Origin of the sequence: Nocardia sp. NPDC006044, assembly GCF_042871115.1 — a bacterium.
Taxonomy (GTDB): Bacteria; Actinomycetota; Actinomycetes; order Mycobacteriales; family Mycobacteriaceae; genus Nocardia.
Window position 1 is genome coordinate 115,344 of record NZ_JBIAID010000002.1, and the last position, 57,044, is coordinate 172,387.

General features: G+C 67.9%; 54 protein-coding genes (2 of these 54 cut by a window edge). 29 read left to right on the forward strand and 25 right to left on the reverse strand.

Annotated elements, in window-relative coordinates; genetic code table 11:
• A protein-coding gene (gene cofH / locus ACFYO1_RS18070) for a 5-amino-6-(D-ribitylamino)uracil--L-tyrosine 4-hydroxyphenyl transferase CofH (RefSeq protein WP_387235182.1) crosses the window boundary here: on the reverse strand, nt 1-758 show its 5' end (the start). It extends 1,852 nt beyond the left edge of the window; only the first 758 of its 2,610 coding nucleotides appear in the window; its start codon is at nt 756-758; the stop codon falls past the left edge of the window.
• 396 nt (nt 759-1,154) lie between these two features.
• Between cofH and ACFYO1_RS18075 the strand changes: the two genes are divergently transcribed.
• Together ACFYO1_RS18075 and ACFYO1_RS18080 are read left to right on the forward strand one after the other, a co-directional pair.
• Nucleotides 1,155-1,652 carry a PH domain-containing protein gene (locus tag ACFYO1_RS18075; protein WP_387232124.1) on the forward strand — a complete coding sequence of 166 codons (498 nt, stop codon included), beginning with the start codon at nt 1,155-1,157 and terminating at the stop codon, nt 1,650-1,652.
• Nucleotides 1,653-1,711: 59 nt separating this feature from the next.
• Complete coding sequence (locus ACFYO1_RS18080) at nt 1,712-3,208, forward strand: PH domain-containing protein (RefSeq protein ID WP_387235185.1); 1,497 nt, start codon at nt 1,712-1,714, stop codon at nt 3,206-3,208.
• Here ACFYO1_RS18080 and ACFYO1_RS18085 read toward each other — a convergent pair.
• From ACFYO1_RS18085 to typA, 6 genes are all read right to left on the reverse strand, one after another.
• Nucleotides 3,205-3,645 carry a hypothetical protein gene (locus ACFYO1_RS18085; RefSeq protein ID WP_387232126.1) on the reverse strand — a complete coding sequence of 147 codons (441 nt, stop codon included), beginning with the start codon at nt 3,643-3,645 and terminating at the stop codon, nt 3,205-3,207. The two genes, ACFYO1_RS18080 and ACFYO1_RS18085, sit on opposite strands and share 4 nt — an antisense overlap.
• Nucleotides 3,642-3,800: a hypothetical protein gene (locus ACFYO1_RS18090; protein WP_364722276.1), complete on the reverse strand. Its 159-nt coding sequence runs from the start codon at nt 3,798-3,800 to the stop codon at nt 3,642-3,644. Before ACFYO1_RS18090 ends, ACFYO1_RS18085 begins: the two co-directional genes overlap by 4 nt.
• A 45-nt stretch (nt 3,801-3,845) precedes the next feature.
• Nucleotides 3,846-5,315, reverse strand: coding sequence for an amino acid permease (locus tag ACFYO1_RS18095; protein WP_387235188.1), 1,470 nt, complete (start codon nt 5,313-5,315; stop codon nt 3,846-3,848).
• Between the two features lie 178 nt (nt 5,316-5,493).
• Nucleotides 5,494-6,369 (reverse strand): N-acetyl-1-D-myo-inositol-2-amino-2-deoxy-alpha-D-glucopyranoside deacetylase, encoded by an 876-nt coding sequence (mshB, locus tag ACFYO1_RS18100; protein ID WP_387235191.1) that lies wholly within the window; start codon nt 6,367-6,369, stop codon nt 5,494-5,496.
• Complete coding sequence (locus tag ACFYO1_RS18105) at nt 6,366-8,150, reverse strand: ABC transporter family substrate-binding protein (protein ID WP_387232128.1); 1,785 nt, start codon at nt 8,148-8,150, stop codon at nt 6,366-6,368. The genes mshB and ACFYO1_RS18105 overlap by 4 nt, the downstream gene beginning before the upstream one ends.
• A gap of 12 nt (nt 8,151-8,162) precedes the next feature.
• Nucleotides 8,163-10,061 (reverse strand): translational GTPase TypA, encoded by a 1,899-nt coding sequence (typA, locus tag ACFYO1_RS18110; RefSeq protein WP_387232130.1) that lies wholly within the window; start codon nt 10,059-10,061, stop codon nt 8,163-8,165.
• A 153-nt stretch (nt 10,062-10,214) separates the two neighbouring features.
• Between typA and ACFYO1_RS18115 the strand changes: the two genes are divergently transcribed.
• Together ACFYO1_RS18115 and ACFYO1_RS18120 are read left to right on the forward strand one after the other, a co-directional pair.
• Nucleotides 10,215-10,391 carry a hypothetical protein gene (locus ACFYO1_RS18115; RefSeq protein WP_167768842.1) on the forward strand — a complete coding sequence of 59 codons (177 nt, stop codon included), beginning with the start codon at nt 10,215-10,217 and terminating at the stop codon, nt 10,389-10,391.
• A gap of 96 nt (nt 10,392-10,487) precedes the next feature.
• Nucleotides 10,488-10,784, forward strand: a complete 297-nt coding sequence (locus tag ACFYO1_RS18120) for a 4a-hydroxytetrahydrobiopterin dehydratase (RefSeq protein ID WP_387232132.1) — start codon at nt 10,488-10,490, stop codon at nt 10,782-10,784.
• 6 nt (nt 10,785-10,790) lie between these two features.
• Here ACFYO1_RS18120 and ACFYO1_RS18125 read toward each other — a convergent pair whose 3' ends face one another.
• Nucleotides 10,791-12,056 (reverse strand): mannosyltransferase, encoded by a 1,266-nt coding sequence (locus tag ACFYO1_RS18125; RefSeq protein WP_387232134.1) that lies wholly within the window; start codon nt 12,054-12,056, stop codon nt 10,791-10,793.
• A gap of 299 nt (nt 12,057-12,355) precedes the next feature.
• Between ACFYO1_RS18125 and ACFYO1_RS18130 the strand changes: the two genes are divergently transcribed.
• Together ACFYO1_RS18130 and ACFYO1_RS18135 are read left to right on the forward strand one after the other, a co-directional pair.
• A complete protein-coding gene (locus tag ACFYO1_RS18130; protein ID WP_387232136.1) occupies nt 12,356-13,144 on the forward strand; it encodes a hypothetical protein in 789 nt (262 codons plus the stop codon).
• 121 nt (nt 13,145-13,265) lie between these two features.
• Nucleotides 13,266-13,625 carry a hypothetical protein gene (locus ACFYO1_RS18135; protein ID WP_150402302.1) on the forward strand — a complete coding sequence of 120 codons (360 nt, stop codon included), beginning with the start codon at nt 13,266-13,268 and terminating at the stop codon, nt 13,623-13,625.
• Between the two features lie 4 nt (nt 13,626-13,629).
• Here ACFYO1_RS18135 and ACFYO1_RS18140 read toward each other — a convergent pair whose 3' ends face one another.
• The 3 genes from ACFYO1_RS18140 to ACFYO1_RS18150 form a co-directional block, all read right to left on the reverse strand.
• Entirely contained in the window at nt 13,630-14,337 is a 708-nt protein-coding gene (locus ACFYO1_RS18140; protein WP_387232138.1) for a DUF1906 domain-containing protein, read from the reverse strand.
• Between the two features lie 283 nt (nt 14,338-14,620).
• The gene (locus ACFYO1_RS18145) at nt 14,621-15,748 is read right to left on the reverse strand and encodes a hypothetical protein (protein WP_387232140.1); all 1,128 of its coding nucleotides are present in this window, start codon (nt 15,746-15,748) and stop codon (nt 14,621-14,623) included.
• Nucleotides 15,749-15,981: 233 nt separating this feature from the next.
• Entirely contained in the window at nt 15,982-16,557 is a 576-nt protein-coding gene (locus ACFYO1_RS18150) for a CHAP domain-containing protein (RefSeq protein ID WP_387232142.1), read from the reverse strand.
• Nucleotides 16,558-16,798: 241 nt separating this feature from the next.
• Here ACFYO1_RS18150 and ACFYO1_RS18155 point away from each other — a divergent pair, with 241 nt between their 5' ends.
• The 6 genes from ACFYO1_RS18155 (at nt 16,799) to ACFYO1_RS18180 (ending at nt 21,143) form a co-directional block, all read left to right on the forward strand.
• Entirely contained in the window at nt 16,799-17,056 is a 258-nt protein-coding gene (locus ACFYO1_RS18155; RefSeq protein ID WP_387232144.1) for a type II toxin-antitoxin system VapB family antitoxin, read from the forward strand.
• Entirely contained in the window at nt 17,053-17,445 is a 393-nt protein-coding gene (locus tag ACFYO1_RS18160) for a type II toxin-antitoxin system VapC family toxin (protein WP_387232146.1), read from the forward strand. The genes ACFYO1_RS18155 and ACFYO1_RS18160 overlap by 4 nt, the downstream gene beginning before the upstream one ends.
• Before the next feature lie 105 nt (nt 17,446-17,550).
• A complete protein-coding gene (locus tag ACFYO1_RS18165; protein ID WP_387235195.1) occupies nt 17,551-18,201 on the forward strand; it encodes an ABC transporter permease in 651 nt (216 codons plus the stop codon).
• Nucleotides 18,194-19,393: an ABC transporter ATP-binding protein gene (locus ACFYO1_RS18170; RefSeq protein ID WP_387232148.1), complete on the forward strand. Its 1,200-nt coding sequence runs from the start codon at nt 18,194-18,196 to the stop codon at nt 19,391-19,393. The genes ACFYO1_RS18165 and ACFYO1_RS18170 overlap by 8 nt, the downstream gene beginning before the upstream one ends.
• A complete protein-coding gene (locus tag ACFYO1_RS18175; protein WP_387232150.1) occupies nt 19,390-20,172 on the forward strand; it encodes an ABC transporter permease in 783 nt (260 codons plus the stop codon). The genes ACFYO1_RS18170 and ACFYO1_RS18175 overlap by 4 nt, the downstream gene beginning before the upstream one ends.
• On the forward strand, nt 20,169-21,143 hold the full coding sequence (locus ACFYO1_RS18180) for a glycine betaine ABC transporter substrate-binding protein (protein WP_387232152.1): 975 nt from the start codon (nt 20,169-20,171) through the stop codon (nt 21,141-21,143). Before ACFYO1_RS18175 ends, ACFYO1_RS18180 begins: the two co-directional genes overlap by 4 nt.
• A gap of 212 nt (nt 21,144-21,355) precedes the next feature.
• Here ACFYO1_RS18180 and ACFYO1_RS18185 read toward each other — a convergent pair whose 3' ends face one another.
• Entirely contained in the window at nt 21,356-22,042 is a 687-nt protein-coding gene (locus ACFYO1_RS18185; protein WP_387232154.1) for a TIGR03086 family metal-binding protein, read from the reverse strand.
• A gap of 53 nt (nt 22,043-22,095) precedes the next feature.
• On the opposite strand from ACFYO1_RS18185, the gene ACFYO1_RS18190 reads away from it, so the two are divergent.
• Both ACFYO1_RS18190 and ACFYO1_RS18195 read left to right on the forward strand, forming a co-directional pair.
• Nucleotides 22,096-23,106 carry a helix-turn-helix transcriptional regulator gene (locus tag ACFYO1_RS18190; RefSeq protein WP_387232156.1) on the forward strand — a complete coding sequence of 337 codons (1,011 nt, stop codon included), beginning with the start codon at nt 22,096-22,098 and terminating at the stop codon, nt 23,104-23,106.
• Nucleotides 23,107-23,327: 221 nt separating this feature from the next.
• A complete protein-coding gene (locus tag ACFYO1_RS18195) occupies nt 23,328-23,975 on the forward strand; it encodes an HD domain-containing protein (protein ID WP_387232158.1) in 648 nt (215 codons plus the stop codon).
• A 32-nt stretch (nt 23,976-24,007) separates the two neighbouring features.
• Here the strand turns inward: ACFYO1_RS18195 and ACFYO1_RS18200 are convergent, their stop codons facing one another.
• Nucleotides 24,008-25,465 carry an MFS transporter gene (locus ACFYO1_RS18200; protein WP_387232160.1) on the reverse strand — a complete coding sequence of 486 codons (1,458 nt, stop codon included), beginning with the start codon at nt 25,463-25,465 and terminating at the stop codon, nt 24,008-24,010.
• Nucleotides 25,466-25,539: 74 nt separating this feature from the next.
• Between ACFYO1_RS18200 and ACFYO1_RS18205 the strand changes: the two genes are divergently transcribed.
• The gene (locus ACFYO1_RS18205; RefSeq protein ID WP_364722316.1) at nt 25,540-26,025 is read left to right on the forward strand and encodes a MarR family winged helix-turn-helix transcriptional regulator; all 486 of its coding nucleotides are present in this window, start codon (nt 25,540-25,542) and stop codon (nt 26,023-26,025) included.
• 124 nt (nt 26,026-26,149) lie between these two features.
• On the forward strand, nt 26,150-26,752 hold the full coding sequence (locus tag ACFYO1_RS18210) for a hypothetical protein (protein ID WP_387232162.1): 603 nt from the start codon (nt 26,150-26,152) through the stop codon (nt 26,750-26,752).
• Here ACFYO1_RS18210 and ACFYO1_RS18215 read toward each other — a convergent pair.
• A complete protein-coding gene (locus ACFYO1_RS18215) occupies nt 26,749-27,162 on the reverse strand; it encodes a PIN domain nuclease (RefSeq protein WP_387232164.1) in 414 nt (137 codons plus the stop codon). The genes ACFYO1_RS18210 and ACFYO1_RS18215 overlap by 4 nt on opposite strands.
• Nucleotides 27,159-27,455 carry a ribbon-helix-helix protein, CopG family gene (locus ACFYO1_RS18220; RefSeq protein ID WP_387232166.1) on the reverse strand — a complete coding sequence of 99 codons (297 nt, stop codon included), beginning with the start codon at nt 27,453-27,455 and terminating at the stop codon, nt 27,159-27,161. Before ACFYO1_RS18220 ends, ACFYO1_RS18215 begins: the two co-directional genes overlap by 4 nt.
• 169 nt (nt 27,456-27,624) lie before the next feature.
• On the opposite strand from ACFYO1_RS18220, the gene ACFYO1_RS18225 reads away from it, so the two are divergent.
• Both ACFYO1_RS18225 and ACFYO1_RS18230 read left to right on the forward strand, forming a co-directional pair.
• On the forward strand, nt 27,625-27,942 hold the full coding sequence (locus tag ACFYO1_RS18225; protein WP_387232168.1) for a hypothetical protein: 318 nt from the start codon (nt 27,625-27,627) through the stop codon (nt 27,940-27,942).
• 178 nt (nt 27,943-28,120) lie between these two features.
• The gene (locus ACFYO1_RS18230; protein ID WP_387232170.1) at nt 28,121-29,971 is read left to right on the forward strand and encodes a lipase family protein; all 1,851 of its coding nucleotides are present in this window, start codon (nt 28,121-28,123) and stop codon (nt 29,969-29,971) included.
• Nucleotides 29,972-30,050: 79 nt separating this feature from the next.
• Here the strand turns inward: ACFYO1_RS18230 and ACFYO1_RS18235 are convergent, their stop codons facing one another.
• Together ACFYO1_RS18235 and ACFYO1_RS18240 are read right to left on the reverse strand one after the other, a co-directional pair.
• Nucleotides 30,051-30,641, reverse strand: coding sequence for an NADPH-dependent FMN reductase (locus tag ACFYO1_RS18235; RefSeq protein WP_387235198.1), 591 nt, complete (start codon nt 30,639-30,641; stop codon nt 30,051-30,053).
• Between the two features lie 99 nt (nt 30,642-30,740).
• Nucleotides 30,741-31,571 (reverse strand): hypothetical protein, encoded by an 831-nt coding sequence (locus ACFYO1_RS18240; RefSeq protein WP_387232172.1) that lies wholly within the window; start codon nt 31,569-31,571, stop codon nt 30,741-30,743.
• A gap of 218 nt (nt 31,572-31,789) precedes the next feature.
• Here ACFYO1_RS18240 and ACFYO1_RS18245 point away from each other — a divergent pair, with 218 nt between their 5' ends.
• The 3 genes from ACFYO1_RS18245 (at nt 31,790) to ACFYO1_RS18255 (ending at nt 34,687) form a co-directional block, all read left to right on the forward strand.
• Complete coding sequence (locus ACFYO1_RS18245) at nt 31,790-32,500, forward strand: TVP38/TMEM64 family protein (protein ID WP_387232174.1); 711 nt, start codon at nt 31,790-31,792, stop codon at nt 32,498-32,500.
• A 268-nt stretch (nt 32,501-32,768) separates the two neighbouring features.
• Nucleotides 32,769-34,088 carry an ATP/GTP-binding protein gene (locus tag ACFYO1_RS18250; protein ID WP_387232176.1) on the forward strand — a complete coding sequence of 440 codons (1,320 nt, stop codon included), beginning with the start codon at nt 32,769-32,771 and terminating at the stop codon, nt 34,086-34,088.
• 2 nt (nt 34,089-34,090) lie between these two features.
• Complete coding sequence (locus tag ACFYO1_RS18255; RefSeq protein ID WP_387232177.1) at nt 34,091-34,687, forward strand: RloB family protein; 597 nt, start codon at nt 34,091-34,093, stop codon at nt 34,685-34,687.
• A gap of 19 nt (nt 34,688-34,706) precedes the next feature.
• Here the strand turns inward: ACFYO1_RS18255 and ychF are convergent, their stop codons facing one another.
• Nucleotides 34,707-35,786 carry a redox-regulated ATPase YchF gene (ychF, locus tag ACFYO1_RS18260; protein WP_387232179.1) on the reverse strand — a complete coding sequence of 360 codons (1,080 nt, stop codon included), beginning with the start codon at nt 35,784-35,786 and terminating at the stop codon, nt 34,707-34,709.
• A gap of 59 nt (nt 35,787-35,845) precedes the next feature.
• On the reverse strand, nt 35,846-36,769 hold the full coding sequence (locus ACFYO1_RS18265) for a zinc-binding alcohol dehydrogenase family protein (protein ID WP_387232180.1): 924 nt from the start codon (nt 36,767-36,769) through the stop codon (nt 35,846-35,848).
• A gap of 131 nt (nt 36,770-36,900) precedes the next feature.
• On the opposite strand from ACFYO1_RS18265, the gene ACFYO1_RS18270 reads away from it, so the two are divergent.
• On the forward strand, nt 36,901-37,743 hold the full coding sequence (locus ACFYO1_RS18270; protein ID WP_387232182.1) for a helix-turn-helix domain-containing protein: 843 nt from the start codon (nt 36,901-36,903) through the stop codon (nt 37,741-37,743).
• Between the two features lie 4 nt (nt 37,744-37,747).
• The gene (locus ACFYO1_RS18275; protein ID WP_150402270.1) at nt 37,748-38,170 is read left to right on the forward strand and encodes a VOC family protein; all 423 of its coding nucleotides are present in this window, start codon (nt 37,748-37,750) and stop codon (nt 38,168-38,170) included.
• An 81-nt stretch (nt 38,171-38,251) separates the two neighbouring features.
• Here ACFYO1_RS18275 and ACFYO1_RS18280 read toward each other — a convergent pair whose 3' ends face one another.
• From ACFYO1_RS18280 to ACFYO1_RS18290, 3 genes are read right to left on the reverse strand one after another with little or no spacing between them, the layout of a single operon-like run.
• Complete coding sequence (locus ACFYO1_RS18280; RefSeq protein ID WP_387235201.1) at nt 38,252-39,073, reverse strand: carbohydrate ABC transporter permease; 822 nt, start codon at nt 39,071-39,073, stop codon at nt 38,252-38,254.
• Nucleotides 39,074-39,090: 17 nt separating this feature from the next.
• A complete protein-coding gene (locus ACFYO1_RS18285; protein WP_387235203.1) occupies nt 39,091-39,936 on the reverse strand; it encodes a carbohydrate ABC transporter permease in 846 nt (281 codons plus the stop codon).
• Between the two features lie 41 nt (nt 39,937-39,977).
• The gene (locus tag ACFYO1_RS18290) at nt 39,978-41,261 is read right to left on the reverse strand and encodes an ABC transporter substrate-binding protein (RefSeq protein ID WP_387232185.1); all 1,284 of its coding nucleotides are present in this window, start codon (nt 41,259-41,261) and stop codon (nt 39,978-39,980) included.
• A 384-nt stretch (nt 41,262-41,645) separates the two neighbouring features.
• Between ACFYO1_RS18290 and ACFYO1_RS18295 the strand changes: the two genes are divergently transcribed.
• The 4 genes from ACFYO1_RS18295 (at nt 41,646) to ACFYO1_RS18310 (ending at nt 46,506) form a co-directional block, all read left to right on the forward strand.
• Nucleotides 41,646-43,940, forward strand: coding sequence for a carbon starvation CstA family protein (locus ACFYO1_RS18295; RefSeq protein WP_387232187.1), 2,295 nt, complete (start codon nt 41,646-41,648; stop codon nt 43,938-43,940).
• A gap of 47 nt (nt 43,941-43,987) precedes the next feature.
• A complete protein-coding gene (locus ACFYO1_RS18300; protein WP_223885122.1) occupies nt 43,988-44,191 on the forward strand; it encodes a YbdD/YjiX family protein in 204 nt (67 codons plus the stop codon).
• Between the two features lie 129 nt (nt 44,192-44,320).
• Nucleotides 44,321-45,967, forward strand: coding sequence for a DNA-3-methyladenine glycosylase 2 family protein (locus ACFYO1_RS18305; RefSeq protein WP_387232189.1), 1,647 nt, complete (start codon nt 44,321-44,323; stop codon nt 45,965-45,967).
• The gene (locus ACFYO1_RS18310; protein WP_387232191.1) at nt 45,964-46,506 is read left to right on the forward strand and encodes a methylated-DNA--[protein]-cysteine S-methyltransferase; all 543 of its coding nucleotides are present in this window, start codon (nt 45,964-45,966) and stop codon (nt 46,504-46,506) included. Before ACFYO1_RS18305 ends, ACFYO1_RS18310 begins: the two co-directional genes overlap by 4 nt.
• Nucleotides 46,507-47,137: 631 nt before the next feature.
• Here the strand turns inward: ACFYO1_RS18310 and ACFYO1_RS18315 are convergent.
• Nucleotides 47,138-50,566, reverse strand: a complete 3,429-nt coding sequence (locus tag ACFYO1_RS18315; RefSeq protein WP_387232193.1) for an AAA family ATPase — start codon at nt 50,564-50,566, stop codon at nt 47,138-47,140.
• Between the two features lie 61 nt (nt 50,567-50,627).
• Nucleotides 50,628-51,803: an exonuclease SbcCD subunit D gene (locus ACFYO1_RS18320; protein ID WP_387232195.1), complete on the reverse strand. Its 1,176-nt coding sequence runs from the start codon at nt 51,801-51,803 to the stop codon at nt 50,628-50,630.
• A gap of 405 nt (nt 51,804-52,208) precedes the next feature.
• Here ACFYO1_RS18320 and ACFYO1_RS18325 point away from each other — a divergent pair, with 405 nt between their 5' ends.
• Together ACFYO1_RS18325 and ACFYO1_RS18330 are read left to right on the forward strand one after the other, a co-directional pair.
• Complete coding sequence (locus ACFYO1_RS18325; RefSeq protein WP_387232197.1) at nt 52,209-53,366, forward strand: DNA recombination protein RmuC; 1,158 nt, start codon at nt 52,209-52,211, stop codon at nt 53,364-53,366.
• A gap of 58 nt (nt 53,367-53,424) precedes the next feature.
• Nucleotides 53,425-54,300, forward strand: coding sequence for a DUF6542 domain-containing protein (locus tag ACFYO1_RS18330; RefSeq protein ID WP_387232199.1), 876 nt, complete (start codon nt 53,425-53,427; stop codon nt 54,298-54,300).
• Nucleotides 54,301-56,292: 1,992 nt separating this feature from the next.
• On the opposite strand, the gene ACFYO1_RS18335 is transcribed toward ACFYO1_RS18330, so the two are convergent.
• Nucleotides 56,293-57,044, reverse strand: partial view of a 4-hydroxy-3-methylbut-2-enyl diphosphate reductase gene (locus tag ACFYO1_RS18335; RefSeq protein ID WP_387232201.1) — the 3' portion only. 262 nt of this gene lie beyond the right edge of the window; only the last 752 of its 1,014 coding nucleotides appear in the window; the start codon falls outside the window, past its right edge; the stop codon is at nt 56,293-56,295.

Below are 57,044 nucleotides of genomic sequence, written 5' to 3' on the forward strand. Positions count from 1 at the left end.
GCCTTGTGCTGCTTGCGAATCGCCATGATCGACTCGGCCCGCTCGGCGATCGTCTCGCCGATGCCGACCAGCAGGCCGGTGGTGTACGGGACGGACAGCCGGCCCGCGTCGGTGATCGCGCGCAGCCGGACCGCCGGGTCCTTGTCCGGGCTGCCGTAGTGGCATTCGCCCTTGTCGGTGAACAGCCGGGTGGCGGTGGTCTCCAGCATCATGCCCATGGACTGCGCGACCGGCTTGAGCCGGGAGATCTCCTCCCACGACATCACGCCGGGGTTCAGGTGCGGCAGCAGTCCGGTCTCCTCCAGCACCATGATCGAGACGGCGCGCAGGTAGTCCAGGGTGGAGTCGTAGCCGCGCTCGTCGAGCCACTGCGCGGCCTCGGGCCAGCGATCCTCGGGCCGGTCGCCCAGCGTGAACAGGGCTTCCTTGCAGCCCAGCGCGGCGCCGCGACGGGCGATGTCGAGCACCTCGTCGGGTTCCAGGAACATGCCCTTGCCCTCGGCGCGCAGCTTGCCCGGCACGGTGACGAAGGTGCAGTAGTGGCATTTGTCCCGACAGAGGCGGGTCAGCGGTATGAAGACATTGCGCGAATAGCTGATCGTCTTGGGCCGGCCGGCCGACTCCAGCCCGGCGTCACGCACCCTGGCGGCGCTGTGACTCAAATCTTTCAGGTCGTCGCCGGTCGCGTGCAGGAGCACGGCGGCCTCGTCCACATTCAGCGTGACGCCGTCACGCGCTCGTCGCAGGGCCCGGCGCATGGCCGAGGGGGAAGGGGGTGCGGCAGGAATGGTCGGGCTCGGCAGTTCGGTCACGCCTCCGCCTCGCTGACGCTCGGTTCCACCGTGATCGGTGGTGCTGTGTTCGGGGTTCCTTCGCTACGCTCAGTCACGGCTTCGATCATGCGCTAACCATCCGGACCTGTCTCCTTCCGATGCTGATGAGTGAGCGTAACGACCGGAACCCACCGGGCGCGGGACGCTGCGCTCACCACGGAGCCCTGGGACAGCGAGGCACCATGTGAGCGTTGACAACTGCGCGAGGCTCGGGGAAATTCCACCGGCACCCGGGTGGATTCCCGTACCGCCGGTCCGGCCGCGCCGCGCCGCACGCGATCGGCAGCCCCCACGGCCGGAGTTCGTGGAACCATGGCAAGCATGTCGCAGCCGCGCACGATCATGGCCGATCCGGCCTGGCGCCCCAGTCCGAAGGCGAAACTCTTGTGGACCATTCAGGCCGTCCTGGTCTGGGTGGTTCCGTTCGCGGCGCAGCTCGTGTGGGCAGTGCTCGACTCCGGTAATCGGGGGTGGCAGCTCGGTGTGTTGCTGGTGACGCTGGTGCTCGCCGGGTTGAACATCGGGGTGGTGCCGTGGTGGCGGTACGCGGTGCACCGGTGGGAGGTGACCGAGGAGGCCGTCTACACCCGGGTCGGCTGGCTCACCCAGGAGAGCCGGGTGGCGCCGATCTCGCGGGTGCAGACGGTGGATACCGAACGCGGCCCGCTGGAGCGGTTGCTCGGCCTGGCCACGGTGACGGTGACCACCGCCTCGTCGGCCGGCGCGGTGCAGATCTCCGGACTCGATCTCCCGGTGACCGAGGAGACCGTCACCCGGCTGACCCGGATCGCGGCGCAGCATCGAGGCGACGCGACGTGAGTGCTGTGCAGGCCGTCGCGCCGGAGACCGATCAACCGTGGTCGCGGCTGGACAAGCGAATGCTGTTGGTACATCCGGTCACCGAGGTGGTGAAGTTCATCCCGGTGCTGATCGGGTCGGTGATCCTCGGCACCAGCAGCGGCAACCACGTGTGGAGCGTCATCCCGCTGGCCTTGATCGTCGGGTTCGCGCTCACCCGCTGGTTCACCACCACGTATCGGGTCGGGCCGACCCATGTCGAGCTGCGCACCGGGCTGGTGCAGCGCAAGAAGCTCGCGGTGCCGCGGTCGCGGATCCGGTCGGTGGACATCGAGGCGGACCTGCTGCACCGGCTGCTCGGCTTGGCGGTGCTGGCCATCGGCACCGGGCAGCAGGCGGATTCGGGCGAGAAGTTCAAATTGGACGCGCTGGACGCGCGTTTGGTGCCCGACCTGCGCACCGCGTTGCTCGCGCACACAGGGCAGACGGCGCAAAGCGTTGCCGGGCAACCCCTTCCGGATGACTCGACCGGCCCCGAAAGCCAGGACGCACAACCCGGACGCGAGATCGCGCACTGGAATCCGGGCTGGGTTCGGTACGCGCCGCTGTCGTTGACCGGTTTCGCGATCATCGCGCCGATCGTCGGCCTGGCGTTCCAGTACGGCGTCGGGCAGGTGCTGTTCCGTTCGGACGCGGTGCGGCGGGTGGAGAACGGCGGCGCGGCGCTCATCGCGATCGGCACCGCCGGGTTGATCGTGGTGATCGTGCTCATCGTCAGCCTGGCGGCCTGTGCGCGTTATCTGACCACGTATTTCGGCCTGCGGGTAATCGATGACGGCCGGACGCTGCACCTACGCCACGGCTTGTTCACCACCCGGCAGATCACCCTGGATCTGGCCCGCTTCCGCGGCGCGACGGTAAACGAGCCACTGCTGCTGCGGCTGGCCGGTGCGGCCGAACTGGAGGCCATCATGGTCGGGGCGAGCCCCCGGCAGAAGATTCTTCCGCAGGCGCCGCGCACCGCCATCGAACACACGTTGAGCCATCTGCTCGCGCCGGATGAGTTCCAGGACAAGGCGATTCCGCCGGCCGCGGGTCCGACACCCGGTAGCGCGCCGCTGGTCCCGCACGGGCCGATCGCGCGGCGCAGGCGGTACACCCGCACGCTGGGCCCGATCGCCGTGGCCACCCTCGTCATGCTCGGCTTCTCGGTTGCGGGCGCGGGCTTTTCGCCGTGGTGGTATCTGATTCCGGCGCTGTCGGTTCCGGTCGCGATCGCGCTGGCCGAGGACCGGTATCGCGGCCTCGGCCACACCGTGCTGCCCGAAACCCCTACCAGCCCAGCCTGGTTGATCGCCCGGTCCGGCTCACTGGGCCGCGACCGGGACTGCCTGGAGGCGCCCGGCGTGATCGGCTGGACCGTCCGGCAGTCGTTCTTCCAGCGCCGGGCCGGCGTGGCCACCGTCGTCGCGGCGGCGGCCGCGGGCAAGAAGCGCTACCACGTGCTCGACCTTCCGATCGATGAAGCCTGGGCCCTCATCGACTCGGTCACGCCGGGGCAGCTCGGCGAGCGCTAACGCCGGCTGAACAGCCCGGAATTGATCCGGATGTAGATATAGATCAGCGGCGGCACCAGTCCGCAGAACAGCAGCAGCACGGTGCGCCAGTCGCTGGCCAGCATGATGTCCCCGCCGGGGCCGGTGCTCGCGCACACGAGGAAACCGAAAGTCCAGGCGGCCAACGGCAGGAACATCGCCGCGACCCGGGTCGAGACGGCGCGGGCGCCCATTACCAGCAGGATGTTCACCACGCCCGCGAGCACCCCCGACAACGGAAACGCGGTGCTGCCGAAGTAGGTCGGCAGATACAGCACTTCCAGCGCCAGCGTGATGAACGCGTCGATCACCAGCACCACGAGGACGAGCGGCGCCAACCAGGGCGCCACCGGGGCGGGCGACTCCAGATAGGAGACGGGCGCGCGGCCGCCCGGCTGACCGTCGACGGCCGTCTTCACGGCACCGGCGGGAAGCCGAGCAGGGTCAACAGATGACTCTGCATGTCGACGAACCCGTACAGCACCGTCAGATACAGGTCGTGTTGCGCCTGCCAGTTCGGCTTCATGCTGTCCACGAACGCGACGATCGCGTCCTGGACCGACCAGTTGTACATGGCAGCGAGTCTATTCCGGCATCGCGGCGGCCGTGCCCCGCATGATCACTTCTCGCCGTCGACCGGGAGGTTGGCCACCACCGGGAACTCGCCGGTGTAGCCCGCCCGCTCCTCGGCGATGGCCAGCACTCGCTTCCGCGCCACCAGCCAGCCGACGATCAACATGGGGATGATCAGCACGAGCGTGGCGACGGTCCAGGTGCCCACCGGATAGTCGAAGCCGGTCAGCACCACCACGAAGAACAGGAACACCAGCGTCAGCAGCCCGGTGTAGGGCGCGCCGAACATGCGGAACGACGGCCGTTCCGCCTTGCCCTGCTTGCTCCACCGCCACAGCTGCAACTGGCACAGCACGATGGTGGCCCAGGAGGCGACGATGCCGAGCGAGGCGAGATTCAGCACGATCTCGAAGGCGCGGTCCGGCACCACGCCGTTGAGCGCGATGCCGACCAGCGCGATCAGGCTGGTCAGCAGGATGCCGCCGTAGGGAACGCCGTTGCGCCCCATCACGCCGGTGAACTTCGGCGCGCTGCCGTTCATCGACATGGACCGCAGGATGCGTCCGGTCGAATACAGTCCGGCGTTGAGGCTGGAGAACGCGGCGGTGAGCACGACCAGGTTCATCACGCTGCCGATGCCGGGCACGCCGAGCATGGTGAAGAAGGTGACGAACGGGCTTTCCTTGGCGGTGTAGGCGGTGTACGGCAGCAGCAGGCCGAGCAGCACCAGCGAACCGACGTAGAAGACCGCGATGCGGAAGATCACCGAGTTGATCGCGCGCGGCATGATCTCGGCCGGGTTCTCCGTCTCGCCCGCCGCCGTGCCGACCAATTCGACCGCCGCGTAGGCGAATACGACACCGGAGACCACCACGACCAACGGCATGATGCCGGTCGGGATCAGGCCGCCGTTGTCTGCGATCACGCTCGGCCCGGTCGGGTTGCCCTGCACGGTGAACCGGCCGATCAGGAAGATCGTGCCGACGATCAGGAACGCGCTCAGCGCGAACACCTTGACCAGCGCGGCCCAGAACTCCATCTCGCCGAACCACTTCACCGAGATCAGGTTGATGCTGAGCACCACGACCAGCGCGATGAGCGCGAGCAGCCACTGCGGGATGCTGCTGAATCCGGACCAGTAGTGGAAGTACTGGGCGATCGCGGTGGTGTCGGCGATGCCGGTCATGGACCAGTTGAGGAAGTACATCCAGCCGGCCACGAACGCGGCCTTCTCGCCGAAGAACTCACGCGCGTAGGACACGAACGACCCGGAGGACGGCCGGTGCAGCACGAGTTCGCCGAGCGCGCGCAGGATGAGGAACGCGAAGAATCCGCAGACGCCGTACACCAGGAACAGTCCCGGTCCCGCATTGGCGAGCCTGCCGCCCGCACCGAGGAACAGCCCCGTGCCGATGGCGCCACCGATGGCGATCATCTGCAGCTGCCGCGGTTTGAGACTCTTGTGATAACCCTCGTCCTCGAGGCTGAGGTGAGCCTTGTCGCCGACCGCCGTCATGAACCGCTTCGCCTCCACATCGATGAATTCGAGATCACGGGAACGGTACCCGGCGAAAGATTTCGAGGTAACAGCAACCCTCAAGCTACGAATATTCGCAGCTCAGGGCACATTCGAAGAGTACGCCGAATTCCAGCAGGAAGTACGAACAGCCAGCCGCCGGATCGCTGGAAGTTCGCTATTCGAGGCCGGCGAGCAGATCATGTTCACGACCGTCCGTACCGACCGGTCCGCGTCGTCCGCGTACCAGGGTGTAGCACTCCTCCGGCAGTACCGGCTGAGCAACATTGTTGGACAGGGCGAATTCGCGGCCGGACGGCGCCACCGTGACCTGCGTGGCGTGCGCCCGCAGCGCGGCCCGCTTGGCCGCGAGCGCGTCGGACACGTCGATGGTGGTGGTCACGGTGCGGCTCGGCACGCTCGCCAGCTCGCCCTCGGCGGGCAGCCGCCAGCCCGACGGCAAAGCGCCGGGCAACCCGTCCACGGTGCGCTTGGCCAGCGCGTTCGTGTGCTGGCGCAGCATGTCGGCGTCGGTGACGGTCCAGTAGAACTTGGGCGTGTCCCAGCCCTGCTCGGCGGCGGAATGCACTGCGGCCGTGGCGATCTGGTGGGCGCGAATATGGTCGGGGTGGCCGTAGCCGCCGTTCGGGTCGTAGCCGATCACCACCTGCGGGCGCAGTTCCAGGATGACCTCGGTGAGCGCGCGCACGGCCTCCTCACCCGACTTCACGAACACACCCGGCTTCTCCGCCGCCGGGGTGCCGGCCATGCCGGAATCGCGCCAGTGGCCGGCACCGCCGAGGAAACGCGGCGGCGCGGCATCCAGGGCCTGCAGGGCCCGGGTCAGTTCGAGAACGCGGTAGCCGCCGAGTTGATCGGCGCGGTCGGCGGTGAGCTGGGCCCACTCGTCGCCGATGACCTCACCCTCCTCACCGAGCGTGCAGGTCACCACGGTCACCGGCACGCCACGGCGCCGGTAGTGCGCGATAGTGCCACCGGTGGTGATGGATTCGTCGTCCGGGTGCGCGTGCACCAGCAGCAGGCCGCCGGTCATTGGATCTTGCGCCACTGGCCCGCGTCGCCGAAGATGCCGACCTGGATGCTGCCGCTGAGCGACGCGCCGTCCACCCGGGGGCCGGCCGCGGCGACCACGTTGTCCTGCACGATCGGCAGCACCGTGGCCAGCTCCCACAGCTTCGGCTCGGCCTCGGCCAGCACCCGGCCGGTCTCGATGCCGCGCAACGCCTCGTCGATCGGCAGCTGCAGGGCCGGGTCGCACACGCCGGAGAGGTTGGCGGGCGCGCGGCGCGCCGGATCCGAGCTCTGCTGCGCCGTACCGGCGGTCCCGGTGCCGGGTTCCGGTGGCGGGCAACCGTATCGGGACGCGAGCACGGTGGCCGGATCGGAACCCGCACGCTCCCAGCCGACTATCGCGTCGACCGTGCCTTCGACGAGCTCGCGCCCGTAGAGCTGATCGGCGGAGACGCTGCGTACCGTGGCATCGATTCCGGCACTGCGCAATTGGTCGGCGGCGGTATTGGCGACCGCGAGGGCGGTGGTGTCGCCCTCGGCCGCGCCGATCCGGATCGACAGGGATTTACCGTTTTTCGCGACCGGGCGCGGCGTCGGCGCGGGCGAGGTCGGCGAGTTCACCGGCGGCGCCTCCGGCGCACGGCCATAGCCTGCCTCCGCGAGCAACGCGAACGATTCCTCGGCCGGCGGCCGCGGCGGCGAGGTGGGCGCGTAGCCGGGATCGGACGGCGAAAGTATCTGTGCGCGAGCCGGTTCCACCCAGCCACCGGTCTGCGCGCCGACCGTGGCGAGCAGCGCGGGATCGAGCAGCGCCAGCACGGCGCGGCGGACCCGGATGTCGCTCACCGGTCCGGTCCTGGCGTTCAGCGCGAGTTGCAGCACCCGCGACTGCGGCATGATCGCGGTGCGCACCGACGGGATGGCGGCCAGCTGCGCCTGCGTCGCGACGCCGCCGTGCACCAGCGTCATCTGAGCGTCGTTGGTGCGCAACGACTCCGCCAGCTGCGCCGGCGTGCCGCCGCGTCGCAGCAGGATCTCGTCCGGGGCGGCCGGGGTGCCCCAGAAGCGCGCGTTGCGCTCCAGCAGGACCTCCTCCCGCTGCGGATCGACGTTCTTGATCGCGAACTGCGAGCCGGACACCCGGATGCTCTTCACCCAGCCGTCCTGGAACCCCCCGGGCGAATCCTTCATCAGATGCGAGGGCAGCAGATTGGTGAACAGCTGCTGCCAGGCCGGATACGGCTCCCGCATCTTCACCGTGACCAGCTTGCCGCCGTCGGCCGAGCCGATGTCGGTGATCAGCCGGTAGCCCGCCGAGTCGGTCACGCCGGGCTGGGAAATCATTTGCTGCCACAGGAATTGGAAGTCCTCGGCGGCGATCGGCGCACCGTCGGACCAGTTCGCCTCGTTGCGCAGCGTGTAGGTGATGGTGAACGGATCCTGCGCGCTGACCTCGGCCGAGGCGAGCAACGACGTATCCGGCACCCAGTCGGTGACGCCCGGCGCCGACTGACTCGGCACCGGGCGGAACGGACTCGGCAGCACCATCGAACTCAACGCGGCCGAGGCAGGCGACTGATCCGAGCGCAGATGCGGATTGAATCCGATCCCGATCGTGTCGATCGCGACGACCACCGTGCTCTTGCCCGGCTTGGCCTGCGTCGTCTTCGGACTGTCGGTCGTCTCGATCGGCGGTGGCGGGTTCGCCGTACAGCCGGCGAACACCGTCAACGACGCCGTCACGATGATCAGCAGTGCGCGCCACGTGGCGCGATTCCTTGCCCCCGTGCTCACGCTGCGCACTCTACCCGCGACTTACAGCGCGGCCCGGTCCCGAGCCTTTCGACGCGACAGTTCGCGGCCACGCTCGGTCGCGCCCAGGATCACCTTGCGCACCCGGACCACCTCGGGAGTCACCTCGACACACTCGTCGTCGGCGCAGAACTCCATCGCGGCTTCCAGGTCCAGCTGCAACGGCTTGGCCAGCGTCTCGAACACGTCCGCGGTCGCGCTGCGCATGTTGGTCAGCTTCTTCTCGCGGGTGACGTTGATGTCGAGATCCTCGGCGCGCGGGTTGATGCCGACGACCATGCCCTCGTAGGTGTCCGCGCCCGGCTCGACGAAGAACTGGCCGCGATCGGCGAGCTGGATCATCGCGAACGGGGTCACCGTGCCGGACCGATCGGAGACCAGCGCGCCGGTGTGGCGGGCCCGGATCTCGCCGGCCCACGGCGCGTACCCGTGCGAGACCGCGTTGGCGATGCCGGTGCCGCGGGTGTCGGTGAGGAAGTCGGTGCGGAAACCGATGAGGCCGCGCGAGGGGACGATGAACTCCATCCGCACCCAGCCCGCGCTGTGGTTGGCCATCTGCACCATCTTGCCCTTGCGGGCGGCCAGCAGCTGGGTGACCGCACCGAGGTACTCGTCGGGGCAGTCGACGGTCAGCTCTTCGTAGGGCTCGTGCACCTTGCCGTCGACCAGCTTGGTGACCACCTGCGGCTTACCGACGGTCAGCTCGAAGCCTTCGCGGCGCATCTGCTCGACCAGGATGGCCAGCGCGAGTTCACCGCGGCCCTGCACCTCCCAGGCGTCCGGGCGGCCGATGTCGAGCACGCGCAGCGACACGTTGCCGACCAGTTCCTGATCGAGGCGCGACTTCACCATGCGGGCGGTGAGCTTGTGGCCCTGCACCCGGCCGACCAGCGGCGAGGTGTTGGTGCCGATGGTCACCGAGATGGCCGGCTCGTCGACGCTGATCCGCGGCAGCGCGACCGGGTTCTCCAGGTCGGCCAGGGTGTCGCCGATCATGATCTCCGGGATGCCCGCGATGGCGACGATGTCGCCGGCCACCGCGACCTCGGCCGGCTGACGCTCGACGCCGATGGTCTGGAGCAGTTCGGTGATCTTGACCTGCTTGACGCCGTCGCCGTGCATCCACGCGACGTTCGCGCCCTTGCGCAGCTCGCCGCTGTAGATGCGGACCAGCGCGAGGCGGCCGAGGAACGCGGAGGCGTCGAGGTTGGTGACGTGCGCCTGCAGCGGTCCGGCCGGGTCGCCCTTGGGCGCCGGGATGTTGTTGAGCAGCACGTCGAACAGTGCGTCCAGGTTTTCCGCGTCCGGCTCGTGCCCGTTCTCCGGGCGCTCCTTGGACGCCTTGCCCGCGCGTCCGGAGGCGTAGAGCACCGGCAGGTCGAGCGCGAGCTCGGCGGCCTCGGCCGCGGAGTCGTCCAGATCGGAGGCCAGGTCGAGCAGCAGGTCGTGGCTCTCCTCGACGACCTCCTCGATCCGGGCGTCCGGCCGGTCGGTCTTGTTGACCACCAGGATCACCGGCAGCGACGCGGCCAGGGCCTTGCGCAGCACGAACCGGGTCTGCGGCAGCGGCCCCTCGGAGGCGTCCACCAGCAGCACGACGCCGTCGACCATGGACAGGCCGCGCTCGACCTCGCCACCGAAGTCGGCGTGGCCGGGGGTGTCGATCACGTTGATGACGGTGACGGAACCGTCCGCGTGGTGCCGGTGCACCGCGGTGTTCTTCGCGAGAATGGTGATGCCCTTCTCGCGCTCCAGATCGCCGGAGTCCATCACCCGGTCGACGAGCTCGGCCCGCTCGGCGAATGCGCCGGATTGGCGGAGCATGGCGTCGACCAGCGTCGTCTTACCGTGGTCGACGTGCGCCACGATGGCGACGTTGCGAAAATCGCGCGCAGACGACACGCTGAATCCTCCTGCTGTTAGGTGTAGGTACCGGCCGACCCCTGCAAACAGGTGGAGAATCGAAACTCACCGGGCATTGCGGCCATATACACCCTACCTGCGTTCCGGTCACCCCTCCGCGCCAGGCACGTAACTAAGGGTATGCTAACCGACATGGGCAAGGTCAAGGCTAAGCAGGTTTCGCGCCTGAAACCGAAGAAGAAGTGCTGTCGAAAAAAGACGCGCTGCCTGAAATGCCCTGTGGTCATTATGCGTATGAAGAAGTGCGAAGCCGCAGGCATCTGCGGCAAGGACCTGAAAAAAGCGCTCAAGCAAGCCCGCGCCGCCTGACCTCCCCGGCCCCGTCCGACCGGCCGGGTACCCCGGCGCACTCGAACCTTCCGGCAATGACGGACATCACTCCCGGCGCGGGTGTAGAACCGGGTTATGAGCGCCCCGCTGCTGACCGAAACCGAACTCGAACAGTCACTGACCGATCTGCCGGACTGGACCAGGGACGGCGATGTGCTGACCCGCACCGTCCAGGCGCCCACGTTCCTCGCGGGCATCGAACTGGTCCGCCAGGTCGCCGAGGCGGCCGAGGCCGCCAATCACCATCCCGACATCGATATCCGCTGGCGCAAGGTCTCCTTCGCGCTGTCCACCCATGATTCCGGCGGCCTCACCGCGCTGGACGTCGAGGCGGCCCGCACGATCGATCGACTGGCCGCACAGCTCGGCTGACCCGGCTCAGGCGGCGCGTGCCTGGCCTTCGGTCACGCGCGCCGCCGCTTCCGGCTCGGGCTGTACGCGACGGCCGACCCGGATCACCCAGACGAAGAACACCAGCGCGCCGAGCACGTCCACCGCGCCGAGCCAGGCCAGCACGGCAGGCCGCGGAATCGTCCAGATCGAATCCTGGAAGAACGAGAGCACCCACGGCACCCCGATCAGCGTGTTCACCAGCCAGTAGCCCGCGATGAGCTTGGCCCCCGGCGCCCGCCGCAGCGGTCCGTACAGCAACCACAGCACCATCGGCAACAGCCAGACCCAGTGATGCGACCAGGAAATCGGCGAGACCAGCAACCCGAACAGCTGCACCATGATCAGCGTGCCCATCCGGTCGTCCGGACCGAGCGCCCGCCAGGCGAAGAACGCCAGCACCGCGACCACCAGCACGCCGGCCATCCACCAGGGCCCGGATTGCACGTCGTAGCCGAGGATCCGGCTCAGCGTGCCGCGCAGCGACTGGTTCCACACCGAGCCGACCGGGCCGATCCGGTCGGCGTCGCCGAGCAGCGTGCCGAAGTAGCGGCGCGCCTCGTGCGGGGCGATCAGGAAGCTGATCCCGACGGTCGCGCCGAAGACCACCGCCGACCAGACCACCGCCAGCCAGCGCCGCCGCGCGACGAAGTACAGACCGCTGATCGCCGGGGTCAGCTTGATCCCGGCGATGACCCCGATCAGCCCGCCGGACAACCACCAGCGCGAGCTACGCACCGCGATCATCGCGCCGAGCACCAGGAACACATTGACCTGGCCGTAGTCGATCGTGGTGCGCACCGGTTCCATCCACATGCCGAGCGCGGTCCAGCCGACCGTCGCGGCCTGCCAGCCGGGTTCGCGTACCCGCTCCGCGCCGAGGATCAGCTCCAACGCGATGCGCACGACCACGTAGAGCGCGGCCACGGTGGCCAGCAACCAGCCGACCGCGACGGCGGTGAACGGCAGATAGTGCAGGGGGAAGAAGACCAGCGCGGCGAACGGCGGATAGGTGAACGGCAGCGGGAAGTCCGGCGTCTTCTCCGCGTAGGTGAAGTCGTAGAGCTTGTCGGTCAGCAGCGAGGCCGACCCGTCCACGTACACGTGGAGGTCGACGACGTTGAGCCCGTTCTTGTTCAAGAACATCCAGAGCAGCCGCGCCAGCACGGACAGACCGAGTGCCGAGACAGCCCATCGGAGTTGACGGTTCAAATCGCAGGCTTTCGACTCGGGTGCGGTAGGTCGGCCCGGCACCCGGCGATGCGGGTGTTCGGCGACAAGAATGGATGGCTGGCACTAGATTAACCGCAGCGCCGATCCCGATCGCCGCGCCCTCGTATCAGCAGATCCCTTCCGAATCACTGATAACATTTGCATCACCTTTCACACCAGCAACACCAGTAGCGCGCTACCGTCTGATAACACTGATCGTCCGCAGCACCTGTAGGGCGACGCGGCTGTACACATAGCCGCGATGTCCCTAGAGTGACCCCCGAAACGATGGCTTTTCAGCATCGACCCCAGATGTACCCGAGGTAAGGACGGCTAGACCAGTGCTTCGCACCCGAGGAACGCGGATTGCATTGTCCGCGCTCGCCATCGCGGCGAGCGCCACGCTTGCCGCGCCGATGACGACAGCTGTCGCGGCGCCCGCGCCCGCGCCTGCGGCGACTCCGAACACCGTGCCCATGGTCCCGGAGGGCGTCCCGGTCGATGCCCTCGCCGCCCTGGCCCCCGCCATCGTCGGCTCGATCGCCGGCCCCGCCGATATCGCGGCGGGCCCGCAGTCGGCCATCCTCGACCAGGCCCGCAAACTGCTTGCGACGCTGGCACTTCCGCCGCAGATCAAGTCGACGCTGGAACGGATCATCACCTTCCTCGACGGCAGCGGCGGCGGTGGCCCCGAGCTGCCGCAGGAGGGGCCGGTCATCGCCCAGTTCCTCTACCCGACGATCGGCAAGGGCTGCATCGGTCCGACCGCCGACTCGATCGGCACCGCGCTCGCCGTCGCCGGCCCGGCCCAGCTGCCGCCGCCCGGACCGAAGGCCGGTCAGGCCGGGTTCGTCTTCACCGCGCTCGGCACCAAAGCGCCGACGGTGGAACAGAATCCGCCGATGACCGTGCAATGGATGAACCTGGACACCCGGCAGTCCGGTGTGCTGCCGCTGACCGACGAGGCCAAGATCAACCCCGGTGGCCCGGCCACCCTGTCCGCGATCGCCGACACCGGCGCGGGCCGCGTCGTCGCGGTCATCTCCGGTTCGCTGACCACCAAGGCCGACGACGCCGACCCGCGGACCTGCTCGTTCCTGCCGACGCTGGGCTTCTTCACCGTGGCATAGGTTCTGACGTACAAGGGCGGCGACTCTTCGGAGTCGCCGCCCTTGTCGTTTTTACGACACCACTACGGAGAAACGCCGCGATGACCGATGCACGGATGGTGTTTGTGGTAGACCGCTAACTATGGCGACGATCGAACATTCGATACGGCCCGGCCGCTCCATCCGGAGCAGGCGCTCGCATCGATCGATACTGTCCATCCGGTCCGAGGGCTCGATCCTGTCCATCGGCTCGGCCTACTCGATCCTGTCCATCGGCAGCGTCGGCTCGGTGTTGTCGATCGGGTCGGTCGGCTCGTTCGGGTCGGCCATCTCCTCGTTCTCATTCACCAGCCTCGGTTCGGCGTTCTCCGGCCTGTCGCGCTGGTCGCTGTTCTCCTGGCTCGGCGATCACGAGGCGCCGGACTCGCGCCCGACCTTGCGGGTGGTGCCGGACGAGGAACCCGACCTGCGCGAAGCGCCGTTGAGCCACTGCCAGACCTAGCGGTTCACCACTGGCCGTACTCGGTGGCGAGCGCGTGGTTGAGATCGATGCCGATGCCGTCGAGCGAGCGCTTGTCGATCTCGAACTGGTGCAGGTGCGCGGCGGGATGCACGACGCCGTTGGAACCCCAATTGTGTTGCCAATACCAGGAACACAGGCCCGCGGCGCGGGCCAGTTCGATGGTGGGCGCGTTGGCGTACATGCCGGTGTTCGCCTTGCCGAGCACCGACTGCCAGCCGAGTAGGTAGGGCGCGATCATGGTGGCGAATTCGACGGCGGTCGGGTTGTCGTCGATGGACGCGTAGATCGGCACGTCGTCCGGACCGCCCGCGGCGAGGTGCAGGTCGAGCCCGCGCTGGGCGTGTTTCTTGCCCGCCTCCAGGCCGCCCCGCCAGTCCGCGGTCGGCCCCTTGCCGAACTGATAGCAGGACACGATCTGCAGGTTCGCCGCGTGCAATTCGTCGACCTCGTTGGCGCGCAACGGTTTGCCCTCCATCCATTCCGCGCCTGGCCGCCGATCCGAGACGTAGCGGATCACGCCGAGATGTCCGGCGTCCCGGATGGACTCGGCCGACGGCACGCCGCCCGCGTAGTCGATCAGGGTGCCGAACGAATTGGCGGAAGCGGGCTTCGCGGAAACGGTCAGGCCGATCGCGGCTGCCGCTGCGGCATACCCGAATAGCTCACGCCGGGATACAGAACTGGAACGCATCGCAGGACTCCTTCGCGCAACCCCGACCGTGGATGGCTGTGTTCAGTTGGCGACACTCACGGGTCCTCGCGTGATCACGCTCCGCCGCCCCTCCGGCCCGTCGCTCGTAGCGCAGCGTGCCCGGCGCACCTTCCCCAAACATGTACGCACGCGCCGGGAGCCTCGAACGTGTACTTATTTCACCATATTCACATGGGAACCGCTAGACCCATGGGACACACCCGTTCACATTGGTCACACTGGTGTGGGGGTGGGTATCGGTCCGAACTCCGGCTGGTCGCGCTTACCGCACGCCGCTCATGCGCGCCGCGACGTCGATCGTGCGACCGGAACTGTCGGCCAGCTCTTTGCTGACTACGCTCGCCACCTGGGCGATCACCTGCTTCTTGATGCCCGCGAGCGCACCGAGCGTCGCCGCCCGCACACCGTGCGCCTTGAATTCCAGGCGGATGTCGTCCTGGTCCGGCGGCGGCACATCGATCACCACGAGCAATGGGTCGGCGGCGCGCGCGGTCAGCACCAGCGGCACCTCCACGTCGGCTCGGTAGCGGTTGGCCTTGAGCACGTCCACGGTGATGTCGAGGCTGACCGGCAGCGTCAGGTCGAAAGACCGTGGCGTGTCCGTCTTGTCGTCCAGCTGCGGCACCCGGACGCTGCCCCGCACCGTGACCGTCGCCGACTTCCCCGGTCCGGTCTTCAGCGGCCCGATCTCGATCGGCCGGCCCGCCATCCGCTCCACCACATCGAACACCCGGTCGCGGGTGACGATGCGGGAGAAGAACCGGTGCCCGAATTCGTCGTAGCCGATCCAGTCGAACTCCGCCTGCTCCCGATGCGCCGACCGGGTGCCGCTCACGATGGCCTCGACGTCGAAGACCCGGCCGCGGCGGGCCTGCGGATCGGCGAGCATGGCGTTCACTCGCGACGCGACCTCGCGTTGCACCAGGCCCGCGATCGGGTCGAGCAGCATCTCCCCCGCGGCGTCCATCGCCTGGGCGCGCAGCACGAAACTGACATCCTGCTGGCTGACCGGCGGGATATCGATGACGATCAGCAACGGGTCGGCGGTGCGCGCGTGCAGGGTCAGGTCGATCTCGACCCTGGCTTCCAGCCGCAGCTTCTTGCCGCCGAGCATGACCTTCAACGTCAGCGACACCGGCACGGTCACGTCGAACGTGACGTGCGGCCCGCTGTGCAGCACCTCCGGCGTGCCGACCTTGCCCTCGGCGACGAATCCCGCGAGTCCGGCCGGGCCGAGGGAGAACGGGCCGATCGTCATGCCGCGCCCGGTCATCCCGGACACCGCGGCCTCGATCCGGTCCTTCGTCACCGCGTGCGTGACGAAGCGTTCGCCGAAATCGGCATAGTCGATCCAGGCCGGATCGCTACTCGGTTCGTCGGTCGACTGCATCAGATGTTCCGGAACCCTCACCGCTCGATGGACAACGGACACGGTACGCGACCGACATTGCCCAGAACTTGCACGAGTCTGAACCCGAGATCCCCGTCCTGCCGATGAGGGGGAGGCAGGGCGGGGATCGGCGACGACGCTGCCGGGCGCCGTCACTATCCATCGTAGGGCTATCGCGCGCGCTCATCGGCCGTCTGCGCGCACCGGCTACCGCCGACGGCCGGCAATCTTGCTCACAATCGGCCGAATCCCACGATCCCCGGCACCTGGGCCAGCGCGAACGTGTGGATACTCACCTCGCCGAACTCGTTGCCGCCGATGGTCGTCACCACCCCCGCCTCGGATTTGAGCACAATGTTCGTGTGCTGGCCGAATGGGCTGGTGCTGTCGTACATCAGCACGTCACCTGTGCGCGGCTGATACCCGCCGATCGGGGCGAACCGACCGGCACTCGCGTAGTACTCCTGCAATGTGTAGACGCCCGGGATTCGCCACGAACCCGAGTTCGGGTTGGCCAGCGGTGCCCCCGACTCCCGCATCACCCAGCTGACGAAGTCCGCACACCAGGGTTCACTCACGCCTTCGGCGTACTTCCCGCCCGAACCGGGGCTACGGAATTCCTGGGCGGTCACGGCGACGATCTTGGCTTGGGTCGGATCGAGCGCCGTCCCGTCGATCGCGGGGAACGCGGTACTGCGTTCGCCGACGATGGCCGGTGGCTTCGAGTGGTCTTGCCACCAGCGGACCCCCACTACTCCGGCGGCCGCGAGGGCGATCACCACCAGCCCCGCCACGAGCCACGGACCCACCCGTCGACCAGTCCGCTCGTGCTGGGGCCCCGCGTTACGTTGCGGTACTCGGTGCGAGCCTCTGACCTGCTGTTCCGTCATGTCTCCCCCAGATTCGTGGTGCGCGCGGCCGGTCTCGGCCCTTGCTGGATTGGACGAACGAGCGGCCCGAACGGTTCCCGCGGAAAAACGATTTTGCCCACCAATGGAACCAAGGTATATTGTCTACCACTCCGGCCCAGAAGGGTAGATTATTGTGAGTTTGAATATTAAAAACGAGAAGGTGCACGCCTTGGTGCGTGAGGCAGCGGAACGGACGGGGATGTCCCAAACCAGCGTTGTCGAGGAGGCACTGAAACGCATGTTGAAAGAACTCGATGCCGAGCGCGAAACCGCACGGCAGACGCGCAAGGCACGGCTCTGGGAAATCGTGGCGGATATCGACGCCAGGATGACGCCGGAGACCCGCGCCTTGCTGACCACCGATGATCTCTACGACGATCGGGGGCTGCCCGCATGATCGTCGACGCATCGGCGCTGCTCGCCATCATCAAGAAGGAACCAGAGCGAGCCAGCTTCATCGACGCACTCGACGCGGCGGAGAGCCGGTCGATGTCGGTGGTCAACCACTTCGAAGTGGCGATCAAGGTGGATCGCGATCCGGACCCGATCATCGCGCGTCGCCTCGCGGAGTTGATCGACGATGGAGACATCGAACTCGCTCCAGTCTCATTGGAACAGGCCGTGATCGCCCGCGCCGCATACCGCGATTTCGGCAAGGGCAGCGGCCATAAGGCACAGCTCAACCTCGGCGATTGCTTCGCTTACGCACTCGCCACCGTCACCAAGAAGCCGCTGCTCTACAAGGGCAACGACTTCGTCCACACCGATATCAGATCCGCGGTCTGACCTCGGGGCTCGGTTCCGGGCGGCGCGCCGCCGCCCAGAATACCGTCCGGGCGAAGCGAATCCGCGCTACCCTCCCAGGACACCGGGCGACGGGGAGGTACGACCCTGGACACGCTGTGGACCTTCGTAGTACACCGGCGACATCAGCTGCTCATCGACTCCTACCTGCATGTGTCGGCGGTGTTGCAGTCGGTGCTGATCGCGACCGTGGTCGCGGTGCTGATCGGAATCCTGGTGCACCGCAGCCCCCTTGGCTCGTCCATCTCGACGGCCGTCGCCAGCGCCATCCTCACGGTGCCGTCGTTCGCGCTGCTCGGCCTGCTGATTCCGGTGCTCGGCCTCGGTGTCGCGCCGACCATCACCGCGCTGGTGCTCTACGCGCTCCTGCCGATCCTGCGTAACACGATCATCGGCCTGTCCTCGGTGGATCCCGCGGTGACCGACGCGGCCCGCGGCGTCGGCATGAACCGCCTGCGCGTGCTCACCGCCATCGAACTTCCCCTCGCCTGGCCCGCCATCCTGGCCGGCATCCGGGTCAGCACGCAGCTGATCATGGGCATCCTCGCCATCGCCGCGTACGCCAAGGGTCCCGGGCTCGGCAACCTGATCTTCTCCGGACTCGCCCGCCTCGGCAGCCCGAACGCGGTGCCGCAGGCCCTGGTCGGCACGGTGCTGATCGTCGTACTCGCGCTCGTACTGGACGGGATCTATGTCCTCGCCGGACGACTCACCACCTCGAGGGGAATCCGTGACTGACACCGAAACCCGTTCCGGCGGCGTCGAATCGGCGGTGTCCGGCGAGCAGATCGTGCTCGACGCGGTCAGCAAACGCTATCCGGGCCAGCGGGAACCTGCCGTCGACGAGGTGTCGATGACCATCCCGGCCGGCGAAATCGTCGTGCTCGTCGGGCCGTCCGGCTGCGGCAAGACCACCACGATGCGGATGATCAACCGGCTGATCGAGCCGACCTCGGGCACCATCACCATCGGCGGCCGCGACGCGGCGACGATGAATCCCGACGAATTGCGCCGCGGCATCGGCTATTCGATCCAGCAGGCCGGACTGTTCCCGCACATGACCGTCGCCAAGAATGTCGCGACCGTGCCGGGTCTGATCGGCTGGGACCGCAAGAAGATCGCCGCCCGGGTCGACGAGATGCTCGACCTGGTCGGCCTCGATCCCGGCACCTATCGCGACCGGTACCCACGCCAGCTGTCCGGCGGTCAGCAGCAACGCGTCGGGGTGGCCCGCGCGCTCGCCGCCGACCCGCCGGTGCTGCTGATGGACGAGCCGTTCGGCGCGGTCGACCCGATCACCCGCGGCCTGCTGCAAGACGAATTGCTGCGGCTGCAAGGCGAATTGGGCAAGACCATCGTCTTCGTCACGCACGACTTCACCGAGGCGGTCAAGCTCGGTGACCGAATCGCGGTGCTGGGCAACCAGTCCCGCATCCTGCAATACGACACCCCGGCGGCGATCCTCGCCGATCCGGCCGACGACACCGTCGCCGGTTTCGTCGGCGCGGACGCCTCGCTCAAGCAACTCACCCTCACCCGGGTCGGCGACGTCGACATGGGGCAGTGCCCGACCGCCGTCGAAGACGAGCCGGTCGAGGCGCTGCGGACCGCGCTGGCCGAACAGGACTGGCCGTGGGCGCTGGTGCTCGACCGGCAACGACGGCCGCTGCGCTGGGTCTCGGCCGACCATCTGGCGCACGCCGACTCGTTGCGCGGCACCGGAACACCGGTCGGCGAACCGCTCTCGTTGCGCTCGACCTTGCAGGACGCGCTGGAGGCTCTGCTCGCGGATCAGACGGCGAACGCGGTAATCACCGGCAAGCGCGGCGAATACGTCGGGCTGATCAACATCGACACCTTGGTCGCCCATCTCTCGGCGATGCGCGCCGAACACGGCTCCGGACGTCCCGCGGCGGGTGACGCGCCGTGACGGCGCCCACCGGCACCCCGCCCGCGACCTCCGCGCCCGCCGCGCAGCGCCGGGCCGAACGCATCCGGCTGCTCGTCCAGCCGGTGGTCGTGCTGGTCCTGACCGCGGGCGTGCTGGTGTGGGCCTTCGCCCGCGACCTGACCACCACCCAGCAGGCCAGCCTCAACACCCGCAACATCGTGACCGTCACCTGGCAGCACATCCTGATCTCGGTGACCGTCGTGCTGATCGTCATCGCCGTCGCGGTGCCGCTCGGCACGCTGCTCACCCGCCCCGGATATCGCCGTCTGGCACCGGTTTTCGTCGGCATCGCCAATATCGGTGCGGCCGCACCGGCCATCGGCCTGATCGTGCTGTTCTATCTGGCCACCCGCACCACCGGCTTCTGGATCGGTGTCGCGCCGATCGCGTTCTATTCGCTGCTTCCGGTGTTGCGCAATACGATCCTCGGCTACCAGCAGGTGGATCAGACGCTCACCGACGCCGGCCGCGGCCAGGGGATGTCGGCGGTAACGGTGTTGCGCCGCATCGAGTTTCCGCTCGCGGTGCCCTATATCCTGGCCGGTCTGCGCACCTCGCTGGTGCTGGCGGTCGGCACCGCGACGCTGTCGTTCCTGGTGAGCGCGGGCGGTCTCGGCATCCTGATCGACACCGGCTACAAGCTGCGCGACAACGTCACGCTGGTGGTCGGCGCCGTCCTCGCGGTCGCGCTCGCCCTGCTGGTCGACTGGCTCGGCGCGCTCGCCGAACAGTTCCTCGGGCCGAGGGGGCTCACATGAACCGGCGCCTGCGGGGGGTGGCAATGGCGGCCGGTGTGCTGCTGATCGCGGCCTGCGGCCTGGAATCCGGTGGCGCGGTACCGCTTCGGGTGGGGCCGGGCAGCATCGTCGCGGTTCCGGAACTCGACGGGGTGCGGATCATCGTGGGGTCCAAGGACTTCACCGAGCAGAACATCCTCGGCTACATCGTCGAATTCGCCATGTCGGCGGCCGGCGCGCAGGTGCGCGACCTGACGAACATCCAGGGCTCCAACAGCCTGCGCGACGCCCAGCTGCACGGGCAGATCGACGTCGCCTACGACTACACCGGCACCGGCTGGATCAACTACCTCGGCAAAGAGACCCCGATCCCGGACGAGGTGGAACAGTTCAACGCCGTCCGCGACGCCGACCTCGCCGCACACGGCATGGTGTGGACGGACATGGCGCCGATGAACAACACCTACGCGCTGCTGATGAGCCAGGCCACCGCACAGGAGACCGGGGTGCGGACGTTGTCGGACTACGCCGCGCTGATCGCGAAGGACCCGGATGCCGCGGCGACCTGTGTCGGCACCGAATTCAATGTGCGCCAGGACGGATACCCGGGCCTGGCCCGCAAATACAACATCGAAGTCGGCAAGGTCCGCAAACAGATCGTGCAGGACGCCGTGGTCTATCAGGCGACCGCCGACGGCAAACAGTGCAAGTTCGGCTCCGTGGCCGCCACCGACGGTCGCATTCCCGCGCTGAATCTCATTCTGCTGCAAGACGATCAGCGCTTCTTCCCGAAATACAACGCGGCCGTGGTGATGCGCAAGTCCTTCGCCGACGCGCACCCGCAGGTCGCCACCGTCCTGGCGCCGATCTCGCAGCGCCTCACCAACGAAGCCATCACCGAGCTGAACCGGCAGGTCGATGTCGAAGGCCGCGAGCCCGCCGACGTCGCCCGCGACTGGATGGTCGCGGAAGGATTCGTCACCGCCCGCTGACTATTCGTCTGCGCGCCAATGGATCCCGCCTGCGGCATCACATAGGCAGGTATCCATTTGCGGCCCGCGACCACGGCGCTATCAGGCAAACCATGCGACGGCACACCAAAAGATCTCCCGCACACTGAATTCGATTCAGGTGCGGGAGATCGAGGGACGCGCGACCGGCGACCGCACGCGAGCGCGGCCCGGTAGCCCTGCGCCGCAGGGCATCAGACCCGCGGCACCCGGCCGAGGTAGTGCAGCAGTTCGGCAACCGTGCTTTCCCCCGGCGCACCGTCGACGATGTCCGCGTACGCGCCCCACTGACGCAGCGGCTCAACGATTTCCGCTTCTTGACCGCCGCCGGGCGCGGGGTGGCCGGTGCGCGCGGCGGTGAGCAGGTAACCCGCGAGCTCCTCGGTCAGCGGCGACGCCTGACCGGTGCCGATCGCGATGTCCCAGGCGTGCACGGCGGCGTCCAGCGCGCACATCACCGCGGCGACCGATGTCGGCAGCGCACCGTGCGGCAGCGGGGTCGGCACTGTCTCGGTGTCGTCGGCGACGGTCGCCCACGCGGCGGTGGTCTGCTCGATGGCCACCTCGACCAGCGCGGACGGCGAGCCATCGATGGTGCCGGAGGGATCGAACGGGTTGTAGGCGGGGCCGGCGCCGATGCCGAGCGCCGCGGCGTAGGCGAGCTGATCGCCGGCGGCGTGCTGGATCACCTGCGTCACCGTCCACTCCGAGCACGGCGTCGGCAGCTGCCACTGGTCGTCGCCGACACCGGCGACCACGTTTGCCAGGGCGCGGTAGGACTCCGCGAGCACGTCGCGCCACACCGGCTGGAGGGTGGCGATGGAGGTGGTGGTGACGTTCATGTCCGGGCCTTTCGAGAGGGTTTTCCTTGCTTCTGACATCAGCTTATGTGTCTATTAGGCTAGTTTCGTTCCTAATAATCCGGAGGTAAAATGTGACGCCGACCACAGTTCGCGTGCTGCGTTTGCTAGCTCTGCTCCAAGATCGCGCGCACACCGGCAGGGAGCTCGCCGACCGGTTGGCGATCACCGACCGCACGCTGCGCAACGACATCCAGCGCCTGCGCGAACTCGGCTATCCCGTGCAGGCGCAACGCGGGGCCGTCGGCGGCTATCGCCTGGGTCGCGGCACCACCATGCCGCCGCTGCTCCTGGACGACGATGAGGCCGTCGCGGTCGCGGTCGCCGTCGGCCTGGCCGAGGACGGCGCGACCGGAATCGCGGACATCACCGACAACGTCACCCGTGCCCTGGCCAAACTCGACCAGATCCTGCCGAAACGCTTGCAGCGCAAGGTGACCGCGCTGCGCGAGGCCACCGCGATCGGCCCCGCCACCACCGGTTCACGCGAGCCCGACGCCCCGGTCCCCGCCGCCATCCTGACCACGCTCGCCGGCGCCGTCCGCGACGCCGCGACAGTCCTGATCGAGCAGGCGGAACAGGACCGCGGCGAAGAAGTGGAACCGTATCGGCTCATCAATTGGCAGCGCCGCTGGTACCTGGTCGCCTACCACCTCGAAACCCATTCCTGGACTGCGATTCCCGTCGCCCGGATCCGGCAGGCCGCCCCGGGAACTCGCCGGTTCGCCGCCCGCGCGCTCCCCGACGACGACCTGGTCGCCTTCGTCATGCGCCACATCGCCAGCACCGGCTGGAAGGTGCACGCCCGGGTCACCGTCCTGGCTCCCGCCGAAACCGTCATCGCCAGAATCAATCCGGCGGTCGGCGTGGTCGAGGCGGTCGATGCCGACACCTGCGTCCTGATCACCGGCGCCGACGCCCTGGAAACCCTCGCCATCTACCTGAGCATGCTGATGATGGACTTCCGCGTCGACAACCCCCCAGAACTGGTCGACCACATCCGCACCCTCGCCCGCCGCTACGCGAACGCCGTCCCACCCGAAACCCCCAGCCCCACAACATCTCACCGAACTCGGGACGAATGATCACCGAGAAGATCGGGTACCGCGCGACCAAGGCAGCTTCGAGCGCGCAAGCCTGGCCGGGCGACCAGCCACGTCGGTCGCGCACCCGTCGAAGTTCCCGGCCGCACCTGTATGACTTCTCACGTCGCCACTCGACGCGCTATCTCCTACGCTCACAAGCAGTTTCTCCATCCCAGTGTGCGTGCATCGACTCTCGCGGTCCGATGTGAGAGAGGTCGGGCATGACCAGCGACACCACGGCGGCACTCGCGCTGCCACAGACGCCACTCAGCCAGGCCGTCCTGGCCCTCACACTGCGGGTGGAGTCGCCGGCCATCGCCAACCACAGCATCCGGAGCTTTGTGTTCGCCAGGCTCTTCGCCGAGCACATCCAGGCCGCGCCCGATACGGACTACGACCCCGATCTGCTGTTCGCCGCGACCGTCCTGCACGACATCGGCCTCAGCGAGGCAGCCAACGGCAACCACCGATTCGAGGTCGACGGGGCGGACAAGGCCGCGGAGTTCCTGACCGAGCAGGGCGTCGGTGCCGCCGCCGTCGACTCGGTCTGGGAGGCCATCGCGTTGCACACCTCGCAGCACATCGCCGATCGCCGCGGCACGCTCTGCCTGCTCACCAGGAACGGCATCGCCCTCGACTTCGGCAGGGACACGGAGTTCATCAGCGACGAGATCGGCGCGCGGATTCACGCGCGATATCCGCGGCACTCCATGGCCACGTCGTTGGCGGACATCATCATCGAGCAGGCGACCGCCCGGTCGGACAAGGCCCCGCCGTTCTCTCCCGCTTTCACGCTGCTGCGCGAACGGCAGGCCGGGCAACGAACGCTGCTCGAGCACGCGGCCGACCTCGGCCGCTGGGGTAACTGACCCGGAAAAAGCGAGCGCCGACGCTTCTCGGGTCAGGCGTGCCCGACCGTCGCCGCCGCGTCCGGCGCCTTGCGCATCGGGATCAGCGCGGTCAGCACGATCGCGACGATGGCGGCCGCCGTGGCGATCAGGAACGTGGTGTGGAACCCGTCGCGCGACGGGAACACGTGCACGCCGAGCTGCATCGTCATGTGCGCCAGCACGACGCTCATCACGGCCGACGAGGTCGACGTGCCGACCGATCGCATCAGCGAGTTCAGTCCGTTGGCCGCGGCCGTCTCGGTGATCGGCACCGCGCCCATGATCAGCGCGGGCATCGCGGCGTAGGCCAGGCCGACACCGGCGGCGACGATCATCGACGCCACCATGATCTCCCAGACGCTGTTCATCAGCACCACCGCGCACAGGTAGCCCGCCGCGATCACCGCGGAACCGAGCGCCAGGGTGATCTTCGGTCCGCGCGCGGCGGACAGCTTCGCCGACACCGGCGACAGCAGGATCATCACGAATCCGGTCGGCGCCAGCGCCAATCCGGCATTGACCATGGTCAGGCCGAAGCCGTAGCCGGTCTGCTCCGGCGCCATCAGCAGCTGCGGGAAGGTCAGCGACATGCCGTAGAGCGCGAAGCCGACCGCGACCGACGCGATGTTGGTGAACAGCACCCGCGGCCGCGCCGAGACCCGCAGGTCGACCAGCGGCGACCGCTGACGCAGCTCGTAGGCGCCCCAGCCGAGGAACACCACCAGCGACACCGCGAACAGGATCAGCGTGGTCGGGCTGCCCCAGCCCCAGTCCGCGCCCTTGGTGATCGGAATCAGCAGTGCCAGCAGTGCGACCGAAAGACCGAGCGCGCCACCGAAATCGAAGCGGGCGGGGGTGCGCACCGGCGACTCCGGCACGAACACGAAGACCAGTGCGGCACAGACCAAGCCGAGGCCGGCCGCGGTCCAGAACAGCATGTGCCAGTCCGCGTTCTGCGCGATCGCCGCGGCCAGCGGCAGGCCGAGGGCGCCGCCGACGCCGAGCGTCGCGCTCATGATCGCCATCGCCGAACCCACCTTCTCGGCGGGCAGTTCGTCGCGCATGATGCTGATGCCCAGCGGAATCGCGCCGACCGCGGCACCTTGCAGCGACCGTCCGATGATCTCGGGGAGCAGCGAGGAGAAGGCCGCGCAGACCACCGAGCCGGCGACCAGCGAGAGCAGGTTGACGAACAGCACCCGGCGCTTGCCGAACATATCGCCGAGCCGGCCGCTGATCGGGGTGAACACCGCGCCGGCCAGCAGCGTGGCGGTGACCACCCAGGAGGCGTTGGACGCCGAGGTGCTCAGCAGGTCGGGCAACGTGGGGATGATCGGAATGACCAGCGTCTGCATCAGCGAGACGACGACACCGACCATGCCGAGGGTCGCGATGAGGACGGCCGGCGATGGACGCCTTCGGTCGTCGGTATCGGAGACGGTCGAAGACGCGTCGGCAGCAACAGTCACAAATGTGCACGCTACACACCTTGTGTATCGTGCACAATTGGATATAACGTGACGCACCCGACATAGTGAGGCCCATGTCCGAATTCGGTCCCGCCGACAACGCAGCGCTCACCCGCCTGGTCTTCGAGCTCACCCTGCTCGCCAGGCACTTCCCCGCGTCGCTGCTCCGCCGTCCCGGCTTCCAGCTCGACCGGTCGGCTTTTCTCATCCTGACCCGGCTGGAGTACGACGAGCCGCTGAGCCTGCGCGAGCTGTCCGAGGCGTTCCAGCTCGATATCTCCACGATCAACCGCCAGGTCGGCGCCATGCTCAAGCAGGGACTGGTCGACCGCGTTCCCGATCCGGACGGCGGGATCGCGCGCAAGATCCAGGCCAGCATCAAGGGGCTGGACGTGCTGGCCGCCGATCGCATGCAGAGCCGCGAAGGCATCGGCGCCGTGGTCGCGGACTGGGACGGTACCGATGTCGATCAGTTGAGCAGGTTGATCGCGCGGTTCAATCAGTCCGTCGAGCAGATCGAGGAGAACCCGTGGCCGCGGCCGCCGGAGGTGCGGCTCTAGCGGACTCCCCGCGCGGAGTTCAACTCGGAGATCGTCCGGCCGCCCGTTCCCGCCGAGTTCCGCTCCACCGCAACCTGACTCGGCCCGGGCGGCGCCACGGCCGCGACCCCCGTACCATCGAAGCGTGAGGCTGGGTGTGGGGTTGCTGGCCGTGTCCGTGCTCGCGGCCGGATGCCAGGCCGGCGAAGATGAGTGGTCCGACTGGACCGTGACGGCGTACTACACCGCCGTCGAGTCCTACCATGACGGTCCGCGCGAAACCGTGCACGGCTGCACCAGCATCGACTGCGTCGAGTCCGACGCCCAACTAGGCGAGCTACCAAGCGATTTCGTCGACGCCGTGCGCGACGAGGGCACCGGCCGGATCACCAGCGGCGCCAACGCCGGCGCCTACCTCAACTGGTCGTACGACATCGGCTTCTGGCTCGACTCGCACCCCCGCGACGCCGCGGGTGAAATCCTGCAACCCTTCCGCAGCGCCGCCGCCGACGGCCTCGAACCCGGCACGCACCTGCGCCTCGCCGACTGCGGCATCATCGATCCCGCAACCGCCCAAGCCTGCACCAAATTCCAAGCCACCGAATGGTCCATCGGCGAAGAATTCATCCCCGGCCCCAGCGGCCCCCACCACCTGGACCTCTACATAGGCGAGGAAACCGCCCCGGACTTCCCCGACACCCCCGACTTCCCCCTCTTCACCGGCGCCGCCCTGGAACCCCTCCCCTAGCCGACCCGCAACCCTTCGATCGGTTGACCGGTGATTTCCGCGATGAGTTCGAAGTCCTTGTCGACATGGAGCACAACGAGTTTCGACTGTTCCGCGATGGCGGCGATCAGTAGGTCGGGGATCGACGGCGCGCGGTGACGACCCCGTTCGGCGAGGGTTCGGAGCACCTCGACCGACCGGTTCTCAGCGGAGGGGGTCAGGTATTCCACGGGCATGCTCGCGAGGGGCGGAAGATCGAGCAACTCGGTCAGATCCTGGGCGGATCGGGCCGAGTAGCCGGTCTCCAGCACGGTAACCGTGGAGATTCGCACCAGCCCACGTTCGATCCGCGTAGCCCAAAGTTGCGCGTCGGGACTTCGACCCAACCGCACCAGGGCGGACTTGTCGACGAGCCAAGGCCGCTCGCTCACGACCACGCCTGCCGCATGACCTCCGAGTCGCCCAGGTCTCGCGCCAGCCGCCCGAGCCGATCGAGGTCTGCTGCGGTCACGGGTGCCGCTGTGGACCGGAAGTCCCGGGCGATCCAGCGGCGAAGGAATTCACTGCGAGATACGCCCAGATCTTTTGCGCGCCGATCTATCTCGGCGATCGTCGAGTCGGGCACATCACGAATCAGTATGTCGGTCATCCAGCCCACCTCCTCGATATCAAAGATATCACCAGGAAGCGTGCCGGAAAAGAGGCTAAGCGCTGTCGTGTCCACACCCCGACTCTCGCGCAAAGCAGCCACCACCGGAACCCGTACTCCGGCGATTGGGGATAACTCGGGGGTGTTAGGGAACGAGGCCTCAACCAGCGCAACGTGATCCAGAGTTCGCCGGTAGCGCGGGCGGCGGGGCGCTAGGCTCTGCGGCTGGGTCGGACCCGACGTCTTGGGAGGCGCTTCGATTCACACGAAACAACACGCGTGGTGGGACAACTATCTGGTCGCCCTGCTGGGGCTGGTCGTGGCAGCCGGGTTCGCGCTCGCCGCGCTGGCCGCGGCATCGGGCGGGGCCTACTTACTGGCGATTGCGCTGGCGGCGCTGGCGCTGCCGTTCGCGATTCCCACCATCGTCCAGATACTCGGAGAGTTGTTCATCTACTTGATGATTCCGGTCGTATTGGTCGGATTCGTACTATTTCTCCCGGTTCTCGCCGTGAGTCCGGCAGCGCGGAAGTGGGCGCGACGGAGGTGGCGGCACCGCTGAGCCGGGGCCGACGAAGATCACATAGACCATTCGGTGGTCGTCCGTAGAGTTGCGGCATCGAGCTGTTTGCCGCGTAACCGAAGGACGGAGGCCCCGGGGTGAGCGAGCCTCAGCGAGCGAGCCGAAGAGACGACGCGCGTTCGCGCCCGCCGGAGCCGAGCGCCGGCGAGGCGGAGTCGTGAGCGGCAGCAGGGCCGTGAGCTGGGACTTACGGGGTATCGCGTGGTGGCTGCCCGGTCTGGTCGTGATCTCAGCGGGCTTGCTGCTGTACTCACCCTTCGGTGTTTCCCTCATCGAGGGGCGCGCGGTCGTGGCGGTCGCGATGCTGGCGTTCGGCGCGTCCGCCGCGGCCCGGTGGTGGTTGGCGCGGCGGGCCGGCCGGTGCAGTTCCGGGTCCGATCAGCCGCCGGATGACGACAGAGTCCGGCTCGTGCGTGCTCAGCGGTTGCTGGGTGCCGAGGCGGTGCTTGCGGCAGGGTTCGGCGTTCTCGGCGTCGCGGCCTTGGCCATGTCGGTGTCGACGTCACTGGTGTGGGTCGGGACGTTCTTCGCCGCGCTCGGAATCTGCGGACTGCTGGCCGGGACGCGACGCGATGATGTCCTGGTCGCGTCCGCGGCACTCGCGGGCTGGCAGGTGCTCGCCGGCGTGATTCTCGTGACGCTGCCCTTCCGCACCGGACTGGATTTCACCGCGTGGACCATCCTCACGCTGTTGATCACCGGAACGGCGATGGCGATCCGCGGCCTGCGCCTGACCGCACCGCTGCCGCGCGCCGGCTCCCTGCGCTGGTGGCGTCCGGCCGCCGTCACCGTGCAGCTGATCGTGCTCGCCGTGACCGCAGGCTGGTACGGGACGATCGTCACGCAAGCCGCCCGGCAGGACGCCGAGCAAACCCGGCTCGCCGCCTTCTACGAAGTGCCCCAGGGTATTTCACCGCAGCCGCCCGGCACCGTGATCCGCTCGGCCTCGATGTCGCTACCCGGCGTGCACGGCCGCGGTCAACGCATCCTGTACTGGTCCCAGGACCGGAACGGCACCCCGGCGGTGTCCTCCGGCATGGTCTGGACGCCGCTCACCGAGGGTACCGACCGGCCCATTCTGAACTTCGCCCACGGCACCGTCAGCCTCGGCCCGGAATGCGCCCCCAGCCGGCAATCCGGGATCGCCTCGACCATGCCCTGGCTCAACAACGCCCTCGACCGCGGCTGGGTGATCGCCGCCAGCGACTACGCGGGCGCGGCGGGCACCGGCGACGGTGAGCACTACCTGGTCGCCGCCGACCAGGGCCGCGACACCGTGAACGCCGCGCGCGCCGCCCGCAACCTGCCCGGCACCAACGCCGGCACCGACATGCTGATCTACGGCGTCTCCCAGGGCGGTCTCATCTCCCTGGCCGCCGCCGCCCAATCCCCCACCTACGCACCGGAATTGCACCTCGTCGCCGACGCCGCCACCGCGCCGGCCTCCGATATCGCCGGCATCCTGCGCGCCGATCCGCCGCAGCTCCTCAACGGCTGGGCCGTCACCCCGTTCCTCACCACTCAGTACGCCAAGGTCTATCCCCAGCTCGACCCGAACGCACTGCTCACTCCCCAGGCCGCCCTGCGCAACCAGGAGATGGCCGGAGCAGGTTGTGCCGCAACACCTTTCGCCGCCCTCTTCGCCCGCATCACCACGGTTCCCGGCATGGGCGACTACTTCAAAGGCGACCCACTGGCCGATCCCTCCTGGCGTAGAGCCTTCGAGGAAAACCGGGCCCCCGACCTGCCGCCCGGCATCCCGGTCTATCTCGCCCAAGGCCTGGACGACCAGCTGGTTCCGCCGAAATTCACCGCCGCCCTGGTCAACCGCTACTGCGCCGCCGGTAACTCCGTGACGACTCAGTGGAACCCCGGCGTCGGCCACGACAACGACAACGAAAAAGCCGTGGCCCCCCGCGTGATTCAATGGTTCGCCGACCGGCTCACCGGCACCCCTGCCCCTGGCAGCTGTGCCGAACCGTTACCGGCAGATCTCGCAGAGCACTAGTCGCCACACACGAACCACGTTGAGGCAGAGCGCATCTGCCTGGTGGCAGTGATGACGTGGAACAAACCCGCGCGGAGAATCAGGCCGCGTAGGGCCGTTCGGCGCGGGCCTTACGGAGGGCGGATCCCCACCAGACGAGTTGGTCGAGTAGCTGGTCGGCGGCGGCCGTGGGGGCGGCGGGGTCCGCGAGTTGGCCTGCCGGGCCGAAGAGTTGGCCGGCCCCGTGGAAGCTCACCGTGTCGCGGACGGTGACGGCGTGCAGTTCGGCGAAGACGTGACGGAGGTGCTCCACCGCGCGCAGGCCGCCGGAAACGCCTCCGTAAGAGACGAATCCGATCGGCTTGGCCTGCCACTGGGTGAAGTGCCAGTCGATCGCGCTCTTGAGCGGCGCGGGGTAGCTGTGGTTGTACTCGGGAGTGATCACGACGAATCCGTCGGCGACGGTCAGTCGCGCGCCGACGGATTGCAGCGCTCGCGCACCCTCGGGGTCGGGTTCGTTGGACATGTACGCGGGCAGTTGCTCCACCGCGAGGTCGATGAGGTCGACCGCGATGTCGTCGCGCCGCTTCGCGTGATCGATGAACCAGTTGGCCACCGTGGGGCCGAACCGTCCCGCGCGGGTGCTCCCGAGGATTACCGCGACCTTGACCGGATTCTCCGTCATGCCAATTCCTTTCGATGCGTGCAGGATGATGACGCAAGCATCGAACATCAACAAAGGTTAAGGTCAAATCGGCGTGCTCAATACCTATCTTTCGGGCCGAGCGGCTCAGGTCGGCCGCTTCTTGATCGCGTACTGCAACGCGCTTTCCGCGTTGGCAGATCCTTTCATCATGATTTCGAGCGCACGCACGAACGGATCGATGCCGGTGGCCACGCGCCCCTGTTCGAGGATCGCGACCCGGCGGACCCGCTGATCCGCAAAACCGCATACCCCGCGTTCCCCGGAGGTCAGCGCGGTCCCGGGCGGCAGCGACACCATGCTCGGTGTCGCCTCGGCGATCAGCAGGAATCCGCTGGCGGCAAACCCGCGCAGCGCCCCGAGCGACCACTCCTCCAGCCGGCCTTCCTTGGTGGTCTTGACGCCCTCTCCGGTCTGCCGTCCCGCGTCCGGATCGGTGGGCGCGTTCGTCCGGGCCGGTCCCGGAACCTCACCCCCGAATGTCTCGTAGGTCATGATGTTGATGGCCTGACTCGGGTCCGTGCCCCGGGTGATCACCACGACCTCGGCCTGGCGCAGCGAATCCAGCCGCTTTTCCTGATCGCGCTGAATGCGCAGAAGTTCCCCCGCCAGTTTCCGATTCAGCTCATTGTCCAAGTACCGCTTGCATCGCGCGGTGTCCTCCGCCCATTCCTGCACCCGCGCCCGCGCGAGCGCACACAGCTTCTGATAGGCGACGATGATGTCCTGCGCCGTGTAAGTCTCATCGGGATCATCGATCGCCGTCTTCACGAGCACCGTCAGCAGTTTATGCAACGGACCGGTCGATTTGGTCGGCGGCGTCACCTGATCGGCGAGAATGGTAGCGGCACGGGTGAATTCAGTGATCGGACTGGATCCCGAAGTGGTGGGTTTGGTGGGATCATGCAAGGTGAGCACGGCGATCTCCAGAGCGAACGAGATGGTGAGACCTCCTCAGTCTGAACCCTTCTCGGCACCGATCCGCCCGGAATCCGAAGCATACGAACAGGTTCGGTTCGACCGCCCCAGGACGCTGCTACACCCAAGACCTTCATCGGAGCCAGGCCGGACACGGAGCGGATTCGTCCACCTTCGATTCGCGACCACGGTCGACGTGCGGCAGGGTTGTGCGCACCATGACTGACGAAGGTTCCCCGCAGACCAACCGCTGGCGACACGGCGCACGGCTAGCGGCGTGCATCGTCTTCCTGCTCACGATGTTCTATCTCGTAGCCGTCGTCCACGTCATCGACATCAACCGCGTGCGCGACCTGGTGGAAGCGACCGGCCCCGCCGCACCGCTGGTCTACGCACTCGTCGCCGCGCTCCTCGGCGCCATCCTCGTCCCCGGCCCGATCCTCGCCGCCGGCAGCGGTCTCCTTTTCGGCCCCCTGGTCGGCACATTCGTGACGCTGGCCGCAACGGTCGGTACCGCAACGATCTCCAGCTACCTCGGCCGCCGAGCCGGCCACCAGAGCGCCCGCGGCCTACTGGGCCCCGAACGCGCCGACCGTCTCACCGCCCAACTCGACCGCCACGGCCTCTGGGCCGTAGTCGGCCAACGCTTCATCCCCGGTGCCCCAGATGCCCTGTCCGCCTACACCTTCGGCGCCCTCGGCATCCCCCTCTGGCAAATGGCCACCGGCGCCCTCATCGGCTCCACCCCCCGAGCCTTCGTCTACACCGCCCTAGGCGCCTCCATAGGCGACCTCTCCGCCCCCCTCGCCTACACCGCCATCACCATCTGGTGCATAACCGCCATCCTCGGCGCCCTAGCCGCCCACCGCACCCTCCAAACCTGGCGCCACCGCAAAACCCCCGACCCCGAACCACCAGCAAAGCCATAACCGAGGCCCTCGCGCTGACGCCCAAATACCGGCCGGGACAAGGTTCGAACCTGTTGACGCCACAGCGTGCCTAGACGACCGAACGGCGGGGCTCAGTAAGGCAGGGCTTCTCACCAGCCGACGAGTGCGACAGGAGGGCAGGTGAAACCTGATCACTCCCTCGACGATGGCCAGGGCCACCGCCAACAGAGGGTCCAATTTATTCTCAGCGCCTCGATATAGTCGAAAAACGTATAAATCGACCCGCTCCGACTGATAGGGTCGTGTAATGACCCTGCTCAGGTTCACGGTGCGCAACCACCAGAGCATCCGGGATGAGATCACCGTCGATCTCGCACGCCCATCGTTGCGGACACTCCAGCCACGGGACGGCGACTGGAGCGCCGTGACATACCCGATTGCCGGGATCTTCGGCGGCAACGCGACCGGTAAATCCGCTGTGCTGGACGCGCTGCGGTACACCTTCACAGCGATCAGTCAGTCCGCAACAACTTGGCAGGCATCGAAGTCCATGCAGCGGGCGCCATTTCGGCTCGACGGGACGGCGCGCACCTCATCGAGCACCTATGAGCTCGATTTCGTGCACGATGGACGCCGTCATCTATACGGCTTCGAGGTGGACTACGACGGGATCAAACGCGAGTGGCTGCGCGATGTACCCAACTCGCGATGGCGCACGCTGCTGGATCGCGACCGGGAAAGCGGCACGTCTACCTTCCACCAGAGTCTGCACGCGAAGATCGACGTGACGGGGCGTGAGCTCGTGCTCAGCCGGGCGCTATTGCTGCCCGACTCACGCCTGTACCTCCTAGCTGATTATCTGGTCTCCAGCTTCGACTGCGTCCTGGTAAAGGACTCCCATCGTGAGGCACGTCTGTCGAACATCGCGGACTCGCTGGCCGAGGGAACCATCACCTTCGCAGACCTCGAGGCGCTGCTCCAGGCCGCCGACATCGGCGTTGTGAAGGTCGGGATCGAGGAGAGAAAACTTCCCGAGCACGTGCGTCGAGCCCTCGGCCGCCTTCTTCTCGACTTGCGTAAAGAGGAAGACGAGCCCAGCGACGATGACGAGTCCACCCACCTGGACGAAGACCAACTCGCCCAGGTGGTGCGACATCTGGTCTTCACTCACCGCGGCACTGCCGACGAATGCCCGGAGTTCTCTATCCGAGACGAAAGCGACGGAACCATCGCCTGGCTCGCCATCGGCGTGCCGGCACTGGCGGCGCTGCGACGAGGAGGGCTGCTCCTCGTCGACGAAATCGACGCGAGCCTGCACCCCCATCTCCTCGAGGTCCTGTTGGGAGCGTTCGCGGAACCTCGAGTCAACCATCAGCAAGCGCAGCTCATCTTCACGAGCCACGAGGCCTACGTCCTCTCCCCGCTGAGCGAGGTGAAGCTGGAACCCGAGCAGGTCTGGCTTACGGACAAGACGTATGAAGGCGTTACCGAACTGACCTGCCTAGCCGACTTCCCGAAGCACCCCGATGCGAATGTGGCACGCCGCTATCTCACCGGCCGGTATGGCGGGACCCCGCGGCTCTCGCCGAGCACGCTGGCAGCACTCGTTGGCTCCGAGGAGCGCTGAGGATGCCGGTACGCAGGCAGAGCGGGCGTACCAGCAGGCCCACGCGGCAGGCCGCCCGGCGCATCCTCGTGGTTACCGAGGGAACGCGGACGGAACCCCAGTACGTCGAGGGACTGAACAGCTATCTGCGCAGCCGGGGTGCGACTGCTGTCGTGAAATCAGTCCCCGTCGGCAAAGACCCGGTGAAGGTAGTCCGGAAGGGCATCGAGATTCGCGACAATGCGGCGAGCAATGAGAAGAACTACGACGTGTGCGTCTGTCTCGTCGATGTCGACCAGCACCAGGCGTTGCCGGCTGCCTGCCAACTTGCCGCACGCGAGTCGATCCTGCTGCTTGTCTCGAACCTCAAATTCGAGACTTGGCTGCGGTGGCACGTCGAGGACAAGCACTCTGCGCTGAGCACCACGCAGCTCGACGACCTCACTGCGAAGCTTGGACTGGTCACGAAAAAGATGCTCGCACCGACTTTCCCGTTCCACGCCGTACACAGCGCATGTGAGATCGCTCGCCGAGTGGACCCCAACCTGGCGGCCAGCAGAATAGGCCCCGATCCCTCCTCGGCAATGCCGGTCCTCGTGGATCTCATGCTTGGGCGATGAGACCTGACGAGACGGACTGCTAGACGTTGAAACGGAATTCGACTACGTCGCCGTCTGCCATGACGTAGTCCTTACCTTCCATCCGCACCTTGCCCGCAGCCTTGGCCGCCGCCATGGAACCGTGTTCGACCAGGTCGTCGAAGGCGACGATTTCGGCTTTGATGAAGCCGCGTTCGAAGTCGGTGTGGATGACGCCGGCGGCTTTGGGGGCGGTGTCGCCCTGGTGGATTGTCCAGGCGCGGGATTCTTTCGGGCCTGCGGTGAGGTAGGTCTGGAGGCCGAGGGTGTGGAAGCCGGTGCGGGCCAGGGCGTTCAGGCCGGGTTCGGTCTGGCCGATGGATTCGAGGAGTTCGAGGGCGGATTCGTCGTCGAGTTCGAGGAGTTCGGCTTCGACCTTGGCGTCGAGGAAGACGGCGTCGGCGGGAGCTACGGCGGCCTTCAGCTCGGCGATCTTCGCGTCGTCGGTGAGGACGGACTCGTCGGCGTTGAAGACGTAGAGGAAGGGCTTGGTGGTGAGCAGCGAAAGCTCTTTCAGCAGTTCGCCGTCCAGCTTGGCGCGCGCGGAGTAGAGGGTCTGGCCGCTGTCGAGGACCGCGTTGGCGGCGACGGCCGCGTCGAGCAGGGGCTTACGGTCCTTCTTGATCCTGGCTTCTTTTTCCAGCCGCGGGATCGCCTTCTCCAGGGTCTGCAGGTCGGCGATGATCAGCTCGGTCTCGATCACCTCGATGTCGGCGAGCGGGTCGACGCGGCCGTCGACGTGCACCACGTCATCGTCGGCGAAGACGCGCACGACCTGGCAGATGGCGTCGGCTTCGCGGATGTTGGCGAGGAACTTGTTGCCGAGACCGGCACCCTCGGACGCGCCCTTGACGATGCCGGCGATGTCGACGAAGGACACCACGGCGGGCAGGATTTTCGCCGAACCGAAGATCTCCGCGAGCTTGTTCAACCGCGGATCGGGCAGCGGGACCACGCCGACGTTCGGCTCGATGGTCGCGAACGGGTAGTTCGCGGCCAGCACGTCGTTCTTGGTCAGCGCGTTGAAAAGCGTCGACTTTCCGACGTTGGGCAGGCCGACGATTCCGAGGGTGAGACTCACGAGAAGAGGAGTCTACGCGGCAGGCGCGAGCCACCGACCCGCGCCTGCCCCACCGGTGATCAGGGGATAAGCACGACCTTGCCGAGATTGCCGCGGTCCTCGATCAGCGCGTGCGCCTCGGCGACGTCGTCGAGCGCGAATTCGGCGTGCACGACCGGCCGCAGCTGATCCGACGCGACGTACTGCCACAGCTCCTGCCGCCACTGGTCGAGCAGGTCCGGCTGGCGCTGCGCGATGCGCGCGATCTGGAACCCGATCACCGACTTGGCCCCGACGAGCAGGTCGTAGGCCTGGATGGTCCCGCCGCCGGAGCTGTAGGCGACGAGCCGGCCGCCGGGAGCGAGCGCGGCGATGGCCGGCCCGAGCAGATCGCCGCCCACCGCGTCGAGCGCGTAGTCGACGGGCTGACCCCACGACTCCTGCCCGTACTCGATCACCTCGTCGGCGCCGAGCCCGCGCACGAACTCCGCCTTGACCTGATCCGAGACCGCACCGACGACCCGGGACGCGCCGCGCACCCGAGCCAGCTGCACCGCGAGATGCCCGATACCGCTGGCCGCCGCCGTGACCAGCACGGACTCGCCTTCGAGCGGGTTCGCCGCAGCTAGCGCGCCGAGCGCGACCAACCCGCTGCGCACCAGCGCGACCGCATCCACCGCCGACGCCCCGTCCGGAATCGGCGACGCCATCGCGACCGAGAGCAGCGCGTATTCGGCGTATCCGTGCCCGAACACCAGACCGGTCACCCGATATCCCGGCGCGTAGCCGGTGACACCGTCGCCGACCGCGACCACCTCACCCGCGACCTCACCGCCGAGCGGGATCGGTTCGCGCTGCTCGCGTACCTTCCGCACCATCGGCAGGGTCACCCCGATCGCCTCGACCCGGACCAGGAGTTCACCCGGGCCCGGCGTCGGCACCTCGGCCGACCCGATCTCGAGCACTTCAGGACCACCGCTGCGCTCGTATTGGACCCGCCGCATCACACCTCCAGAAAACATGGGAAAGACGACACGGTAACCAGACCTCGGTGTGCGCTCATACCCAATTTCGGGTCCGAGTGCTCCATCTCACCGCGCTTGCGGTCGCCGCCGGGCGGCGTAGCGTGACCTGCATGGAGCCGATCACCGAGGTGGTGACAGCGCGGCCGGCGCCCATGCTCACGCCGTTCATCGATCACTATCGCGGCTACCGCATGACGGGTTATGCCGCCGGGTTGCATCGCGGTCTGCCCTCTGCGCACATGACCTTCATCATCAGCATCGGCCCGACGATCGACGTTGTGGCGCAAACGGATCCGAGTCAAGCCCCGCAGGAATACCGCTGCTCGGTGAGTGGGCTGCAGGCGAACACGGCGTTGATCTCGCATACCGGGCACCAGGAGGGCGTCTCGGTCGCGCTGACCCCGCTCGGCAGCCGTGCGCTGTTCGGGGTGCCGGCCGCGGCGCTGTGGGACACGTCGGTGGAGTTCGCCGACGTGGTCGGCCCGGTCGGGCGCGAGCTGTGGGAGCGGTTGCAGGAACCGCTGAGCTGGCCGGAGCGCTTCGCCGTGGTCGACCGGATCCTGACCCGGATCGCTTACCCCGAGCGCGTGGTCGCACCGGAACTGACCTGGGCGTGGCGCACGCTGGTCGACTCCGGCGGCACCGTGTCGATCGGGTCGCTGGTCGAGGAGATCGGCTGGAGCAGACAGCACCTCGCTCGCCGGTTCGGCACCGAGTTCGGGCTGGGCCCGAAGCTCGCGGCGCGCATCACCCGCTTCGAACGAGCGCGGCGCATGCTGGAGCGGACCCCCTCGTTCATCACCATCGCGCAGGTCGCGGCCAGCTGCGGCTACTACGACCAGGCGCACTTGAATCGCGACTTCGCCGAGCTGGCCGGGACCAGCCCGACGGTCTGGCTGAGCGAGGAGATTCCATCCGTCCAAGACACCGAACGGTCCGCCGGGCGACGCTGAGCGCATGACGAATCCAACCCCCACCGACATCACCACCCGCACCGCCGTCTGGCCCGCGCTGACCTTCCGCGACGCCAAGGCCATGTCCAAGTTCCTGGTCGACGCCTTCGGCTTCCAAGAGACCGCGATGTACACCCGCGAGGACGACCCGTCGATCGTCGTGCACGCCGAACTGCGCTGGCCGCTCGGCGGCGGCGTGATGTTCGGCTCGGCGTGTAAGGACGAGAGCGAGTTCGGCAAGCGCGTGCCCGGCAACGACTCGACCTACGTGGTCTGCGAAGACCCGGACGCCCTGCTCGAGCGCGCGACGGCCGCCGGAGCCGAGGTGCTGCGCGGACTGCGCGACGAAGACTACGGTTCGCGCGGCTTCACCGTCCGCGATCCCGAGGGCAACCTCTGGAGTTTCGGCACCTACTGGGGCGAGTAGCCCGGACGACGGGGAGCACTGCGTAAGTTCACCGGGGACTGCGGCCCGGCGGCACCGAGTGTCGTTGGGCCGCTGGGTCATTCACCGTCCGCCGAGGCCGGACATGGCGATGCCGCGAATGAACGCGCGTTGCGCGATCCCGTACACCACGAGCAGCGGCAGCAGAATGACGATCGAGGTCGCCAGCAGAATCGGCCACTGGGTGTAGTACTGCCCTTGCAGACGCACCAAACCCAGTGTGACGGTGGCTATCTCGTTACGCTGGATCATCACCAGCGGCCACAGGAAGTCGTTCCAGACGGTGATCCAGGTGAGCACACCGAGCACCATCAGGGCAGGCCGGGTGTTCGGCAGCAGGACGCGCCAGTAGACCTGCCAGGTAGAGCAGCCGTCGAGAATGGCCGCCTCCTCCAATTCCATGGGCAGCGTGTAGAAGAACTGCCGCATCAGATAGGTGCCGAAGGCGCCGCCGAACAGTCCGGGCACGATCATCGCCCACGGCGTGTCCACCCAGCCGAACGTCCGCATCAACAGGAACTGCGGGATCACCGTGACGGTCAAGGGCACCATGAGCGTGCCGAGGTAGGCGACGAACAGCATCTCACGGCCGCGAAACCGTAAGCGCGCGAACGCATACCCGGCCAGCGAGCAGAAGAAGACCTGCCCCGCGGTGACGCACGCCGCGTACACCACGGTGTTGAGCAGCATCCGCCACAGCGGCAACAGCTCGAATACCTTGCCGTAGTTGGACCATTGCGGGCTGGCCGGCAGCAGGGCTCGATCGGCGATCTCCCCCTCCCGCTTCAGCGATCCGGACGCTGCCCACAGAATCGGCGCCAGCGCGCACCAAGCGATCCCGATCAGCACCGCGTAGATCCCCACCCCATGTACCGTCCGGCGCATGATCGCCTTGTCCGCGTTCACAGATCGACGGCCTCCCGTCGGGCAAACCGCAGCTGTATCACCGTGAGCACCAGCAGAATCGCGAAGATCACCCACGCCAACGCCGACGCGTACCCGACCTCGTAGAACCCGAAGGCGTTCTGGAACAACATGATTCCCAACAGATAGGTGCCGGTGTCCGGCCCCCCGTTGCTCCCGGTCAGCGCATACACCTGATCGAACGCCTGCATCGAATTGATGACCGTGATCACGAACACGAAGGACAACGGTCCCCGGATCAACGGCAGCGTGATCGCCGAAAACCGCCGCAGCGCACCGGCTCCGTCGAGCTTCGCCGCCTCGTACAGCGGCTCCGGCACCCCCTGCATCGCGGCCAGCAGAATGACGGTCGCGAACGGCACGCTCTTCCACACGGTGACCACGCTCAGCGATATCAGCGCCAGATCCGGATCGGTCAACCAGGGCACCGGCCCCCACCCGAACCAGCCGAGCCCGATATTGAGCATCCCGTCCTCGGTGAAGATGAACCGCCACACCACCGCCATCGCCACCGTGGACGCGACCAGCGGCAGGAACGCCACCGTCCGAAACAGCCCGATGCCGGCCACCTTCCGGTTCAACGCCGCGGCGATCCCCAGCCCGATCACCACCGTCGGCACCAGCGTCAGCACGGTGAACACCGCGCTGTTGCGTAACGCGATGAGAAACAACGGATCCGACCCGAACAGCCGCCGATAATTGTCCAGCCCGACGAACCGCATCGGCCGGAACAGGTCCCATGCGTGAAAGCTCAGATACAGCGAGAATCCCAGCGGAAACAACAGGAACACCACCACCGCAGCGACATTCGGCGCGATGAACATCCACCCGGCCCGCTCCCGTGCGCGCGCGAGCTGGGTACCCCTCACGAGGACTCCAGGAGAGCATTCAGGTCGGCGGTGAACTGCCCGTCGAAGGAGGCGGCCGTCGCGGCACCCCGGAGAACCCGGTTGAACCCGCGCTCGAGCAGTGCGGAGACCTTCCCCCAGGCCGGTGTCACCGGAAGCGGACGCGAGCTGTCCGGTCCCTCGGTGAACACCGCCAGATTGTGGATATCCCGATGTGCCGCAGCGAATCCGGGCGAGCCCATCGCGGACTTCAACACCGGCACGAACAACCCGGACGCGGCGACGATCGCCTGCCCCACCGGTCCGGTAGCGAATTTGACGAATTCCCAGGCCTGTTCGATCCGCGGGCTACCCGCCGCGATGGACAACCCGGTGCTGCCGACATCGGTGATCGATCCGGGCCCACCGTGCGGTCCCACCGGCAATACCGTGACGTCGATCGAAAGCCCTTCCTGCCCGGCGAATTCGGAATACAGCCAATGCCCGCCGAGCACCATCGCGGCGCGCCCGCCCCGGAACAGATCCGGCGCCGAGACCGACAGCTGATCGGCGACTCGCGGCGCCACCCGATGCCGCACCGCGAGATCCGCATAGAACTGAAAGCCCGCGGCAAACCGAGGATCACCGAGGTTGGCCCTGGCCGGCGCCACCGGCGGCGTGAACCACTCCGCCCCGTTGTTCATGCCGAAGCAGGCCGCCGAGTAATACGGCACCCATGCATCCGCAAACCCCCATTGCCGCCCACGGGTGAGTGTGCGAGCGGCGTCCAGGAATTCGTCGAACGACCACGCGTCCCGCCAGCGCGCCGGCGGCGTCAGCCCGGCCGCCGCGAACAACTCCCGGTTGTAATAGAGGAACACCCCGGACCACTGCTCGGGCAGCGCGTACTGCCCACCGCCATAGGTGAACGTGTCGTACAACGCCGGATAACTGTCCCGCCGCAACATCTCCGCGTACGCGGGCTCCCGATCGAGCAGCGTGCGCAGATCGAGCAGCACCCCGCGCTCGGCCAGCCCGGAGTAGAGCAGTTCCCACGCCATGACGACGTCCGGGCATCGCCCGCCCGCACAGTAGGTGAGCAGCTGCTGCTGCGGATCCGGCCCGGACATGATGGTGCGAATCCTGATGTCGGGGTGCCGCTTCTGGAACTCGTCGATGATGGTCAGCCGCACCCGCGCCTCTTCCGGCCTGGCCTGGAAGAAGAAGGTCAGCGCGTCGTCGGGTGATCCACATCCGGTCGCGCTCAGCAGCGGCGCGGCCAAGGCCGAGCCGAGCAGGGTGCGACGGCGGACCGGTGACACGAGCTCCTCCACGGCGGGCGGGTGGTTCCGGGAATCTCGGCATCAGAAACGTCAGCGTGTAGGACCGATCGGCGGACGTCGGAGCCAGCATGGCAGCATACGGATGGCAACATCGCCGGGCGAGGGAACACGCCCACCCGCACCGGCGAACTCCGGCGATCGTGAACAACGATCGACCGGGCGACCGACGCCGCGCGGGCCACCCGTACCCGCCGCGTGCCCGGATCGAGCCCGCTCGTACGAAGACACAGGACTCGTCGAAGCGGCGCGCGCGATCCGTATCGCAATGTTCAGACTTCACTAAGTCCGGCTCATTCGCGCTTCAGTTCAGCTACGTTGTGAACGTTTCAGCAAGTCCAGCTCTATCACGGGAGAGTAGTTCGCATGGCGACCATCGAATACCTCCGGACTGATCCCGACCTCCCTCCCGTGGGTGTCGTGGACCGTTCGCCTATCACCCCTGCCAAGAAGGGCATCTTCGCCGCCATCGCGGTCGTCGGCGCGATCGCCTGGGCGGTCCTCGCCATCTCGCGCGGCGAGTCGGTCAACGCGGTCTGGATCGTGGTCGCTGCCGTGGCCACCTATGTATTGGCCTACCAGTTCTATTCGAGACTCATCGAATACAAGATCGTCAAGCCGCGCGACGATCAAGCCACCCCGGCCGAGATCCTGGAGAACGGCAAGGATTACATGCCGATGGACCGGCGGGTGCTGTTCGGGCACCACTTCGCCGCCATCGCCGGCGCGGGCCCGCTCGTCGGCCCCGTTCTCGCCGCCCAGATGGGCTACCTCCCGGGCGTGCTGTGGATCGTGATCGGCGTGGTGTTCGCCGGCGCGGTGCAGGACTACCTGGTGCTGTGGGCCTCGACCCGCCGCCGTGGTCGCAGTCTCGGTCAGATGGCCCGCGACGAGCTCGGCGCGGTCGGCGGCGTGGCCGCGATCATCGCCGTGCTGGTGATCATGATGATCCTGCTCGCGGTGCTCGGCATCGTCGTGGTGAACGCGCTGGCCGCGACCCCGGGCAAGGACGGGACGTTGCAGGGCGGCAGCCCGTGGGGCGTGTTCTCCATCTCGATGACCATCCCGATCGCCTTGTTCATGGGCGTCTACCTGCGCTACTTCCGGCCGGGCAAGGTCGGCGAGGTGTCCGTCATCGGCTTCGCGCTGCTGCTGCTGGCCATCATCTCCGGTAACTGGGTGGCCGGATCCGGTTGGGGCCAGGACCTGTTCACCCTGTCCGGCACCACCATCGCGTGGGGTCTGATCATTTACGGCTTCGTGGCCTCGGTGCTGCCGGTATGGCTGCTGCTCGCGCCGCGCGACTACCTGTCCACCTTCATGAAGATCGGCACCATCGTCCTGCTGGCGGTCGGCGTCCTGATCACCATGCCGGTGCTGAAGGCCCCGGCCGTCTCGGAGTTCGCGAGCTCGGGCAAGGGCCCGGCGTTCGCCGGCAGCCTGTTCCCGTTCCTGTTCATCACCATCGCCTGCGGCGCGCTGTCCGGATTCCACTCGCTGGTCTCCTCCGGCACCACGCCGAAGCTGCTGGAGAAGCAGTCGCAGGCCAGGATGATCGGCTACGCGGGCATGCTGATGGAGTCGTTCGTCGCGGTGATGGCGATCATCACCGCGAGCATCATCGACCAGCACCTGTACTTCGCCATGAACGCGAGCGCCGGCCTCACCGGCGGCACCGCGGAGAAGGCGGCCGCCTACACCAATAGCCTTGGCCTGAGCGGGAATCCGATCACCCCGGCGGAGCTGACCCAGGCGGCCAAGGACGTCGGCGAGACCAGCATCGTCTCGCGGACCGGCGGCGCGCCGACGCTGGCCGTCGGCATGTCCGAGGTGCTGCACCGGTTCCTCGGCGGCTCCGGGCTCAAGTCGTTCTGGTACCACTTCGCGATCATGTTCGAGGCGCTGTTCATCCTCACCACGATCGACGCGGGTACCCGGGTCGCGCGCTTCATGCTGTCGGACTCGCTGGGCAACCTCGGCGGCCCCGCCAAGAAGTTCAAGGATCCGTCCTGGCGTCCGGGCGCCTGGCTCTGCTCGGCGATCGTGGTCGCCGCGTGGGGTTCGGTGCTGCTGATGGGCGTCACCGATCCGCTCGGCGGCATCTACACGCTGTATCCGCTGTTCGGCATCTCCAACCAGCTGCTCGCCGCGATCGCGCTCACCGTCGTGCTGACCATCGTGATCAAGAAGGGCCTGATCAAGTGGGCCTGGATTCCGGCGATCCCGCTGATCTGGGACCTCACCGTGACGATGACGGCGTCCTGGCAGAAGATCTTCTCCGCCGATCCGAGCATCGGTTACTGGAAGCAGCACAGCAACTACGTCGCCGCGGTGGACGCGGGCAAGATCTTGGCGCCCGCGAAAACGGCCGCCGACATGGACAAGGTCGTGCGCAACACCTTCATCCAGGGCAGCCTGTCCATCATCTTCGCGGTGCTGGTGCTGGTCGTGGCCGTCGTCGGACTATGGGTCTGCGTGCGCGCCTGGCGCGCGGGCGGCGGACCGGACAGTGAGTCGCCGGACGAGCCGTCGAAGATCTTCGCGCCGAAGTCCTTCCTGGCGACCTCGACGGAGAAGGAGGTGCAGCGGGAATGGAACGCCCTGATCGAATCGGGGAAGGTCCGAGCACCGGGCGCCGCGCAGACGAAAGTGACGCATTGACCGTGCGCGTGGCTCCGCAGGGCAGTCGACCGGCTGCCCTGCGGAGCCTGCGGGCCGCTGGAAGTTCTTGTGCGACAGCGGTTCGCGCCGCCGGCTGGTGGTTCAACTCGATCCTCGGCGGCCAGGACTATCAACGGTACGTGGACCATCTGACCCGCAACCATCCCGGCTGCGCGGTGCCGACGGAACGCGAATACTGGCGCACCCGGCACGCGGACGCGGACAACAACCCGACGAACCGCTGCTGCTGAGGCCCGGCGGAGCGACGCGATGAGGGCGACGCTCCGCCGGTCCCGGCCGGGCTGATCTGCGCGTTCATCGCGCGACCCGCCCGTGCGCGAACATCTCCGGCGGTGATGGCAGATTCCCGCTAGCGGAGTATGCCCTTACCTGACATTGTGGTTGACGTGACGATCACGGCGTTTGATTTCGAGCGGTGCTATCGGGCGGTATCGACCAGGGACTCCCGCTTCGACGGGCAGTTCTTCACCGCGGTGCGGACCACCGGAATCTATTGCCGCCCTTCGTGTCCGGCGATCACGCCGAAACGGGCGAACGTCTCGTTCTTACCCACCGCGGCGGCGGCGCAGCAGGCAGGCTATCGGGCGTGCCGCCGCTGCCTGCCGGACGCGGCCCCCGGATCTCCGCTCTGGAACACCCGGGCCGACCTGGCCGCGCGGGCCATGCGGCTGATCGGCGACGGCGTCATCGAACGCGGCGGCGTGCCCGCGCTGGCCGCCACCCTCGGCTATTCACAGCGGCAGTTGACCCGCGTGCTCACCACCGAACTCGGCGCCGGACCGCTGGCGCTGGCCCGCGCGCACCGGGCGCACACCGCTCGACTATTGATCCAGACGACGGCAATGCCCATGTCCGACATCGCCTTCGCGGCCGGCTTCGCCAGCATCCGCCAGTTCAACGACACGGTGCGCGAGGTGTTCGCGGTCAGCCCGACCACCATGCGCACCGAGGCGCAGAAGGTGAAGTCCACGTCGAACGGGCGCCCGGCGCCGGCCGTCAACGGCAACCTCAGCCTGCGGCTGCCCTATCGCGAACCGCTGGACAAGGCCTGGCTGGAATGGTTCCTCTCGGCACACGTGGTGCCCGGCATGGAGCTGTGGGAGAACCGCGCGTACACCCGGAATCTGCGTACCCCGCACGGGCATGCGACGACCCGGCTGAGCTTTCAGCGCGACCATGTGCAGGCCGAGCTGTCGCTGCACGACATGCGCGACCTCGCCCCGACGGTGGCGCGGCTGCGGCACCTGCTCGACCTCGACGCCGACCCGATCGGCATCGACGAGGCGCTGGGAGTCGCTCCGGGACAGCCGGTTTCGACGCCGGAGCTGGCCGGGCCGGATACCACCCGGCTGCCGGACGCCGGCGCTGGATCACCCCCGGATGCCGAGACCGCGCTCGATCCCGGTGCCACGCGGCGGCCAGTGTTCTCCCCCGGTATCCGGGTGCCCGGTTGCCTCGACGGGCCGGAACTGTTGCTGCGCACGATGATCGGGCAGCAGATCTCCGTCTCGGCGGCGGCGACGCACACCGCGCGGCTGGTGGATGCGCTCGGCGACCGGGTCGACGGGCCGATTCCGCTGCTGTTCCCCACACCGGCGGTGATCGCCGAACGAGGTGCCGAGGTGCTCACCGGCCCGACGCGGCGGATCCGGTCTATCATCGGCGCGGCCGAGGCCCTCGCGAGCGGCGAACTGGCGTTGCACCAAGGGCGCACCGCCGCCGATCTGCGCCGTGACCTCTTGGCGCTGGACGGGGTCGGCCCGTGGACGGCCGACTACGTGACCATGCGGCTGCTCGCCGATCCGGACGTGCTGCTGAACACCGATCTCGTGGTTCGTCAGGGTGCGGCGGTACTCGGCATCGACCTCGCCGACACCGCGCACTGGGCGCCGTGGCGCTCGTATCTGTCCATGCACCTGTGGAAGACGGCGCTGACCGAGCGCGCAGGCCGATCCAAGACCGCCGCGGCCAAGTCCGCCTCCTCGAAAGTGAAGTCCGAAGCATGAACGCTCCCATCGCCGTTCGCCCGGCCAAGCGCCACATCGGCACGGCCACCGCGGATTTCGCGACCGTCGAGACGCCGATCGGACCGTTCACCGCCGTGATCGACGCCGATGGGGCGGTCCTCGCCTCCGGATGGACCGCCGACGTCGGCGACCTGACCCCCGTGATCCATCCGACCCTGCGCCCGGCCGAACTGCGGCAACGCGATTCACTCGGTGAGCTGACCCGGATCATCACCGCCTATCACGACGGCGACCTCACGGCGATCGATGCCGTCCCGGTTCGTCAGCAATCCGGCAAATTCCTCATGCACGCCTGGGATGTCCTGCGCAAGGTGCCGCCCGGCGCCCCGATCACCTACACCGAATACGCCGCCATCTCCGGCCGCCCCGACGCCACCCGCGCCGCCGCCAACGCATGCGCCCGGAATGCGGCGGCCCTGTTCGTCCCGTGCCACCGCATCTACCGCATCGGCGGAGCGCTCGGCGGCTTCCGCTGGGGCTTGCCGATCAAGCGCTGGTTGCTCGATCACGAGGCGTGATCGTTTCGGGCCGATTGAAGGTGACCTCCGCCCGGCCAGCGGTTTTCAGGACACCGCCGGGGTGGTGTGCTAGATAGCTGAGGTAGCTCCGCCGACGCGGAATAGCGGGGGTGGTGGCTGTGTTGAATCCCGGTGTCGGCGTCCGGACAGCCCCGGGCCTCACCCCATTTGTCGCTACGAGCGACCACCCGCCGAGAGGCGCTTGTGGGACGTCGGCACCCAGCGAATACGCCGTCGGCACACCCTGCTGGCGGCGTATTGCTATCCGTTCGGGACCCCGGTCAGCAAAGGGCGTAGGTCAGCGCACGACTAGCTGGGCCATCTACTCTGCGAACGAACCGCAGCGAGGGGCTAAGTCTTTTGGCGATCGAGTAGGGCAGCTACGAGTGCGATCAAGGTCAAGATCAGGTAGCCGACGGAGGCGATAGCGAGCGCTGCGCATTCCGCCCAGGGTGAGCACCACGATGAGCGGCAGCACAGCTTCGGCGACCGAGCCGCCGGTCAGCGCCAGTGCTCGTGCGGCCAAATAGATCCGTAGTGGTGATCGATCGGCGACAGCGGTCATGGGTGTGTCGTGTTCTCCGCCATCCCGTCATTCGACCTCGATACCGCGCTGAGTTCAACCGGCCGGTCAGGCTACGGTGGCCTCGAGGTGGGAGCCGGTGCGGCCGCGGCGGACGTGCAGGCGGCTGGGGATGCGCTGGCGCATTTCGTCGACGTGGCTGACGACGCCGACCACCCGGCCGCCGGCGCGGAGTTCGTCGAGCACGCCCATGACCGCGTCGAGGGTGTCGGCGTCGAGGCCGCCGAAGCCCTCATCGATGAAGAGGGTGTCGAGCACCAGGCCGCCGGATTCGGCCGCTACGGTGTCGGCGAGGCCGAGGGCCAATGACAGTGAGGCCATGAAGGTTTCGCCGCCGGAGAGGGTTTTGGCGGGGCGGATGGCTCCGGTGTAGTCGTCGCGGATGTCGAGGCCGAGTCCGCCGCGGCGGCCACGCGGGCCCGCCTTGTCGGAGTGGACGAATTCGTAACGGCCGCCGGACATCCGGCGCAGGCGCAGCGAGCCCGCTTGGGCCACCTCTTCCAGCCGCGCGGCGAGGACGTAGGAGCGCAACGACATTCGGCGGTTGTTCTCGCCACGGCCCGCGACGACCTCGGCGAGGCCGGCCAGCTCGTCGTGGGTGCGTTGCAGCGGGGCGATTCGATCGACTGCGGCCCAGAGTTGGCCGCCGAGGTCTTCGAGGAGGCCGACTCGCCTGGTCGCTTCGGCGTGTGCGGCTACGGCGGCGTTCAGCTGCTGCTGCGCCGCGGCGACCGCGGACTCGAGCTCGGTCAGGTCGCCGGGTTCGAGCGAGGCCGCAGCCTGGATTTCCGGTTCCGCGAGAACGGCTTCCGCGTGCGCGCGGACTCGGTCCGCGTTGGTGAGTTCGGCTTCGATCTCGGCCTGGCGTTGTGCGGTGCGGCTCGCCGCGGTGACTACGCGCGCGTAGGCGGTGAGCCGCGCGACGACGTCCTGGGGTGCTGCCGATGCACACGACGGAGATGCCGTTGCCGAATCGTCGGCGGGCGATGTGACTGCCTGGTCGGCAGTCGATGTATCCGTGTTGTCAGTGGTCAAGGTGGCCGAGCCGACGGGCGCTGTGGCCACGTCATCGGCGGCCGCTGTGGCTACGTCATCGGCGTGCACAGAAGTCGCATCGGCAGACGTCACCGCAACCGCGTTGTCAGCGGTCACCGCAACCACGTCGTCGGCGGTCACGGTAGCCATGCCGTCGGGGTGCAGCGTTGCCGGATCACTCGATGCGGCGTTTGCTGCACCTGCGGCGTTGTGCACCCCTTGGGTATCGGCCGTCGCCGCGGCGACTCGTTGACGACCGAGTTCACCCTCAGGTATGAAACCTGCGGCGTGGGCGAGATTTTCGACGCGGTCGGCGATGACGGCCACCTGCTCGCGGGCTGCTGCGGCGTCGGCGCGGGCGTCGCGCAGGGTGGTGGCGTCGGCGACGAGAGCGGTGAGGCGGGCGTAGCGGCGTTCGATGGTCTCGTCGTTGCCTGCTGCGGCGCGGAGCCGGTCGTTGAGTTCGGCGAGCCGGGTGGTGGCGGCGGCCACGTTCGCGGCGACTGTGCTTCGGCGCGAATCGGATTCGCGGAGTTCGTCGTGCAGTCGGGACTCGTCGGTGCGCAGGCGGGTGAGTTCGGCGGTGAGGCCGTCGACCAAGGCGGCCAGCTCGGCGGTGTCCTCGTAGCGGTCGGTGGCGGCGCGCAGGGCGGCGGCCAGTTCGACCCGGTCGGCGTCGCCGCCGCGGGCGGTGAGCGCTTCGATCTCGCGCTCCAGCGTGGTGATCCGGGCCTGCACGCGGTCGCGCGCGTCCTCGGCGGCGCGCTCGGCGGTCATCGCGGCCTCTTCGGCGTCCTTCGACACGGCGGTGGCGGCGGGGCGGGCGGGCGCGGGGTGGTCGGCGGAGCCGCACACCGTGCAGGGCAGGCCGTCGGCGAGACCGGCGGCCAATTCGGCGGCCATGCCGGCCAGCCTGCGCTCGCGCAGATCGAGGACACGCTCCTTGGCGTCGTTGTGGGCGGCGCGAGCCGACTCGAACTCGACTCGGGCGTGGTCCAAACCTGTTTTGCGGGAAGCGAGTTCGACCGCGGCCGCGGCGGCGGTCTGCAAACGCTCGCATTCGGCCGTCAGGGTCGGCAGTGTGGCAGCGGCGTTCGTCGCCTCCCGCAAACGAGCCTCGAGCGTGGCGAGCGAACCCGGAAGTTGTTCACGCAGCCGGGTCAGCTTCGTCACCTGGGTGTTGAGTGCCGCGTCTTCGTCGCGCAGCCCCGCGAGTTCCCGGGTCAGCCGGGTCGCCGCGGTCGCATCGGCGCGGACCTCGTCCAGTCCGCCGATCTGCGCGCTCCACCGTCGAATCGCCGCGTCGATATCGGCGTCGTCCCTGATCACCGCTGGATCTGCGGACTGCGCCGACGTCACCTGCACCAACTCGGCACCGCCGAGGTCGGTGCCGCCGGGCTCGAGCAGGCGCGCGGCTAATGTGCTACTGGCACTGACCGTTTCCGCATCACGGCGACGCATCTGCATGACGGCGTCGCGCGCCTCGTCGATGGCCGCGGCGACTGGTTCGGCACGGCGGGCCAGTTCGAGTTCGGCGTGCAACGCGGTGCGGTGATCCGTGGCCGCGGTGTAGTCGTCGAGTTGCTTGCGGGCGGCCGACATTCGGCGGCGGAGATCGTGCAGGCGACGCTGTTCCTCGGCGAGCGCCCGCACCCGGCCCGACTCCTGTTGGCGGCGTTCGGCTTCCGTCGCCGCGGTGGTCAGATCGGTGCGCGCGGTGGCGAGCAGCTCCTGCGACCAGCCGACCGCCTCCAGCGGCCCGAGGGTCTCGGCCGCGCCCGTCCCGGCCGCGACACCCACCTGCGCGATCAGCCGGTCGATGCCCTGCTTGCGGGCGTCGAGGTCGGCGGTGGAGGCTCGGCGCTTGTCCGCGAGCCACTGTTCGGCGCTGCCGAATCGTTCTGTGTCGAAAAGCTTTTCGAGCAGCTTCTCCCGGTCTTCGTTGTCCGCCCGCAGGAATCGGGCGAAATCGCCCTGCGGCAGCAGCACCACCTGGAAGAACTGCTCGGCGCTCATGCCGAGCAGCCGGATGACCTCGTCGCCGATATCGGGTATGCGGGAAAGGTTTTCGCCGCGGCCGTCCAGCCAGGCCAGCGTCGCCTTGGCGGGGTCGGTGCGCATGCCGGTGCCGCGCAGCTTCGGGCGTTCGAATTCGGGAATGCGGGTCAACCGCACGCGGCGCCCGCCGAGGGTCGCCTCCAGGATCACCTGCGGCGGAGTCTGTTCCGCCGCGTGGTCGGAGTGCAGCCGCTTGCTCTCGTTGCGCGCGCCGGGGACCCTGCCGTAGAGGGCGAACGCGATCGCGTCGAGCACGGTGGTCTTGCCCGCGCCGGTCTGACCGTGCAGCAGGAACAGCCCGTCGGCGCCGAGCGCGTCGAAGTCGACGACCGTGGTCTCGGCGAACGGGCCGAACGCGGTCATCTCCAGCCGGTGCAGCCTCATGCAGCCGCACCACCGCGGGCGCTGGTGCTCGGCAGCAAGGGGCGAGCGGCGGGCCGCGCGCTCACGCCGAGAGTTCCGCGGCCGAGTCGGCGGTCAGCGCGTGCTCCGGTTCCGCGACGGCGGCGGCGAGTGCGCGCTCCAGCCAGGCCATTTCGCCCTTGCTGGGCTCGCCGCGGACGTCGGTGAGAAAGCTCTGCGCTACTTCGGTGTCGCGGCGACCGTGCACCCGCTCACGGTAGCGCAGCTCCGGGTTGCCCTCCGGGCGCACCCACTCGACGTGGACCGCGTGCGGGAAGCGTTCGCGCAGCTTACGCATCGCGTCGACGGGGCGGGTCGAGTCGGTGAGCACCGCGGACACGTAGTGCTCCTCGGCGGGCGCGTGACCTGCGTCGGTGAGCAGGTCGTCGAGGGTTCCGGTCAGTTTGGTCAGCCCGCGGACCACGGGGAGGTCGCGGCGCTCGACCGAATGCAATCCGCCGGCCTCTAGTTCGATGAGCCACACCGCTTTACGGTGCGAGCTCTCCGCGAACGAGTACGGCAGCGGAGAGCCGCAGTAGCGCACGGACTCCGACAGTGTCTGCGGGGAATGCAGGTGGCCGAGGGCGACGTAGTCGATGCCGTCGAAGGCCGACATCGGTACCGTCTCCACGCCGCCGACCGAGATCGAGCGTTCCGAGCCGGTCGCCTCGCCGCCGACTACGAAGGCGTGCGCGAGCACCACGGTGCGGATCCCGTCGCGCTGGGCGATGTCGGCGCGGATCCGGGCCATCGCGGCGGCCAGGATGTCGGCGTGCGAACGCGCCTGCGGCACACCGAGTTCGGCGCGGGTTATGTCGGGCTCCAGGTACGGTATGCCGTAGAAGGCAACGGCGCCGTGCTCGTCGTCGAGCAGAACCGGCCGGTCGGCCTCGGCGACGGTGGTGCGCAGATACAACCCGCCCGCCGCCGCGAAGCTCGCGCCGGCGCCTAGTCGCGCGGGTGAATCGTGGTTGCCGGAGGTGGCGACGATGCGGGCGCCGGCCGCGCGGATGGCCTCGAAACCGCGGTTGCACACCGCGATCGCATCGGCGCTCGGGATGGACCGGTCGTACACGTCGCCGGGCAGCACCACCACGTCGACCGACTCCGCGGCCACCAGCTCCGCGATCGCGGTCAGTGAACGCGCCTGGTCGGCAAGCAGATCGACCCCGTGGAACGTGCGCCCGATGTGCCAGTCCGAGGTGTGCAGCATCCGCATCCGCGAAACCGTAGGCCACCGCACCGACACAATTCAATTGCCGAACCCCTCGTGTCGGATAGCCGCCCGCTCGTGCGGCGTGTCCGCGGTGATTCATCCGGCACTCCGAGGGCTACTCCACGAGGCGTGCGCGCTCTGTGTGGTCGACGCGCGCTCGGCCGATCTGCTGACGCACAGCCCAACCGCGAGTGCGGTTTTCGACGCCGCGGCACGCAGCGAGGCGGACCGCGCGTGACCGGATCCGTGGCGGCCGGGCGACGCGCGTCACGAATTCAGTTGCCGCGTCATGACCGGCTTCGCCGCGCGGCGGCGTATGTATGGCTTGACCGTTGCGTTTGCCGACACGGCGCTGCGTAATTGCCGACCGCCGCGTACTTGTCGGTGGCGTGCGGCACTATCGGCGCTATGACCGCACCGATGCTCGTCGCACTGATGCTGGTGTTCGCCGCCGGGGTAGGGATCGGCTGGCTCGGCCATGCCGCGCGGGCGGGGCAGCGGGCGGCACAGGCGGAGGCGAGACTCGCGGCGGCGACGGACAACGAGCACCTGTTGCGGCAGTCGCTCACCGCGGCGAACGAGGATGCGGCGCGCAGGCATTCGCATGCGATCGGCGCGATGGTCGACCCGCTGCGCGATGCGGTCGGCGCGCTGAACCAGCACATCCAGCAGGTCGAACATCATCGGATCAACGCGTATTCGAGTCTGCGCGAACAGGTCGCGGGGATGCAGCGCACCTCGCTGCAGCTGACCAGCCAGACGAGTCAGCTGGTCGCGGCGTTGCGCGCGCCGCAGGTGCGCGGGCGGTGGGGCGAGATCCAGTTGGAACGGGTGGTCGAGCTGGCGGGGATGACCCGGCACGTCGACTTCGACACGCAGGTGACCCGTGCGGCGCGCGGGGACGGCGATGGCGACCGGACCGGCAACGTCCGGCCCGACCTGGTGGTGAAGCTGTCCGGCGGCAGGCACATCGTGGTGGACGCCAAGGTGCCGTTCAGTGCCTATCTGGACGCCAGCATGGTCGATGATCCGGACCTGCGCGCCGAACATCTGATCCGGCACGCGAAACACCTGCGCGGGCACATCGACCAGCTGGCCGACAAGGCGTACTGGGCCGCGTTCGATCCGGCGCCGGAATTCGTGGTGCTGTTCGTGCCCGGCGATCCGTTCCTGGACGCGGCGCTGACCACGGACTCCGGGCTGCTGGAGTACGCGTTCGGCCGCAACGTGATCCTCGCGACGCCGACCACGTTGATCGCGTTGCTGCGCACGGTCGCGTTCGGCTGGCGGCAGGAGGCGCTGTCCCGGGACATGGCGACCGTGCAGCACTTGGGCAAGGAGTTGTACGCGCGACTCGGCATGACCGGCAGGCATCTGGACCGGCTCGGCGCGCAACTCGGCAAGGCGGTCGACGCCTACAACTACACCGTGGCCTCGGTGGAATCGCGGGTCATGGTCACCGCGCGGAAACTGCACGACCTGGAAATCGCGGAACAGGAGGTGCCGGCCATCCAGCGGGTTGATTCCTGGCCACGCGCGGTGGGCTTCGCCGACGCCGACGATTAGCCGGGACAACCGCCGTGCCATAACGCCGTCCGAGGCGGCGAAGGTTAGTGTTCATAATGTGGCTGCTTCCCAACGTGTGCGAACCCGGGTGCCCGCGCCGCAACGCTCGATACTGCCGACGGTCCCGGGAATCCCGGTGGGCGCGGCGGTCCTGATCGCGGTTGCCTGCACGTTTCTGGGTTTCTTGATCGATGCGAACGGCGACAGTACCGATCTGACCGGTACCTTCGCCGCGCTGTACGTCGTCGGTTGTGTCGCAGCCGTACTGACGGTCCGCTATCGCGGGCTGTTCACCACCATGGTGCTGCCGCCACTGCTGCTGTTCATCGCGGTTCCGCTGGCCTACAAGGTGCTGACCGCGGTGGCCATGACCTCGATCACCGAGGTCCTGCTGAAGCTGGCGGTGCCGCTGGTCGAACGGTTCCCCACCATGTTCGTCGCCACCGCGCTGGTGCTGCTGATCGGCGGGGCACGCATCCTGATGCAGCGCCGCGGTGAGCCCGCCGACCGTGGCACCGAGTCCAAGCGCGGCGACAGCTGGGGCCGGACCGCCACCAAGCGCCCGCGCAGCGGACGGGCGGCCGGCGCCTCCGGTCTCGCCGACTCGGCCCGCCGCCGCACCCGCCGTCCTAAAGACGATCCGGACGATCTCGACGACATCGAAGACGCCCCACGCCCGTCCCGGCGCTCCGCCGCCTCGGTCGCCGACGCCCCGCCGCGGGTGGCCACACCGGCCCGCCCGCGCGAGGGCCGCCCCGCCCCACGCACCGGCCCCCGCCCCGCCGCAGCCGCACCACGCACGGACCCCGAACCACCCCGCGGCAATCCCCCACGCCGCCGCAGCGACCTGCCGCCCCCACACCCCCAGCCCAATGTCCGCTACCGCGAACGCGATTCGAGCCGCACCGACCGCCGCAGACCGGAAAACCTGTAGGTCGTCAGTCACGCAGTGGTGCCGGCGAATGACACGGTCTGCCCGCGCTCGATCGCCGGTTCATCGCCTCGCCGAGCCTCACGGCACCTGCACCGCACGACAGCGTCCTCGACATGCCTGCGGCATTCGATATGCCTGCGGCATCAGTGACAACGCATCACCCTTGTCGACCTGCCGCAACTGCAGCGCTACGGCTCGATGCCGGGTCACGAAACTGGGACACGACACCGAAGCGCGACAGTGAGGCGGCATGACGTCAGGCGCGACGTCGGGGCATGAGGCCCGGGGCCACGAGGCACCGAGGGATGACGCCGAAGCATGACGCTGGGGCACGACGCCCGAAGCAGAACAAACACTGAGGCGATATGACGTGAGGCGCAACGTCAAGGCCGATGCCCGGGACACGACACCGAACCATGACACTGAGGCACAACGCCAAAGCACAACACTGAGGCGACATGACATGCGACGTCGGGCCGACGCCCGGGACACGACATCGAAGCACGACACTGAGAGACGACGCCAAAGCACGACATTGCGGCGACATGACATCAGACGCGACGCCCTGGGCACGACGCTGGGGCACGCCGCCGACGACGGCATCGCACTTGGGGCCGACCGACGGGAACGGTCCTGAGCCCCGATCGCGACGGGCAGGTGTTCAGCAGTAGTCATCGAGTCGAGTCAAAAGGTCGCGAGTTGATCTCCCAAAGCGACCTTTTGACTCGACTCAACAGGCCAACAACCTTTTGACTCGACTCGATGAAGAAAGATCTCGAGAACAGCACCACAGCCAGTCCCCACCCCGCCAACCCTCACCTCCACCGACCCAAGCCGCGGGAGAGAAGGCCGGGGACCCCACCTGACGTGCTCAGCACTATCCGGGCATCCCCTCTGCCAGGCCCCAAACCCCGCAGACCGGTCACCCCGGGACATCTCTGAACCCACCGCACCGAAACAGGGACACTGCCGCACCCTGAGGGATGTGCACCTACCCCGTGCGGACCTCCCCGCTCGTCCCGTGTGTACTTGCCCAGTGAAGCTGAAGACCTACCCTGGTTTTCACTGCAGTAGTGCTGGGCACGTCGCCTGCCGTACCCGGCTTTAGGCGCATGTCAGGATGGGCGGCGTCGGGTTCCGGCGTGGTCATCTGGCTGTGGTTGCGTCACGGAATTCTTCGGAGGGCTGGCCTGGTGCTCGAAAGCTGAAAACCTGCGCGGGTTTTGCCTGAAGTGGTGCTGGGCGCGTCGTCTGCCAGTGCCGGTCTACATCCGCGATAAGGGCGCGCAACCTCGGGTTCCATCGTGTCCGTCTGCTGTGGTGGTGTTGTCGAGGGTTGTTCGCACAGCTGCTTCGTTCTTCGCATACCTGTTGCCGGGTTGAGGGGTATGCGGAAGGTGAAACGGGTGTGGGAGGTCGGCCCTATCTGTCGCTTGGTCTGCGGGGCTGTGGGTCTCGTCGTGGCACCTCAGCCTCCTGCGGTGAGCCTTCATGCGAAGCGTCCCAAACTCGTTCCGAACTCCGGCTCGAGATCCGCCACGCTTTACCGCCCGTTCTCAGTGCGGATCCCGAGAGCGGGCGTGGATTGAGCAATCCGCGCGGCCTCTGAGGGCTGTGCACGATTTCGATGAGGCACTCGCCCCCATCGCGTCCGCGCAGACGCTATCCGTGGAGTGCGCAGTCCGGCCTACCCGAAGATCCGCACTGCCCTAGAGATCCGCACCAAGATAGTTACCTCAATCGGGTGCCGATCCCGGGAAGAGCGCGGATTGTGCGGTGTACGTGCCGCTTTCGAACTTGCATATCTTTACCGGCTCGCAGTCCGGCCCACCCGAAGGTCCGCACTGCCGCTAGGTCCTACACTGCCGCCGGGAACCCACACCGAAATAGGACCCCAGAGCGAGTCCCGTGAACATGCGGGCTTGCGGCGCGCACGAAATCGCTGACTGTTCAGGTGCCGAGCGGAGAGGCGCGGGAAACCCGCGCGCCGATTTACCGCGCGCGAGTGGTGCGCAGTTCGCGGGGCAGGGCGAAGACCAGGGTTTCGTTGGCGGTGGTGACCGGCTGGACGTCGGCGAAGCCGTGTTCTTCGAGCATGTCCAGGACGCCGCGGACCAGGATCTCGGGGACCGAGGCGCCGGAGGTGATGCCGACCGTGCGGACATCGGTGAGCCAGGCGGGGTCCACCTCGCGGGCGTAGTCGACCAGGTAGGAGGCCTTGGCGCCGGCGTTGAGGGCGACCTCGACCAAGCGGACCGAGTTCGAGGAGTTGCGCGAGCCGACGACGATCACCAGATCGCATTCGGGGGCCATCGCCTTGACCGCGACCTGACGGTTCTGGGTGGCGTAGCAGATGTCGTCGCTCGGCGGATCTTGCAGCTTGGGGAAGCGCTCGCGCAGCCGCTGCACCGTCTCCATCGTCTCGTCGACGCTGAGCGTGGTCTGTGAGAGCCAAATCACTTTCGACTCGTCGCGGACGGTGACCTTGTCCACCGAGGTCGGGCCGTCCACCAGCTGCACGTGGTCGGGCGCCTCGCCCGCGGTGCCCTCGACCTCTTCGTGGCCTTCGTGGCCGATCAGCAGGATGTCGTAGTCGTCGCGAGCGAAGCGCTTGGCCTCCTGGTGCACCTTCGTGACCAGCGGGCAGGTCGCGTCGATGGTGTGCAGGTTGCGCGCCGCGGCGGAGGTGTGCACGGCCGGGGAGACGCCGTGCGCGGAGAACACCACGACCGAGCCCTCGGGCA

What these genes read in the sequence shown, in the direction of transcription:
- ACFYO1_RS18075 (WP_387232124.1), top strand. Translation starts at nt 1,155, where the DNA reads ATGTCGCAGCCGCGCACGATCATGGCCGATCCGGCCTGGCGCCCCAGT.
- ACFYO1_RS18080 (WP_387235185.1), top strand. Translation starts at nt 1,712, where the DNA reads ATGCTGTTGGTACATCCGGTCACCGAGGTGGTGAAGTTCATCCCGGTG.
- ACFYO1_RS18090 (WP_364722276.1), bottom strand. Translation starts at nt 3,800, where the DNA reads ATGTACAACTGGTCGGTCCAGGACGCGATCGTCGCGTTCGTGGACAGC.
- ACFYO1_RS18095 (WP_387235188.1), bottom strand. Translation starts at nt 5,315, where the DNA reads ATGACGGCGGTCGGCGACAAGGCTCACCTCAGCCTCGAGGACGAGGGT.
- mshB (WP_387235191.1), bottom strand. Translation starts at nt 6,369, where the DNA reads ATGACCGGCGGCCTGCTGCTGGTGCACGCGCACCCGGACGACGAATCC.
- ACFYO1_RS18115 (WP_167768842.1), top strand. Translation starts at nt 10,215, where the DNA reads ATGGGCAAGGTCAAGGCTAAGCAGGTTTCGCGCCTGAAACCGAAGAAG.
- ACFYO1_RS18120 (WP_387232132.1), top strand. Translation starts at nt 10,488, where the DNA reads ATGAGCGCCCCGCTGCTGACCGAAACCGAACTCGAACAGTCACTGACC.
- ACFYO1_RS18135 (WP_150402302.1), top strand. Translation starts at nt 13,266, where the DNA reads ATGGCGACGATCGAACATTCGATACGGCCCGGCCGCTCCATCCGGAGC.
- ACFYO1_RS18140 (WP_387232138.1), bottom strand. Translation starts at nt 14,337, where the DNA reads ATGCGTTCCAGTTCTGTATCCCGGCGTGAGCTATTCGGGTATGCCGCA.
- ACFYO1_RS18145 (WP_387232140.1), bottom strand. Translation starts at nt 15,748, where the DNA reads ATGCAGTCGACCGACGAACCGAGTAGCGATCCGGCCTGGATCGACTAT.
- ACFYO1_RS18160 (WP_387232146.1), top strand. Translation starts at nt 17,053, where the DNA reads ATGATCGTCGACGCATCGGCGCTGCTCGCCATCATCAAGAAGGAACCA.
- ACFYO1_RS18180 (WP_387232152.1), top strand. Translation starts at nt 20,169, where the DNA reads ATGAACCGGCGCCTGCGGGGGGTGGCAATGGCGGCCGGTGTGCTGCTG.
- ACFYO1_RS18185 (WP_387232154.1), bottom strand. Translation starts at nt 22,042, where the DNA reads ATGTCAGAAGCAAGGAAAACCCTCTCGAAAGGCCCGGACATGAACGTC.
- ACFYO1_RS18195 (WP_387232158.1), top strand. Translation starts at nt 23,328, where the DNA reads ATGACCAGCGACACCACGGCGGCACTCGCGCTGCCACAGACGCCACTC.
- ACFYO1_RS18205 (WP_364722316.1), top strand. Translation starts at nt 25,540, where the DNA reads ATGTCCGAATTCGGTCCCGCCGACAACGCAGCGCTCACCCGCCTGGTC.
- ACFYO1_RS18245 (WP_387232174.1), top strand. Translation starts at nt 31,790, where the DNA reads ATGACTGACGAAGGTTCCCCGCAGACCAACCGCTGGCGACACGGCGCA.
- ACFYO1_RS18250 (WP_387232176.1), top strand. Translation starts at nt 32,769, where the DNA reads ATGACCCTGCTCAGGTTCACGGTGCGCAACCACCAGAGCATCCGGGAT.
- ACFYO1_RS18255 (WP_387232177.1), top strand. Translation starts at nt 34,091, where the DNA reads ATGCCGGTACGCAGGCAGAGCGGGCGTACCAGCAGGCCCACGCGGCAG.
- ACFYO1_RS18265 (WP_387232180.1), bottom strand. Translation starts at nt 36,769, where the DNA reads ATGCGGCGGGTCCAATACGAGCGCAGCGGTGGTCCTGAAGTGCTCGAG.
- ACFYO1_RS18270 (WP_387232182.1), top strand. Translation starts at nt 36,901, where the DNA reads ATGGAGCCGATCACCGAGGTGGTGACAGCGCGGCCGGCGCCCATGCTC.
- ACFYO1_RS18275 (WP_150402270.1), top strand. Translation starts at nt 37,748, where the DNA reads ATGACGAATCCAACCCCCACCGACATCACCACCCGCACCGCCGTCTGG.
- ACFYO1_RS18280 (WP_387235201.1), bottom strand. Translation starts at nt 39,073, where the DNA reads ATGCGCCGGACGGTACATGGGGTGGGGATCTACGCGGTGCTGATCGGG.
- ACFYO1_RS18285 (WP_387235203.1), bottom strand. Translation starts at nt 39,936, where the DNA reads ATGTTCATCGCGCCGAATGTCGCTGCGGTGGTGGTGTTCCTGTTGTTT.
- ACFYO1_RS18295 (WP_387232187.1), top strand. Translation starts at nt 41,646, where the DNA reads ATGGCGACCATCGAATACCTCCGGACTGATCCCGACCTCCCTCCCGTG.
- ACFYO1_RS18305 (WP_387232189.1), top strand. Translation starts at nt 44,321, where the DNA reads ATGCCCTTACCTGACATTGTGGTTGACGTGACGATCACGGCGTTTGAT.
- ACFYO1_RS18310 (WP_387232191.1), top strand. Translation starts at nt 45,964, where the DNA reads ATGAACGCTCCCATCGCCGTTCGCCCGGCCAAGCGCCACATCGGCACG.
- ACFYO1_RS18315 (WP_387232193.1), bottom strand. Translation starts at nt 50,566, where the DNA reads ATGAGGCTGCACCGGCTGGAGATGACCGCGTTCGGCCCGTTCGCCGAG.
- ACFYO1_RS18320 (WP_387232195.1), bottom strand. Translation starts at nt 51,803, where the DNA reads ATGCGGATGCTGCACACCTCGGACTGGCACATCGGGCGCACGTTCCAC.
- ACFYO1_RS18325 (WP_387232197.1), top strand. Translation starts at nt 52,209, where the DNA reads ATGACCGCACCGATGCTCGTCGCACTGATGCTGGTGTTCGCCGCCGGG.